General features: G+C 31.1%; 40 protein-coding genes, 1 tRNA gene, 2 pseudogenes, 1 riboswitch and 1 other annotated feature. Of the genes and pseudogenes, 14 read left to right on the top strand and 29 right to left on the bottom strand.

Annotated elements, in window-relative coordinates:
- Positions 1-219: 219 nt before the first annotated feature.
- On the bottom strand, positions 220-1764 hold the full coding sequence (gene ppx, locus DER71_RS08005; protein WP_114458273.1) for an exopolyphosphatase: 1545 nt from the start codon (positions 1762-1764) through the stop codon (positions 220-222).
- Positions 1765-1916: 152 nt separating this feature from the next.
- On the opposite strand from ppx, the gene DER71_RS08000 reads away from it, so the two are divergent.
- Together DER71_RS08000 and ppk1 are read left to right on the top strand one after the other, a co-directional pair.
- Entirely contained in the window at positions 1917-2177 is a 261-nt protein-coding gene (locus DER71_RS08000) for a hypothetical protein (protein WP_114458274.1), read from the top strand.
- 6 nt (positions 2178-2183) lie between these two features.
- A complete protein-coding gene (gene ppk1 / locus DER71_RS07995) occupies positions 2184-4301 on the top strand; it encodes a polyphosphate kinase 1 (RefSeq protein WP_114458275.1) in 2118 nt (705 codons plus the stop codon).
- Positions 4302-4504: 203 nt separating this feature from the next.
- Here the strand turns inward: ppk1 and DER71_RS07990 are convergent, their stop codons facing one another.
- The 9 genes from DER71_RS07990 to DER71_RS07950 all read right to left on the bottom strand — a co-directional run bounded on the left by DER71_RS07990 (position 4505) and on the right by DER71_RS07950 (position 16439).
- Positions 4505-5320, bottom strand: a complete 816-nt coding sequence (locus tag DER71_RS07990; protein WP_114458276.1) for a formate/nitrite transporter family protein — start codon at positions 5318-5320, stop codon at positions 4505-4507.
- Between the two features lie 266 nt (positions 5321-5586).
- Entirely contained in the window at positions 5587-5769 is a 183-nt protein-coding gene (locus DER71_RS07985; RefSeq protein ID WP_114474520.1) for a hypothetical protein, read from the bottom strand.
- A complete protein-coding gene (locus DER71_RS07980; protein ID WP_114474519.1) occupies positions 5766-6851 on the bottom strand; it encodes an HD domain-containing phosphohydrolase in 1086 nt (361 codons plus the stop codon). Before DER71_RS07980 ends, DER71_RS07985 begins: the two co-directional genes overlap by 4 nt.
- A 32-nt stretch (positions 6852-6883) precedes the next feature.
- Entirely contained in the window at positions 6884-9316 is a 2433-nt protein-coding gene (locus DER71_RS07975) for a PAS domain S-box protein (RefSeq protein WP_114474518.1), read from the bottom strand.
- Between the two features lie 41 nt (positions 9317-9357).
- Positions 9358-12207 carry a PAS domain S-box protein gene (locus tag DER71_RS07970; protein ID WP_114474517.1) on the bottom strand — a complete coding sequence of 950 codons (2850 nt, stop codon included), beginning with the start codon at positions 12205-12207 and terminating at the stop codon, positions 9358-9360.
- A 226-nt stretch (positions 12208-12433) separates the two neighbouring features.
- Positions 12434-13486: an ABC transporter ATP-binding protein gene (locus tag DER71_RS07965; RefSeq protein WP_114474516.1), complete on the bottom strand. Its 1053-nt coding sequence runs from the start codon at positions 13484-13486 to the stop codon at positions 12434-12436.
- Between the two features lies 1 nt (position 13487).
- Complete coding sequence (locus DER71_RS07960; protein ID WP_114474515.1) at positions 13488-14288, bottom strand: ABC transporter permease; 801 nt, start codon at positions 14286-14288, stop codon at positions 13488-13490.
- A gap of 2 nt (positions 14289-14290) precedes the next feature.
- Positions 14291-15253 carry a tungstate ABC transporter substrate-binding protein WtpA gene (gene wtpA / locus DER71_RS07955; RefSeq protein WP_114458282.1) on the bottom strand — a complete coding sequence of 321 codons (963 nt, stop codon included), beginning with the start codon at positions 15251-15253 and terminating at the stop codon, positions 14291-14293.
- 87 nt (positions 15254-15340) lie between these two features.
- A riboswitch (molybdenum cofactor riboswitch) is annotated at positions 15341-15458 on the bottom strand.
- A gap of 198 nt (positions 15459-15656) precedes the next feature.
- On the bottom strand, positions 15657-16439 hold the full coding sequence (locus DER71_RS07950) for a fumarylacetoacetate hydrolase family protein (protein ID WP_114474514.1): 783 nt from the start codon (positions 16437-16439) through the stop codon (positions 15657-15659).
- Positions 16440-16747: 308 nt separating this feature from the next.
- Between DER71_RS07950 and DER71_RS07945 the strand changes: the two genes are divergently transcribed.
- Positions 16748-17074 carry a hypothetical protein gene (locus tag DER71_RS07945; RefSeq protein ID WP_114474513.1) on the top strand — a complete coding sequence of 109 codons (327 nt, stop codon included), beginning with the start codon at positions 16748-16750 and terminating at the stop codon, positions 17072-17074.
- Between the two features lie 297 nt (positions 17075-17371).
- Here the strand turns inward: DER71_RS07945 and DER71_RS07940 are convergent, their stop codons facing one another.
- The 4 genes from DER71_RS07940 to DER71_RS11965 form a co-directional block, all read right to left on the bottom strand.
- Complete coding sequence (locus DER71_RS07940; RefSeq protein WP_114458285.1) at positions 17372-17938, bottom strand: DUF3841 domain-containing protein; 567 nt, start codon at positions 17936-17938, stop codon at positions 17372-17374.
- Positions 17922-18512, bottom strand: a complete 591-nt coding sequence (locus tag DER71_RS07935; protein ID WP_114474512.1) for a DUF3841 domain-containing protein — start codon at positions 18510-18512, stop codon at positions 17922-17924. Before DER71_RS07935 ends, DER71_RS07940 begins: the two co-directional genes overlap by 17 nt.
- 112 nt (positions 18513-18624) lie before the next feature.
- Positions 18625-19446, bottom strand: coding sequence for a nitroreductase family protein (locus tag DER71_RS07930; RefSeq protein ID WP_114474511.1), 822 nt, complete (start codon positions 19444-19446; stop codon positions 18625-18627).
- 196 nt (positions 19447-19642) lie between these two features.
- The gene (locus tag DER71_RS11965; protein ID WP_233487389.1) at positions 19643-19780 is read right to left on the bottom strand and encodes a hypothetical protein; all 138 of its coding nucleotides are present in this window, start codon (positions 19778-19780) and stop codon (positions 19643-19645) included.
- A 215-nt stretch (positions 19781-19995) separates the two neighbouring features.
- Between DER71_RS11965 and DER71_RS07925 the strand changes: the two genes are divergently transcribed.
- Both DER71_RS07925 and DER71_RS07920 read left to right on the top strand, forming a co-directional pair.
- Positions 19996-20541 (top strand): site-specific integrase, encoded by a 546-nt coding sequence (locus tag DER71_RS07925; protein WP_114474510.1) that lies wholly within the window; start codon positions 19996-19998, stop codon positions 20539-20541.
- A 278-nt stretch (positions 20542-20819) separates the two neighbouring features.
- A complete protein-coding gene (locus tag DER71_RS07920) occupies positions 20820-22856 on the top strand; it encodes a diguanylate cyclase domain-containing protein (RefSeq protein WP_114474509.1) in 2037 nt (678 codons plus the stop codon).
- Between the two features lie 61 nt (positions 22857-22917).
- On the opposite strand, the pseudogene DER71_RS07915 reads toward DER71_RS07920, so the two are convergent.
- From DER71_RS07915 to tdh, 5 genes and pseudogenes are all read right to left on the bottom strand, one after another.
- Positions 22918-23130, bottom strand: a pseudogene (locus tag DER71_RS07915) (ATP-binding protein); the annotation flags it as partial.
- A gap of 12 nt (positions 23131-23142) precedes the next feature.
- Complete coding sequence (locus DER71_RS07910; RefSeq protein WP_114474508.1) at positions 23143-23430, bottom strand: tyrosine-type recombinase/integrase; 288 nt, start codon at positions 23428-23430, stop codon at positions 23143-23145.
- 20 nt (positions 23431-23450) lie between these two features.
- Complete coding sequence (locus DER71_RS07905) at positions 23451-24767, bottom strand: amidohydrolase (protein WP_114474507.1); 1317 nt, start codon at positions 24765-24767, stop codon at positions 23451-23453.
- Positions 24768-24840: 73 nt separating this feature from the next.
- Positions 24841-26019 carry a glycine C-acetyltransferase gene (locus tag DER71_RS07900; RefSeq protein WP_114474506.1) on the bottom strand — a complete coding sequence of 393 codons (1179 nt, stop codon included), beginning with the start codon at positions 26017-26019 and terminating at the stop codon, positions 24841-24843.
- Positions 26020-26033: 14 nt separating this feature from the next.
- Positions 26034-27074, bottom strand: a complete 1041-nt coding sequence (gene tdh / locus DER71_RS07895) for an L-threonine 3-dehydrogenase (protein ID WP_114474505.1) — start codon at positions 27072-27074, stop codon at positions 26034-26036.
- Positions 27075-27463: 389 nt separating this feature from the next.
- Here tdh and DER71_RS12520 point away from each other — a divergent pair.
- From DER71_RS12520 to DER71_RS11960, 7 genes and pseudogenes are all read left to right on the top strand, one after another.
- Positions 27464-27811 (top strand): annotated as a pseudogene (locus DER71_RS12520) (transposase); the annotation flags it as partial.
- 9 nt (positions 27812-27820) lie between these two features.
- Positions 27821-28126: a transposase gene (locus tag DER71_RS12060; RefSeq protein ID WP_199505648.1), complete on the top strand. Its 306-nt coding sequence runs from the start codon at positions 27821-27823 to the stop codon at positions 28124-28126.
- Positions 28110-28976: a transposase gene (locus DER71_RS07885; RefSeq protein ID WP_114474503.1), complete on the top strand. Its 867-nt coding sequence runs from the start codon at positions 28110-28112 to the stop codon at positions 28974-28976. Before DER71_RS12060 ends, DER71_RS07885 begins: the two co-directional genes overlap by 17 nt.
- A 381-nt stretch (positions 28977-29357) precedes the next feature.
- Positions 29358-29546, top strand: a complete 189-nt coding sequence (locus DER71_RS07880) for a hypothetical protein (RefSeq protein WP_114474502.1) — start codon at positions 29358-29360, stop codon at positions 29544-29546.
- Positions 29539-30012 carry a hypothetical protein gene (locus DER71_RS07875; protein WP_114474501.1) on the top strand — a complete coding sequence of 158 codons (474 nt, stop codon included), beginning with the start codon at positions 29539-29541 and terminating at the stop codon, positions 30010-30012. The genes DER71_RS07880 and DER71_RS07875 overlap by 8 nt, the downstream gene beginning before the upstream one ends.
- A 12-nt stretch (positions 30013-30024) precedes the next feature.
- Positions 30025-30849, top strand: coding sequence for a DUF2971 domain-containing protein (locus DER71_RS07870; RefSeq protein WP_114474500.1), 825 nt, complete (start codon positions 30025-30027; stop codon positions 30847-30849).
- Positions 30850-30930: 81 nt separating this feature from the next.
- Positions 30931-31980 (top strand): tyrosine-type recombinase/integrase, encoded by a 1050-nt coding sequence (locus DER71_RS11960; RefSeq protein WP_158531802.1) that lies wholly within the window; start codon positions 30931-30933, stop codon positions 31978-31980.
- A 175-nt stretch (positions 31981-32155) separates the two neighbouring features.
- Here DER71_RS11960 and DER71_RS07855 read toward each other — a convergent pair.
- Both DER71_RS07855 and DER71_RS07845 read right to left on the bottom strand, forming a co-directional pair.
- A tRNA-Ser gene (locus DER71_RS07855) sits at positions 32156-32243 on the bottom strand.
- A gap of 258 nt (positions 32244-32501) precedes the next feature.
- Positions 32502-33467 carry a D-glycerate dehydrogenase gene (locus tag DER71_RS07845; RefSeq protein ID WP_114458288.1) on the bottom strand — a complete coding sequence of 322 codons (966 nt, stop codon included), beginning with the start codon at positions 33465-33467 and terminating at the stop codon, positions 32502-32504.
- 270 nt (positions 33468-33737) lie between these two features.
- On the opposite strand from DER71_RS07845, the gene DER71_RS07840 reads away from it, so the two are divergent.
- Positions 33738-34292 carry a BMC domain-containing protein gene (locus tag DER71_RS07840; RefSeq protein ID WP_114458289.1) on the top strand — a complete coding sequence of 185 codons (555 nt, stop codon included), beginning with the start codon at positions 33738-33740 and terminating at the stop codon, positions 34290-34292.
- 208 nt (positions 34293-34500) lie between these two features.
- On the opposite strand, the gene DER71_RS07835 is transcribed toward DER71_RS07840, so the two are convergent.
- The 5 genes from DER71_RS07835 to DER71_RS07815 form a co-directional block, all read right to left on the bottom strand.
- Entirely contained in the window at positions 34501-35025 is a 525-nt protein-coding gene (locus DER71_RS07835) for a C-GCAxxG-C-C family protein (RefSeq protein WP_114458290.1), read from the bottom strand.
- A 210-nt stretch (positions 35026-35235) separates the two neighbouring features.
- Positions 35236-35964 carry a radical SAM protein gene (locus DER71_RS07830; RefSeq protein ID WP_114458291.1) on the bottom strand — a complete coding sequence of 243 codons (729 nt, stop codon included), beginning with the start codon at positions 35962-35964 and terminating at the stop codon, positions 35236-35238.
- Positions 35965-36087: 123 nt separating this feature from the next.
- Positions 36088-37218, bottom strand: coding sequence for a glycerate kinase (locus DER71_RS07825; protein ID WP_114458292.1), 1131 nt, complete (start codon positions 37216-37218; stop codon positions 36088-36090).
- 54 nt (positions 37219-37272) lie between these two features.
- Positions 37273-38136, bottom strand: coding sequence for a DUF4438 domain-containing protein (locus tag DER71_RS07820; RefSeq protein WP_114458293.1), 864 nt, complete (start codon positions 38134-38136; stop codon positions 37273-37275).
- A gap of 270 nt (positions 38137-38406) precedes the next feature.
- Positions 38407-39576, bottom strand: coding sequence for an MFS transporter (locus tag DER71_RS07815; RefSeq protein WP_114458294.1), 1170 nt, complete (start codon positions 39574-39576; stop codon positions 38407-38409).
- Between the two features lie 222 nt (positions 39577-39798).
- On the opposite strand from DER71_RS07815, the gene DER71_RS07810 reads away from it, so the two are divergent.
- The gene (locus DER71_RS07810; RefSeq protein WP_114458295.1) at positions 39799-40524 is read left to right on the top strand and encodes an SIMPL domain-containing protein; all 726 of its coding nucleotides are present in this window, start codon (positions 39799-39801) and stop codon (positions 40522-40524) included.
- A 91-nt stretch (positions 40525-40615) separates the two neighbouring features.
- Here the strand turns inward: DER71_RS07810 and serS are convergent, their stop codons facing one another.
- From serS to DER71_RS07795, 3 genes are all read right to left on the bottom strand, one after another.
- Complete coding sequence (gene serS, locus DER71_RS07805; protein ID WP_114458296.1) at positions 40616-41884, bottom strand: serine--tRNA ligase; 1269 nt, start codon at positions 41882-41884, stop codon at positions 40616-40618.
- Between the two features lie 62 nt (positions 41885-41946).
- Positions 41947-42165 (bottom strand) — a binding site (T-box leader).
- 163 nt (positions 42166-42328) lie between these two features.
- Complete coding sequence (gene ald / locus DER71_RS07800; RefSeq protein WP_114458297.1) at positions 42329-43456, bottom strand: alanine dehydrogenase; 1128 nt, start codon at positions 43454-43456, stop codon at positions 42329-42331.
- A gap of 375 nt (positions 43457-43831) precedes the next feature.
- Positions 43832-44863 carry an S-methyl-5-thioribose-1-phosphate isomerase gene (locus DER71_RS07795; protein WP_114474499.1) on the bottom strand — a complete coding sequence of 344 codons (1032 nt, stop codon included), beginning with the start codon at positions 44861-44863 and terminating at the stop codon, positions 43832-43834.
- Positions 44864-45062 lie beyond the last annotated feature (199 nt).

The following is a 45062-nucleotide window of genomic DNA, read 5'->3' as shown; positions in this document are numbered from 1 at the left end:
TTATTAGCTAAACATAATAATTGAAATTCAAAACCGTCTGCTATTTTCTCGGGGCAAGCCCACGAGGTTTGCTAGCAGACTATAACTTCTATCACTCTGAACAGAAAAAAGAAAAACCCACCCTAATGTAGGCCTTTCTATAATTTGTTTAAAAAGCAAATAACAATTTCAAATCCTGCAGTAAATTATTTTCTAATTTAGATTCAATATTTTAAAAATTTAAGAATCAAGTAATTTAAATTCAATCATTTTACTAAATAATGTTTCAAACCCACCAGCAGCTTCAAATGCATCTTCAATCTCTAGCTGTAGATCATATTCAGAAAATACATTGAATATGATTGAATCTTCGTTAATATTAATTTCTACTTTCTCTACAAGTCCCTTTCTATTCAGATCAAGGCTTTCAGCAATTTCTAAAATAATGCCCGCTTTCCTTATCAGTTCCTTATCCTCACCTTTAAGATTTATAATATCCTTAAAATTTTTGCGGTTCAAGTTATATTTATGCAGGCTGTATTTATTGTGCCTGTGAGAAGCAGAGATATATGCTGCTAAAAGATGTTCCCTATGATTTAAACCATATAAATCAGCATTTAAAATAACATAAAATGAATGTTCATGATGATCATAATAATTAATATTTGTTCCAACATCATGCAGCAGTGAGGCAGTTTTTAAAATTCTATCTATTCTTCCTGAAAATTCATCTGTTTTAAAAGAGAAACTTGTCTTTAATTGATCAAAAATACTTTTACTTAATTTATAAATCTTAGCTGCATGAGCTTCATTCATATCAAAATTATGCAGCAAATTTCTTATAGAGTAATCAAGTACATCCTCTATAATACCTTCACCTTCAATTAAATAGTCATATACCAGTCCTTCTCTAATTCCTTTTCCACTAATTATCAAATCTTCAATACCTGTATAACTCATCAAATAATTTACAAGGGCACTTGCACCTATAAAAATATCTGCTCTTTTTTTGGATAAACCATCTATATTTTTTCTTTCTTCAATATTTTTACTTGATACTTTCTCATAAACTGAAGTTACATTTTCTTTCTCCATACTGTAATAATGGAGCAGATCAAGTGGATAGTTAGTTTCTCGCTGCCATATTTTAGCTATATTTCTTATAGTGCCGCCCACTCCAATTAAAGGTATAGAATTAATTTCCTGAAGCCAATCTAATTTAGAAAATTGCTCATAAAGATATTTTTCTATTTCTTTATCATACTTATTTTCTTCATATAAGGCAAATTTTTCTGTAATAGTCAATGCACCAAAAGAAAGGCTAATACTTTCCTTTATTTTCCTTTCTTCCATCAGGATAAGCTCTACACTACCACCACCAACATCCATAATCAACGCTGAATTTTGGTCAAAACTATTAGATACCCCCATATAATCATAATACGCTTCTTCTTTACCAGAAAGAACTCTTACTTCAAGACCAGTTTGTTTGTAAACCCGATCAAGAAATTTCTTCCGATTTACAGCTGCCCTTACTGCAGCTGTAGCCACTGTAATAATTTTATCAACCTCTACAGCATCACATAGATTCTTAAATAAAGTAAGAGTCTGTAAAGCTTTATTTATTCTATCTTCTTTTAAATAGTTATTTTTATACATTCCTTCTCCCAATCTCACAGTTTCTTTTAATTCATCTATAATTCTAAAAGAATTATCCTCCCTATAGTCAACTAAAATCATCTTTATTGAATTGGAACCTATATCAACAATTGCTAATTTATTCATTGTCAACTCTCCTTTTGATAAATAAACTTTATGTAAATTTTACATTAATTTTTGATCACAACACTATTATTCTTCATAATCATATGTTAAAATTAAGCCACAGTAAAGCTGTTTTGAAAAATTTAACATAAATTTAAAGTAGGATGATTAAAATGATAAAAAGAGCAGCGATAATTTATATCGATTCTAATGATGTAATTATGAAAATTTCCGATTCTTTAGATAAAAGTCATGAAGAACCTTTTTCTAAAATTGAAATTTCTTTAAATAATAATAAACTAGAATTAACAGTTAATACAGAAAAAGATATTCTGTTAGAGAAATGGACATTTGACAATAAATCCAAATTATTTAAAGAAGTGTTTGAATTTGATGCTATTTTAAATAAAAAATACAAATATATAAAGAGGTAGTTTTAAATGAATCTTGACAATTCAAATTTTTATTTAAATAAATTGATAAGCTGGTTAAAGTTTAATATTAGAGTTCTAGAAGAAGCAAATGTTCCAGAAACACCACTTCTGGAAAAACTTAAATTTCTAGCAATAACTTCAACAAATCTCGATGAATTTTTTATGGTCAGAGTTGCAAGACTAAAATATGACATTGAATCCGGTTATAATGAGATGGATAAATCCGGCTATTTACCAAGAGAACTATTTAATAAAATAGCAGACATTGTGCATGATCTTTATAATAATAAATACAATTATTTACAAAAAACACTCAAAGAACTTGAGTCTGAAAAAATATATTTTAAAAAGTACAAAAATTTAAATAAAAAACAAAAAGCTCACCTGGATAAATATTTTGATGAAATTATTTTTCCCGTTTTAACACCTGTAGCAATAGATACCAGCCACCCATTCCCATTAATCTCAAATAAAAGCTTAAATCTTGGGGTTATGATTGAAAAGGACAAAGAAAAAAGTGCTTTTTCCCATATTGAAGATCAAAAAATCTTTTCAGTGGTAGAAGTTCCAGCAAATTTAAAGAGGTTTTTTAAATTAACTACCCCAGAAAATGATATTATTTTTGTTCTTCTGGAAGATATAATAAAAAATAATATTAAAAAAATTTTTAGCGGCAATAAAATTATTGAAGTCTGTACATTCCGTATAACAAGAAATGCTGAAGTGTTATTAGATGAAGAAAGCGAAAATTTACTCAATGAAATGGAAAGATATATTAAAAGAAGGCGCTGGGGATTTGCTGTCCGTCTTGAAATAAATTCAAAATGTAATGATTATATGCTTAACTTCCTAAAAGATAAGCTGAATTTAGATGATAAAGATATTTATAATGTACCAGAACCAGTTAACATCGGTTCTTTTATGAATTTTTCTGATTTATTAAAAAACCATGAACATTTAAAGTTTAAAAAATTAATACCACAGCCACATCCGATTTTATATAATTCAAAAGATTTATTTAAAACTCTCAAAGAAGAAGATATAATACTCCACCATCCTTTTGAACAATTTGATTATGTAATTGATCTAGTTAAAAATGCTTCTAGAGATCCAGGAGTTTTAGCTATAAAACAAACATTATACAGAATTAGCGGTAATTCTCCACTTATTGAGCATTTAATCAAAGCTGCAGAAAATGGCAAACAGGTCACTGTGCTGGTAGAATTAAAAGCTAGATTTGATGAAGAAAAAAATATTGAGTGGGCCAAAAAATTAGAGGAAGCAGGCTGTCACGTCATATATGGAATAAAGGGACTAAAAGTCCATGTTAAAGCTTTATTAATAGTAAGATTGGAAAATGAAGGTATCAAGCGTTATGTCCACTTAAGTACTGGAAATTATAATGACAAAACTGCTAAATTATATACTGATATAGGTTTTATGACTTCCAAAGAATCCTTTGCAAGTGATGTTTCTGCTCTTTTTAATTTGCTGACAGGTTATTCTAAACCTCCCCACTGGAAACTTATTTCTGTTGCACCTCTTGATTTAAGAGAAAACTTACTAAAATTAATTGATAATGAAATTAAAAACGCAAAAAACAATTTATCTTCCAGAATAATAGCAAAAATGAATGCACTTATAGATACTGAAATAATTAAAAAATTATATCAGGCTTCACAGGCTGGAGTAAAAATAGATTTAATTGTTAGAGGTATCTGCTGCTTGAGACCAGGGGTGAAAGGATTAAGTGATAATATAAGAGTTATTAGTATTATTGGAAAATTATTAGAACATAGTAGAATTTTTTACTTCAGCAATAATAATGATCCATATGTATTTTTATCTAGTGCAGACTGGAGACCTAGAAACTTCGACCGTAGAGTTGAAATTGCTTTTCCAGTGGAAAAAAAAGAAAAGAAAAATAAAATAATCAATATTTTATGTACAATTTTAAAAGATAACAAAAAAGCATATCTGCTCAAAGAAAATGGTAAATATATAAAAATAAAAAGCGAAAATCCTTTTGACTCACAGTTAGAACTCTATAAACTATCTAAAAATATTTTTCAAACTGAATTTTTGAACAATAATTTTAAATTACCTCAAGATTATATAATGTAGTATATATTTGCTGTCTAATTTTAATGTTAAAAACTCTTATAATCTAAGCTAATTTTTTTATTTTTACTTTTATTTTATAAAAGCTTTCCCCATTTCTCAAAATTATTTTCAGTCAACTTGATTTATTAGTAAATAGCTCTTTATTTTCACTTTTTTCTGAAGATTGACGCTCCACGGGGCAAGCGCGTCAGGTTTTCTAGTGCCTAACTTCTATAACCTCTAAAAATTTTCCAGTAAGCAAGGCTGATTAGAATTCCTCCACCAATTATATTCCCCAGTGTAGCAGGCAGCAGATTATAAAATAAACCTCTCAAATTTAAATTAGCAAGTTGTGAGACAGAAATAGCTGTATTTTGAGCAAATTCTGCTTTGGCAAGAATTCCGGCTGGAATATAATACATATTGGCAATACTATGTTCAAATCCACTGGCTACAAAAGCCATAATTGGAAACCAGCAGGCAGCAACCTTGCCCATCATATCCTGTGCCCCCACACTCATCCATACGGCAAGACAGACGAGAAAATTTGCCAAAATAGCTCTAATAAAAATCTGCATAAAATTTAAATTTACTTTTGAAGCTGCAATTTTGACATGTAATGCACCAAGTTCACCTGCCGAAGTATTGAATAAACCTGAATAATAAATTAAGTAAACAAAGATTATTGAACCAATAAAATTACCAATATATATTAAAACCCAGTTATTTAATAATTCTTTAATTGTGACTTTTTTATCAAGAACAGCTAAAAATATGAGTGTATTACCTGTAAATAAGTCAGCCCCTGCTACAAGTACTAGAATTAAACCAACAGGGAAAACCGCCCCCTGAATAAACTTAAACAACCCATAATTATCAATATTATGACTAACTACATTGGCTGTAAAAGCCCCTACTGCAATAAATGCACCAGCAAGTATTCCCAGTATTAACATTTGCACATTATTTCTGCTGACTTTTTTCTTTCCGACTTCAATCATCGATTTAGTAATTTCTTTAGGTCCTAGTAAAACTTTCATTTTTTTCCTCCCTATTGTGTTATCGTTACGTCAAATCTAATAGTTTTAATTTATCTGTTTAACGACTCATATAATATAATAATACTAGAAGTTTCCCCAAAATTTATTTTCAAGCTGCAAAAAGGGGGCTTTAGTCATCAACGAAATTTTCCTGCATCTCCCCTTTTTGCAGCAGTATATAAAAAATGGGGAAAGTCCAGTAATAATACTTATTGACTAAAAAAACAAGGATAGAACATGACGGCAAGACGGCAAAGCCGATAAAATTATATTTGAAAGAAAGAAGAAACATCAGACTGATTTTTATTAATTTTTTCTCTAAAATCTTGATAATAACCACTGGCACTCTTTTGTCTTTCTATTCTTAATTGATTAATCTCATTATAATTTTCTAAAAGAGTTTGCACGATATCTTTATCAATTTTATTGCTGACACTCATTTCTATCAAAATCTTTTCAACTTGATTTTTTTCATACCCTTTCTGTAAGGTCTATCTTCAGTTATTGCTGTAAAAATATCTGCCACCGCCATAATTCTTTCACTTAAGCTGAGTTTTTTCTCATCAATTTGAAAAGGATATCCAGTACCATCCAACTTTTCGTGGTGATAAGCTGCTATATTTCTAATTTTATTTAGTTTAGGACTGGTAGATAGTGCCTGATACGTATAATATGTATGGCTCTTTAAAATATTCCATTCTTCCTTTGTTGGTTTTCCTTTTTTATTCAAGATTTCAGTTGGTACTATTAATTTTCCAATATCATGCAGGTAAGCTGCAGCCTTAATTTCTTTACATTCGCTTCTGCTGTAATTATACTTTTCTGCTAATACAGGAGCTACTGCAGCAATCCCCTGAGAATGTGCAGCAGTAAAAGGACTGCGAAAGTCTGTAATATGACTGATTAATTTAGATACATTGATTAATTCATCCAGATCTATCTCCCAGTCAATATCTTCAAAAAAATTATCCAGCGTTTTGCTTATCACTTCCTCAGAAACTATATCAAGGCAAAATGCTTCATTTTCTATTAGTTCTGAAAATATTTTAAAACACTCAGGACAAAATCTTTCTTTATTATTCTCAATAACTTTTTTTATATGGTCAACCTGATTTAAAATTGATTTATCATCTAAAATTAAAACAACCATTCGATCCGCAAAATGGATAATACTGCTCAATTGATTCGGATTATTAGGATAACCATGGTGATGATATTTAATAATATCAGCAAATTCGGGGTCAAAAGAGTTTTGCTCAAGCAGTTTATATCCTACTTCAGCATGATAATTGCTTTCGTTATCAAATTTTAAATCCTGGTATTGCTGATCTAAATAAAATATACCTAGATCATGAATTAAAGAAGCTGTAATTAATTTTTTCATTTCTTTTGTGTCTAAACCTAACTTTAAACCAAATCTATAGCTTACATAAGCTGTTCTTTTATGATGACCAACTAAAGTTTTACTGACTAAATCCATGGCATAGCTTAATGATTTTATAATGTTGTAAAAATTATAATTCTCCTTCATACTACTCGCACCTTTCCTGATTTATCATAAATTCAATAACTCGTTTTATTATATTTTCTTCCTTTATTTACATACATCTTCTGGTCAGCTTTATTAAAAACCTTATCTAAATTCTGATTTTTATCATTCAATACTTCAAAACCTAATGATATAGATAATTTTTTTGCTGTTTTCTGCTTTTCATTAAATTCAGTAATATTTTTTTGTATTCGCTGACAGAATTTTCCTGCTTCATTATGATTAGTATTTGGTAAAATTACAGCGAATTCATCTCCTCCTATGCGAGCAATTACATCTTCAGCTCTAGCTGTCGATTTCAAAATATCTGCAGCATTAATTATATACTCATCACCCTTTTTATGACCATAAGTATCATTAATAAATTTTAGCCCATCAAGATCACCGATCACAATTGTTATTGGATATTTTCTTGAAGATTCCAGGCGTTTTAACTCATTTTCAAAATATCTTCTGTTATAAAGACCTGTCATTTCATCATGAAAAGAAAGATATTCTATCTTTTTTTGCCTTTCTTTACTTTCCGTTATATCCTTATATAAGGCATAAATACCTACCTGACCATTTGCTAATCTAATTGGAAAGCCCTGCAGAAAAACATGGATTTTATCTCCATTTTTTGTTTTTCTAATACTTTCAGCTTCAACTTTTTCGCCCTGTTTAACTTTTTTAGTATATCCGACCCCGGTTTCAAATAGCTTATCAGGTAAAATAAAATTATCAAGATTTTTATTTATAATTTCTGACTCTTTGAATCCAAATAAAGATTCGAATTTTTTATTTATTTTTATTACTCTATGTTTGTTATCCAGAAGAACTATTGCCTCAGTAGAATTATTAAAAAGCTGTTCAAAATATACTTTTTGATTTTTTAATTCTTCCTCCTGCTTTTTCCTTTCAGTAATATCGATTCCTGTTGCTACGATATATTTTATTTGACCCTGCTCATCTAAAATAACATTATTAGACCAGGAAATCAATCTTTCTTCTCCTTTTTTAGTCAGCAAGTAATTTTCATATTCATTTGGGTAGTCTCTATTTTTTAACTGATTAAAAACTTTTTTAACTTCTTTTTTTTTATCATTTTTTATAAATAGATCCCAGATCGTTTTTCCTTTTACTTCTTTTTCTGCATAACCGGTTAGTTTTTCACAGGCATTGTTGAAACGAACAATTTTCCCCTGACAATCAAGCAGTAAAACCAGTCCACTCTGAACTTCTAAAATAGTTGACAGAAATTTTTTCTGTTCTTTTATTTCTTGCTGAGCATATACCCTATCCAGAACAGCTGTAACATGTGAGGTTAAAATTTCTGCCAGTTCTAAATCATTTTCATTAAAAGCATTTTTTTCTGGTGCAGTAACCTGGAAAACACCGTAATTATCTATGGGAATACTTATTGCTGATTTATAAATGTTTTTAATTTTAACAGCCTCAGGATTATTTTGAAGGTCATCAATAATGAAACTTTTAGTTAGATTATAGGTTTTAGCGGCTATGCTTTTTTGGGAAATTGAAATTCTTTCCTGTTCAAAATCACTTGATGAAGCTAAAGTTACAAATTTATCCTCTTTAACTATAAGAATATTGCAGAGATTAAAATCCAGGAGATTTTCTGCTGCTTCAACAGCAGCCTGACATATTTCTTTTTCCGTTTCTAATTTTGTGAAGTTAACAGCTATTTTATGGAGATCTTTAATTATTTTTTCAGTTTTTTTATCTTTTGTAATATCCCTAGCTGAACAGACTACATATTCTACTTCCCCTTTTTTATTTAATTTTGGATTTTTAGTTACTGCAAGTAATCTTTTTTCCCCCTCTGCATTTTTCAGCCATTTTTCAGTTTGTATTTTCTTTTTTTCTTTAAATACCTTTTGGTTTCCCAGTTTATAAGCTTCAACTTCATCTGGGTCAAAAAATTTCTTTATGTTTTTATTCTCTATCTCAGATTTATCCAGACCTATAAAATCAGCGTGAGCCTTATTAACCCTACCATAAGTTACTGAATCTTTTAGATACCAGATTTGAGTATCGACTGTATCAAGTATCATTTCCTTTTCTTCATTACTCTTAAGCATTTTCTGATAAATATCGTGCTTATAGAGGGCAAGTTCTATATTGTTTTTTAGCTCTTCATTATTAAATGGTTTATTTAAATAGACTGAAGCTTTAAAATCTTTAATTTCAGCTGATCTGCCAGACAGAAATATAAAGGGGATATTACCTTCGGAACTGATTTTTTCAGCCACTTGATAGCCGTTCATCTTCCCTTCTAATATAATATCAATAATTATTAGGTCAGGTCTATTATTTTCTTTTAAAATATAATCAACTGCTTTTTCGCCACAACTAAAAATAGCAGCAACTTTATATCCAAGTTCTAAAACTACATCTTTTATTTTTTGCTGATGTAATCTAGTGTCTTCGATAATAACTATTTCTTTCAAATTTTATCACCCCTATTTTATCACCAATCCTCCAATATTTTTTATTTTTTTTCATGTATAATAGAATACAAATATTCTTTCTCCTCAAAAGGTATTGGCTGACTATAGACCTCTACATCCTTAGCTTCTTCATTAACTGTTCGATGCTTAAAATTAAAATAGTTTTTGTTTTTATTCCTTGCCTCTTCCATTTCTTTTTTTACCTCTTCTTTATTTAAGACATTTATATCTGATATTTTCATTGAAGTGAGTTTATCCTTACTCCAGCCATAAAAATTTACAGCTGCAGGATTAGCATCAACTATCTCACCATTATCAGGATCAATAATCAACATAATTGTGTTATCATTTTCAAAGAGTGCTTTATATCTACCTTTTATATTCTCATATTTCCTTTTGGTTTCTTTAAGTTCATTAATATCTCGGTAGATAATATAATATCCCATATTACTACCATTTAAATTAATCGGAAAAGCCTGGATTGAAACATTAATCAGTTCGCCATTTTCTTTTTTTCTGACAGTTTCTGAGTTAATATCTTCACCCTGAATTAATCTGTGGATATAATTATCAGTTTCTTTAGTTTTATCTTCAGGAACAATCTTTTTGATATTTTCTCCTATTATTTTTTTCCGATCATAGCCAAACATGTCAAGAAAATAATTGTTAGCTTTGATAATAGAAAAACTATGATCAACAATTACGATCCCTTCTTCAGATTTTTCAAATAATTTTTCATATTCTTCTTTTCTTGTTAAAATATAATTTCTGTTTTTAGAATTGTTAATCTCATTATTTAAAACTTTCACTTCAAGCTGGTTAATTTCATCATCTTCGATAATCCTGATAAAGGTATCTGCCACCTGAGGTGAAAACTGGCTGCCTCTATTTCTTTTTATCTCCATCAGTGCTTTTTCAAAGCTTAAAGAATTTCGGTATGCTCTTTTAGATAACATTGCATCCCAGGCATCTGCTACTCCTAAAATTTGAGAAATCAAAGGAATCTCATTTTCCTTTAACCCTTCAGGATAGCCCCTACCATCCCATCTTTCATGATGGTGCAGCAGATATTTGGCAATCGGTTTTAATATTTCAGAACTGCTCAATGCTTTACTTCCCCAAACAGGATGTTTTTTGATCAATTCATATTCCTGGTCAGTTAATTTTTCTGTTTTATTTATAATATCGAGTGGTATAAGTAATTTTCCTATATCATGAACTAATCCTGCCCAGTAGGTGTTTCTAATTGTTTGTTTGGAAAGATTCATCTCCTTAGCTATAGCGGCTGCTATTTTTGCTACATTTTCAGAATGCCCCTTAGTATAGAGGTCATACATTTCCATAATTTTAATAATTGAAGTTATAAGTTCTTTTGTAAAATTAGTCTGTAAATTATCAAATCTCTTAAAGGCAAAAAAGGAAGAAGCCAGACTTGAAAAAGATTTTAATACTTTTTTACTAGTCTCACTAAAGTTTCTACTGCTTTCTTTTTTAATATCAAGCCCTATCCGACCAACTATCTGACCTTCTATTACAATATTTATATAGAGAGAATCTTTAATTGGTTTTAATGCTTTCAATAAGCTTTCTTTTTTATCTAATTCCATCCTATCTATATCAAAAAAATAATTTTTAGTATTATTTACAGATTTATTTCCCTCATCAATTAACAGTTCATGGTCAAAAGTTATTTTTTCTAAAATTTTAATATCATGGCCAACTGCATCTACAAATTTACATTTGTCCTGCCTGTTTATTATACAGATTTTCCCATAGTCAGCTTCTGGAATTATCTCTACTGCACTTTTTAATAAATCAGCAAAAAATTCTTTTTCACTGAGTAGGGTTTTGTCTTCCATATTAGATACAAGCTCAATCATATTAACAAATCTCTGGTTGAGTAAATTTATTTCTTCAAAAGACTGTTCTAATTCCTCGTTCATAGCTATAACTTCTTCATTATAGGCAGTTAACTGTTCAAAAGCAGCAGAAAGTTCTTCTTTTTGTTCTCTAATTTGTTCTTCTCTTTTCTTTCTTTCAGTAACATCAAAAGCAAAGCCTTCAATTACGTAAGTACCATCTTCTTTTATTCTGCTTTTTCGAGCATTCATACTAATCCATTTATGAATTTCATTTTTTCCTATCGCTTGATATTCAAAATTTTTAACTTCACCATTTTTATTTAATATTTTTATAAATTCTTCTCTTCGCTTTTGATTTAAATAAAGGTCTTTTTTTAAGTCATTATAATGTTTTAGAGTATCATCTATACTGGAAAATCCAATAATTTCTGCCATGGTTTTATTAATAGAAATCACTTTACCGTTAGAAGTGGTTTCAAAAATGCCTATTGGTGCTTTATTAACTGTATCATCATATTTATCATTTTTCTTTTTTATTATTTCATTAGCTCTTTTTATTTCAATATTTTTATCAATTATTTCAAGGTGAGATTCTATTAATTCTTTAAACTGCAGCATAATTTCCTGTGTGTTTTCAGAAAAATGATGTGTTTTTTTGTCATAAATACACAGTGTACCAAAAATTTTACCATCAGCCCATTTTAAAGGATAGCCTAAATATGCATTTATTCCAGCCTGAGCATCAATTGAATCTTTCCACTTGCTGTTTTCTAAAGCATTGACAATCATTACTTTCTTCTCATTTTTAATAACTGCCTCACAATAATGACCTGATAGTTTAGTTCTCATGCCCTCTTTGAAGATATTCTCAATATTATCACCTGCTTTAAAAACATCAAGAAAAGGAGGTTCAAACCTTGTTATCAAAGCATCTGTACTGCCTGCTGTTCTAACTAATATATTTACAATGTTCTGCCATTTATCCTGAATTTTTACTGGGATTTTTTTGTTATAATCTTTTTTAATCATTTAAAATCCTCCTTCTATGATTCAATCCTGATCTGTTAATTTAGACATTAAATAATTTTCCCGTATTGATTACTATTACTAATTTCTCGTTAAGTGTTAAAATCCCTTCTATTTAATTCAATTACATATTTCCCTGACCTAAAAAATGAAACTCCACCTAAATCCTTTTTTGCTTTAGGTGGAGAGGTTCACATAAAAAGCAAAACTGGAAATCACAGATTTTAATTTAATAAACATGGACAGCCGATGCTTTAAATGTTAAATAAACTTCTTTTTCTTTTTTTAAATCAAATTCTTTAAGTGACTGTCTGGTAATATGAACAGCAACATCTACCCCTATATCTACTATTACCTCCAGATAATTAAGCCTATCTTTTATCATTTTAATTTTTCCTTTAAATGAATTGCAGGCTGATGAGGAAAAAGTTCCAGTAGAAATTATTATGTCTTCAGGTCTAATTGTCAAATTTGTTTTATCATTAATATTATCAATTATTGTTATTTTAATATCTTCACTCTTTCCCTTAATTAATACTTCATTCTCTGCATCAGTAGCTTTTGCCTCATAAATATTTTTAGTTCCAACAAATTCTGCAACAAATTTTGAGGCAGGTTTCTGAAAAATTTCTTCAGCTTCACCTTTTTGTTCAATTTTACCATTATTCATAACTGCTATTCTGTCTGCCAAAGCAAGAGCTTCAACAAAATCATGAGTTACATGAATGGTAGTTGTCCCCAGTTTATTATGAATTTTTTTCAATTCATTTATTAATTTTTCTCCAGTAACGGGGTCAACTGCACTTAAAGGTTCATCTAATAGTAATACATCAGGGGAGGTTATTAACGCTCTGGCCAGGGCTACCCTCTGTTTTTCTCCTCCACTTAGAGTATTTACATCCCTATATAAAAGATTTTCTATATCGAAGAGATCCAGCATCTCCTGCAATTTATTCTCTATTTCATTTTTACTATATTTATTAGAAATTTTTAACCCAAAAATTATATTGTTTTTAACATTAAGATGGGGAAAAAGCATATAATCCTGATATACCATTCCTATTTTTCTTTCTTCTGGTGAATAATTTGTTATATTTTCATCTTTAAAAAATATGGACCCTTTATCTTCTTTTATCAAACCTGCTATTATTTCCAGAATAATAGTTTTACCTGTCCCGGTAGGTCCCAAAATAACAAAATATTCTCCACTCTCAATCTCTAAATTAATATTTTCCATCTTAAAATCATCATATTCTTTTTTTATATTTTCTAATTTCAGCATTTTATCCCTCAGTCCTATCTTCAATAGAACTCATTTTGGTATTAACAAGTCGAAGAACAACAAAAATTATTAAACTTGCTAAAACCATTATAGCAGAAATTGGCTGCGAATATTTTAAACCAAATGAGGTGAATCTTTCATAAATCAACACTGAAGCACTCATTGGATGATAGGCTAAAATAACTACTGCTCCAAATTCAGATAATCCTCTGGCCCACATCATAAGAGAACCAGAAATAATATGACTTAAATTAAGTGGTAGGGCAATTTTAAAAAAAGTCTGAGCAGGTGAAGCGCCAAGACTTCTGGCAGCTCTTTCAAGTCGGGGATCTATAGCTCTAAAACCCTCGACTGCATCATTTAAAAGAAAAGGCATACTAACAAACATCATAGCAATAACAATACCTGCAAATTCGCCAACAAAGCTCAATCCAAAATTACTAAAAAACTTCCCAAGAAAAAATCTATTACCAAATACAGTAAGTAAAGCTATACCAGCAGCAGGATGAGGAATGATAACTGGAAGGTTCATTATTCCCTCAATAAAAACCTTCCCTGGAAAATTAATCCTGGCTAAAAAATAAGCCAGGGGTACTGCTAAAAAAATTGAAACTACAGTAGCAAATAGGGATGCTTTAAAAGTTCTCAAAATTGTACTATATACTTCCCTTTCTTTTACAGTATCTAAAAGCATATTTACACTACTTCCAGCAATTAATTTAAAAATGGGCGCAATCACAAAAAATATTAATATTAAAGATAATATTGTAATTACAAAATTAAAAAGGGATTTCTTAATCATATTTATTCTTCCTCAACAAGCGGTTTTAAATTCTCTGGAATTGCTTTCATATCATTTACTACAGGTGGATTGATAGCTGGCTGACCATTTTTCTCCATTATTTTTTGACCTTCTGGACCGGCCAAAAATTTAATAAAGGCAACTGCACCTTCTCTATTAGGGGGATTGTGCGGAATGGTCAGCCCATAAACCATTGGTTTACCGGTTTTAGTTATTGTTTCTCCAGGTTCCTTACCGGAAACTTCAAAACTGGCTTTTGCATAAAAATCAGCATATTTATTTGTTCTGAGATTTATTTTATCTGAAAGAATTACAAAAGGAGCTTCATGCTGTTTCGCAACTGAACGATAAATAAATATATAGTCCAGCTCTCCTGTTTCCAATAAAGCAAGTAAATCAGCTGATTTAGGTCTTGTATTTTTAGGTGGGCAGTTTTTTCTCAACTTATTATAAAGATTTTCTTCACCGTAATGTAATTCAGCAAGTTTCCAGACCAGCTGACTTCTATAACCAGCAGGATCTGCATCTGGATCAGAATGACCATATTCTACATCATCTCGGAGTAAAATTTTATACCAATTTTCACTATTAATTTCATCCTTATACTTAGAAAGCTCATTATACATAATAACCAGCTCATTTGTAGCAAAATTTAGATACCAATCAGCATAATCAGGCATCATTAAACTTTCAATAACTGTATAATCAGCTGAGGCAACAATATCAGCCTGTCTGCCTAAATCAGTTACTTTTCTGGCTGTTGTTCTGCTCCCAGCTGATTCTCTTACAATATTTGCTGCAGGATATTTATCTTCAAAAGCTTTTTCCATGTCAAGAAAAGGAATACTCAATGATCCGGCATGAAAAATAATTATTTCACCAGAAACTTCCTCAGCCATAACATTATTACCTGCAAAAACAAGACTAAAAGACAAAACCAATAAAACCGCTAATACCTTCTTCATTTTATTAAAAGCCCCTTTTGAGTTTTTTGAATCTTAAAGAAAAGAAGATTAAAAAAAATAAAAATCCGATGTTAAATAAAAATAAAGAGATAGGATTAAATGTCTTCTTTCCCAGCCAGGAAGTAAATTAGTTTCCCAACAGACCTATTGATCTTATAATCATAATTTATACCTTAGTTTTTAAGAATTGAAGACTCATATTTTGCTTTTTTAATTATATCCTATTTTTATGTCTAATTCAAACCGTGCATTTAATTATGCAATCAGTCAGGAATTAAATTTTCTGCATAAATAATTGGATTTTAATGTGATTCTGTATTTTGCAAATCATATTAAAGTTTAACCAAAAGAAGACAGGCTAGATCAGTTTCTTTCACTTTTTAAAAATCTAATTTCACTATTGTTACTTCACTATATTTGTTATTCTTCCTATATTTTCTATCTCTACTTCTATTTTATCTCCAGATTTTAGAAATATTGGAGGTTTCTTATTATATCCTACCCCTTTTGGAGTGCCTGTTAAAATTACAGTTCCTGGATTTAGGGTAAAGTTTTTCGAACAATAACTAACTAATTCTTGAATATTAAATATCATGTTAGATGTATTAGAATCTTGCACAATTTGGTTATTTAATATAGTTTTTATTTCACAATTATTAGGATCAGTCAACTCAGTTTCTATCCAGGGACCAAGCGGACCAAATGTATCAAAAGATTTACTGCGAGCCCACTGTGAATCAATTTCAAACTGACAATCTCTTGCAGTTATATCATTGGCACAAGCATAACCAAATATATATTCATTAACTTCATTAACAGAAATATCTTTAGCCTCTTTCCCAATAACTACCGCTAATTCACCTTCATAATCTGTTTTATTTGGAGCTATACTGGGAAGAACTATCTTCTCTCCATCCCCTATAATACTTGTAGTAGCCTTTAAAAAAATTAGAGGCTTTTCTGGGAGTTTTTCATTTAGTTCTTTTGCATGTTTTTTATAATTTAAACCAATACCAATAATATTAGGCGGATTTATTGGAGCTAAAAATTCAACTTCTTCTTTGCTAAATTTATCATTAATACTATAATCGTCATCAAAAATGTTCCCTTCAATTTTATAAACATAATCATCTACTAATTTGCCGTAAAATTTTTTGTTGTTATTTTGAAATCTTACAATTTTCATTATATTACCCCTCTTTTTATAATATTTTTTCGCCTTTAAGAACTCGAAGACCAATTTCCATTTCCTCATCAGCATCATAAGTTTTAGGCATTTGCTTTTTACCCCCCTATAATTATTATCAAAAGAAAAGCTACTAGAAAAATATATACTAATGACGTGAAAAAAACTGCTAATATAATGCTCGACAGCGTGGAATCGCTTCTTTTTGTGATGAATGGCAAGGAATATTTAAGATAATATATTGAATTGTTACATCTGCTCCATTATATACTTAAGGACAAAAGTTTAAAAGAGAGGAATAAAAAAACATGAATGACAATTCAGTTTTAAATATGACGATATATGAGCTGGAACAGTGGATTATTGCAAATAATATTGCTGATAAAGAAATATATTTAATTACAGCATTTTTATTTTTCGCATTTTTGACAGTATTACTTTCAAAAAAATACCATATACATGAGGTTGTAGGCTATGTATTTCTTGGTATTTTATTGAGTCCGGATATAGTAAAACTTTTTCCTTATGTAGGCGTAGATTTGAGAAATCTTTATACCTTTATTCTAGCAAATATGAGTTATATAACCCAAATGGCTCTAGCATTTATAGCTTTTACAATCGGTAGTAAGTTATGAGCTTCCCCCATTAAATTAGACACTTATTTTAGATATTTAGATAGTTTTACTTATTTTGTGATCTTTTTGATAAATTAATTCTGTTTTATAGTGAAAAAGCTTTATGCTCCTGCATTGTCCAAGCAGTCTCCTTGGCAGCTCGTTGAAGAACTTATTCCTTTTTTCATCAGTATCATAAGTGGTAAATTAAACCTTTAATCAGCACACTCTCTGTTTCCATATTAAACAGCTATTACTTTAAAGTTGGGCTACCACTATTAATAACAAGTAATTTCATTTTTCCCCAATAAATTTTATTTAATTTTTTATAACTTTTTCAACCCATTCTGAACACAGAACCCAGACAGCCGCTCCCCTTTTTGCAGAGTTAAACCCATCATTTTCAGACTCAAAGAGCTTCTGCCAGCTCTGTCTAATCTTATTTTTCAAAACTGGATAGTATGGAGAAAGCATAACTTCTGAATCATCAGTTATTCCCCACTTTTTTAAAGCTTTCTGATGCTCTTCTAAATCTTTTTGATCATCTGCAATATAACTGAGATTTAAAATTTTATTCCATTTTTTTTTATCAAAAAATATTATTTTTTCTTTAGGCACCTGCAGTTTAATTAAAAAACCTCCCCCACCATTCAGTACAGACTTTGGGTCAGCTGCAGCCCAAAATGGATATTCAGCATCTTCAGGTTTTTGAACTATCTTTTTAGCTTCACTAACAAAAAAGTCATATGCTTTCAAAAATATTTCAGCCTCTGAACCATACTTCCGCTTAATATATCTTTTCTTAACCGTCAGCCTTTTCTCTTTAAATAATAAATCTTTGACTTTTTTGCTCTGCTGAGTCCAAAGTTTAACTTTTGTACTCATAATCAACCACCCATTCCTCTTTTAGCTCCCAACTTATTGCAACTTTTTGATCTGAAAGCTCTATATTTGGGTCAAATAGTCTTTTCCAACTTGAAGTCATTTCTTTTTTTAATCTTGGATAAAAATTCTGTAAATAAATATCTGATTCAACATTAATATTGTACTTTTTAAGTTTTTCCTTAAATCTTCTTCTATCATCCCTATCTTTTGGTAAATATAGATAATTAACAATATAATCCCATTTCAACATATCAAAGATCATTATTTGATCTTTGGGTATTTCAAGCTCAAAAAAAACCATACCCTCAGCTGCAGGAAGTTTAAGTTCCTCCTCGACACTTAGCCAGATAGGATATTTAACTTCTGCTGGAATTTTCATTCTTTTAGAAGCCTCATGACGCAGCCATTTATATACATTAAGATAAATATCAGCACAGTCATCTAGCTTTTTTCTTATATATCTTTCTTTTACTCTATAAACTCCTTTTTCTTTAATTATTTTAAGCACATTTTTATGCTGCCTGCTCCAGACTCTAGCCTTAAGCTCTCCGTTTTCGCTCATTATTTTTTCCACAGTTATCACCCAGCCTTATTCTTGAAAAGTTTAATCAGTTTAAAAAATCTTAATTAAAAAGCACTCTGGATCTTTTATTATTTATTGTTCCAATAATTTTATAAATCTAAAATTATTTCCAGCTAATATCAGCTTGTTCACGGGGAACCGTTCTAAAGTATTTTACATCCGGATAACCAATAACCAAGGCTGTTACTATTTCTTTATTATTTTTAATTCTGAGAAATTTTCTGACTTCTTCTTTATTTTTAGCTCCTCTTAAAGTAAAACCACTAAATAAAACACCTAAATCTAAAGCATTAGCCATTAATTCCATATTAGAAGCAGCCAAAGAACCATTAATATTAGAGCTAGCTGAAATAACAATTACGATTGGAGCGTTAAAAAATAAACGGTCATTATGTACAGATTCGTTTTGATAATTTTGATACATCTGTATCCACATTTCAGCATATTTTTTAAATTTCATCGTCTCTGGGTTCAGGTTATTAAGTATTGATCTGCCTTTTTCATTTAAATTTTTCAATATTAGTTCTCTAAATTCATCTATTTTATCCTTCACTACGGTAAAAGAGACATCCTGCTGATTGCTGCCAGTTGGTGTATAACGTCCTGCTTCTATAATTTTCATTATTTTCTTTTCCTCTACATCTATTTCTTTAAATTGTCTAATAGACCTCCTAAATTTTATAAAATTGAGTAGATTATCTGCAGGTATTGAAAATTCTTCTTCATTATATTCTTTTACTTCGCTCATATTATATTCAGAAGTTGAAACTGCATTTGCGGGACAGATGGCAATACAGTGTCCACACTTAAAGCAGTTTTCGTTTTTCATTTGGGCCCTTTCTTCAACCATTATGATATCATTTGCTAAACAGTCATCAATACATTTAGTACAGCCAATACATTTTTCTGAATCAACTTTTATCATTTAGAAACCACTCCTAGTATTTTAATAATTTTAATTTAATTTACCCCTTTGTGTAATTGTACATTTTTTAGAAAATTTAGCAGTACAGACTTCTTTTTCTTGAGGTGAGCGCTTAGTATTTTTACTAATAATTATCTTCCTTTCTAGTTATTATTTTGAAGGAAGAAAGCAAACATGTCAAGTTAGTTGACACAATTTAAATTACTACAAAAAAACTTTTGGAAATCTGTTCAACGAGCTTAAAAACATTATATGTATGATCAGGCTTATCCGAATACCTTTTAAACATTTCTTTAATATCATTATTACTAAATCTTTCTAATCTATTTTCCACATCTCTTCCAGTTAACATAAAAGATTGAAAGATTTTTAATTCTTCATAATCTAATTAAGGTGTATTGCCAGTAAGTACTGCTATCCTTTATCTGAAGCCTATTTCAGCACTTTTTTATTTTTTTATCACCTGATAATACAACTTATTGTATTTACTTTTTATGCTTAATAGGCTATAATGTATCTAATAAGCAAAATTTTAAGGAGGCAAAAAAAGTGAATAAAGTTGAACCAATTCGAGTTAAATCTAAAATAGAAGAAGTTAAAAATGAACTACTGAAGGATAATTACAGAAATTATCTGCTTTTTGTTTTGGGCATCAATACTGGACTAAGAATTGGGGATATGCTAAAGTTGAAAGTTGAAGATGTGAGAAATAAGACTCACATAATCTTGAAGGAACAGAAAACGGGGAAATCAAAAAAATTTTTTATTAATTCTGTTTTGAGAAATGCACTGGATAAATATATTGCAAATATGGCCGACCACGAATATTTATTCCAGAGCAGGAACGGGACAAATCAGCACCTCTCCAGAAGCCAGGCTTATCGGATATTAAATAGAGCTGGAAAAAAAGTTGGCCTGGATTCAATTGGCTGTCATTCTACACGAAAAACTTTTGGCTACCACCACTACAAGCAGCATAAGGATGTAGCTTTGCTGCAGCAGCTTTTCAACCACTCTGCTCCCAGTGTAACTTTAGATTATATTGGAGTTAACCAGGATGTAATGGATAATTCAATGAAGAATTTCTCATTATAAGATATTTAAATACAATATTGAAAAAGATTATTATGAAATAATTTGTCGAAAAATGTTTTTTTATGTATTAAATAAATACTAAGTCAATATGGCGGAGTATTTGATTATGTCAAGCAGCTTTTGGAAATAAATTAAGCATGTTGAGTTGTCAAAAGAGCTTAACATTTCTTTTAGGATGGGCAACCAGCTAAAAATAATAAAATAAATAGAATTTAAGGTGTCCTTCTAATATTTTGTAAATAACTTTATTACTGATAAAAAAATGGAGTGTTTTATAATTGAATTTAAAAAATAAAGATATTGTATTTATAATTTTAATAGCGATTTTTTTAATTAACTTTAGAGCTGGAGCCCAAGATATTATTATTAACGAAATAATGTCATCAAACCAGGAGACTATTCAAGATGAAGATTCAGATTTTAATGATTGGCTGGAACTAAAAAATATTGGGGAAGAAGAGATTAATTTATCAGGATACTATCTTACCGATAAGAAAGACGAGTTAACTCGCTGGCAGTTTGATCCAAACAAAGATTACATAATTCATCCGGGAGGATATTTATTAATTTGGGCAGATGAAGAACCTAATGAAGGGAAACTGCATACTAATTTCAAATTAAGCAGCAGTGGTGAAAAAATTATTTTAACAGAGCCTGATGGAGTTAGTATTGCAAATCAAGTTAAATTTCCGCAAATAATGACAGATGTTTCATTTGGAAGAAAATCAACTAACCCCTCAAAATGGGTATATTTTATTTCCCCGACCCCAGAAAGAAAAAACAATCTGGGAATTTCAAGTTATTACTGGACAGAAAAAATAAAATTTTTAGCAGATAATAAAATTATTGTCTCTTTATTTTTAATATCTTTTCTTATTATTTTAATACTTTTGTTTAGTTATTACAAAACTAATAAAAAACTGGAAATTAGTAAAATAAAATATAAAAATTTATTTGAAGAATGTCCAATTGGACTAATAAGATGTGATATAAAAGGAAATATACTAGATGCAAACAAGGAAATGGTAAAGTTATTCGGGGCTGCAGATAAAGAAAAGATAAAAGAAATAAACTTAAATAATATTGAAAAATTCAAAGATATTTGGAATAATAAGTTTTTATCATCCAAAAATGAAGATATAATTGAGGGTGATCTTGAATACACTACTAATTGGGGCAAAAAAGTTTTTTTTAAATATAAAATTGCAATTATTTTATCTAAAAAAAAGGGATCAGAAATTATTATAGCTGTTAATGATATCAGTAGAGAAAAAGAAATTGAAAAAGATTTAAAATATTTTTCTTTTCATGACGAGTTAACAGATTTGTATAATCGTAGATATTTTGAAAATGAAATAAAGAGATTGGATGCTAAACGACAACTACCAATAAGTATTATTATTGCAGATTTTAATGGCCTTAAAATAATTAATGATAGTTATGGTCATAAAAAAGGAGATGAGATATTAATTCAAGCAGCCCAAATATTAAATGAATCTTTTCGTGAAGAAGATATATTAGCTAGATATGGTGGAGATGAGTTTGCAGTTCTGCTTCCAAACACCACAAAAGAAGCTGTAGAGAGAATTATTAAAAGAATAAAAGAAAAATGTAAAAACACAAATAATGACCTGATTTCTATTTCTCTGGGTAGTGCAACAAAAGAAAAACCAGAACAGGATATAAACGAAATATTAAAAAAGGCAGATGATAATATGTATAAGAACAAATTATCCGAAAGCCGCAGCAGTAAAAGTAATATTGTTCAGGGGATAATTAAAATTCTAAATGAAAAAAGTAATGAAACAAAAGAGCACTCGCTTAGAATGACAAAAATGGCTTTTGAATTGAGCAAAAAATTGAATTTATCAAATACAGAACAAAAAAGGCTTTCTATTTTAGCAGCTCTGCATGATATTGGTAAGATCAATATTGATGAAAATATTTTAAAGAAGAAAGGCAGCTTAAATGATAATGAATGGGAAGCTATCAAAAAGCATTCTGAATATGGTTATAAAATTGCTAAATCATCAGAAGTGTTTGCTGAAGTAGCCGATGATATATTAGCTCATCATGAATACTGGAATGGTGAAGGCTATCCAAATGGGTTAGAAAAAGAAGAAATACCATATCTGGCAAGGATAATTACTATAATTGATGCCTATGATGTAATGACTCATGATAGTTCTTACAGCAAAGCTGTTTCTAAAGAAGAAGCTTTAAAAGAGATAGAAAATTGTGCTGGAAGTCAGTTTGACCCATATTTATCTGAAGTTTTTATTAAAATGGTGAGAAATCAGGAAAGGTGCGAATAATATGAAGGAGAATTATAATTTTACGACATTATAAAGTCATTAAGTTATGCCATGGATTTAGTCAGTAAAACTTTAGTTGCTCATCATAAAAAATATTAGCCCACTTACTAAATTCAAGATTAGTAGTGATTATCAGGCTCTTTTTCTCATAACAGTCTGAGATTATCTGGAACAGGAGCTGGGATCCCTCTCTATCGAGAGGAATATAGCCCCATTCATCACAAATTATTAGGTCTGCTTTTGATATCTTTTTAAATAATTTATCCAGTTTTCCTTCCATAATTAATTACTTACAGAAGTTATGCAACCAGCTCAATAATTCCTGATCTTCAATCCAGTTAGGAATATCGTCAGGGACAACTTCTATATATGCAGCTTCTAAAACTTTTCTCTTTAGTTGAGAATTAACTTTTGCATAATGTTCGGTAGTCGTTACGCTTGTATGTCCTAAAAAATCACGGATATAGATTAGATTTACTCCTGCTTCCAGCAGATAAATTGCTTTAGTGTGCCTCATCATATGAGGCTTTAAATTATCTGGAAATATAATTTCAGTCTTTTTTTTCTTTTGCACTTTTTAAAGTACTTAAATATTTAATCTTTATTAATTATTTCATTCCATTCTTTTATATATTCTTCTTTATTTTTATATACTGGTGTATATTCTTTTTTTATTTTTTTAGCTTCAGCAGCATTATCCCACAACAAATCAACTATCATCATAGCCATTACTTTTCCCGGAAGAACATATGCCATCTCTTCATCGACTACTTTAAAATTTCGAGAATGAGCTTTACCTTCTACTCCACCTATAAAAGGATGTATAGCAGGAATTAATTGACTAATGTCTCCCATATCTGATGAAGCCGATGAAAAACTCTCCCATTCAACCTTATTATCTCCTACTAAATTTTTAGCATTAGTACTATACAAATCATTAAGTTTTTTATTAGATTTTAATGGTAAATATCCTGGAATTTCATTGATTTTTACTTCTGCTCCAACAGAATGCGCACCTCCTTCTAAAGCCATATTTACTTTTTTATTAGCTTCTTTAATAGCTTTAACTGTTCTCCCTCTTACATAACTTTCAATTGTTACTTCAGAAGGAACATTATTTACCATATCACCTCCTTTAGTAATAATTGGATGAACTCTAATATAATCCTCATCTTTAAATGTTTCTCGTTGAGCATTGATTCCCATAAGACCAAGCATAGCAGCATTTAAAGCGTTTATACCTTGATGTGGGGCTGCCCCAGCATGTGCTTCTTTCCCTTTATAACATACTGTTTTACCTAAAAAACCATTGGTTCCTGGAGCAAGTTTAATTACTCGTTCAGGTGTTTCTGCATTTAAATGAATCATTGCAGCCATATCTATATCATCAAAAACACCTAAACGAATCAATTCTTGCTTTCCTCCAAAAAATTCAATCTCTCCTTCATCTTTTAAATGCTGTCTATATTCCAATTCTATGTATTCTTCAGCAGGTACTCCTATAAAGGATACATCACCATAAAGTTCATTCATCATTCCAGATTCAATTAACCCAATTGCTGTAGCTAACATTACTGCTTGTTGAGCGTGATGTCCACAGGCATGTACTGCCCCTGTTTCAACATCAGAATCAGGATGATCCCTACATATCACTGCATCTAATTCTCCTAATATTCCAATTTTAATATTACTTTCTTTACCTTTAAGATTTGCTTTAACTCCTGTTTTAGCTAAATTTTTTTCATATGTCAAGCCTAAATCATCAAAAAACTCTTGAAGTTTTTTTGAAGTTCTTTCTTCTTTAAATCCTAATTCAGGATTCTCCCAAATATCTTTAGCATAGTTTATTATTTTGTCATAATTATCATCTATAGTTTCACAAATCTTTTTCTTGGCTTCCTTCTTATCCAATTGAATCTACCTCCTTAAATATTAACTCCATTCTAAAAAATGTATTTTCCAAATTTTAATTTATCTACATATCTCATATTAAACCCATTTCTTTTCCAACTTTTTCAAATTTAGAAAGAGCAAATTTTAAATCATCTTCACTATGAGTAGCAGAAATCATTACCCTTATTCTGGCTTTTCCTTTAGGTACAGTAGGATAACCAATAGATTGAGCAAAAACTCTTTCAGAAAATAATTTGGAACTCATTTCTGATGCATCTTTTGCATCACCAATCATTACTGGTGTAATAGGAGTCTCACTATGTCCTACATCAAAACCAGCTTCTTTCATTTTTTCTTTAAAAATATCACCATTATTCCAAAGCTTACTGACAAGGGTATCATCTTTTTCTAAAATTTCTATAGATTTAATAGTTGCTGCTACATCTGGAGGAGTTACAGCAGAACTAAATAGGAAAGGTCTTCCCTGTTGTTTTAAATATTCAATTAATGTCGCACTACCAGCCGCACAACCTCCTACTGTTCCTATTGCTTTTGAAAAAGTACCTATTTCTACATCTACTTCACCATGTAGATCAAAATGATCTACTATACCACGTCCATGAGTACCTAATACACCTTCCCCATGGGCATCATCAACCATAACCAAAGCATTATATTTTTTAGCCAATTCTACAATTTCAGGTAAAGGAGCTATATCTCCATCCATACTAAATACTCCATCTGTTACAATTAGTTTTCTTCCCTGTAGGTCAGATTGAAGTACACTTTTAAGTGATTCCATATCACAATGATCATAAACTTTTACATCTGCTCCAGTAAGTCTAATCCCATCAATTATACTTGCATGGTTTAATTTATCACTAATAACAGTATCTCCTTTTCCCACAAGAGCTGGGATAACTGCTAAGTTAGCAGTAAATCCAGATTGAAAGGTAATTGCAGCTTCAACTTTTTTAAAATCAGCTAATTTTTCTTCAAGCTCATTATGCAGAGTCATTGTCCCGGCAATACTTCTAACTGCACCAGGACCAATACCATATTTATCAAGTGCTTTTTTTGCAGCTTCTACAGTCTCCTTATGGTTTGCCAGACCTAAGTAATTATTTGAACTGAAATTTAATACTTCTTTTCCATTAATTTCAACCCAGGCTCCCTGAGGACTTTCTAAAGTTCTTATATTATTATATAGTCCCTCATCTTTTAAATTTTTCAATTCTTTCTTCAAATCTTTTTCAAATTCTTCATTCATTATTAAAACCTCCCTTAAGGTTTCAAAATAATTTTGCCGCAATTACCACTTTCCATAAGCTCCATTCCCTTTTTAAATTCTTCTAAAGGAAATATGTGAGTTATTAATGGATCAAGATCAATTCTTTCTTCTTTTAAAAGGCGACTGGCAGTATACCAGGTATTAAACATTTTTCTACCTGTTACTCCAACCAGAGTAATACCTTTAAAAATTACACCATTAGTAAGGTCAAGACTCACATTATCATCAGGTAATCCCAATAATCCCATTTCCCCACCAGCAGTAATTAATTTAAGTGCTTCATTTAAAGCATGTTCATTACCAGACATTTCTGCCACAAAATCTACACCAATACCATCTGTTCTTTCATATATTATATCTGTTAAATCCTCTTCTAAAGGATTTACTACTTTATCTGCGCCCATTTCTAAAGCTATTTTTCTTCGATAATCATTAGGTTCACTTACTATTACTTGAGTTGCCCCAAAAGCTCTTGCTACAGAAACAGAAATTAAACCAGCAGGCCCTGCTCCTGTAATTAAAACATTTTTTCCTGCTACATCACCTGCTAAAATAGTATCTATAGCATTACCCATTGGCTCCTGCAGAGAAGCATATTCAGCTGGAATAGTAGGGTCATTTTTCCAAACATCAACCTTGTCAATAACTGCATATTCTGCAAATACCCCATCTTTATGAACCCCTAAGATTCTCATATTATTACAAATATGTTGTTTCCCCGTTTTACATTGATAACAGTATCCACAGGGTATATGAGTTTCAGCAGAAATAAAATCACCTTCTTCAATATTCTCAACTCTATCCCCAACTTCCAAAACTTTTCCTGCAACTTCATGCCCCATTATTTGTGGAACAGAAATATTTTTTTGAGCCCACTTGTTCCATTCATAAATGTGCAAATCAGTTCCACAAATTGAAGTGCTTTCTACTTTAATCAATACCTGTTCAGAGCCATAATCCGGTATGGAAACCTCCTTAAATTTTGCCCCCTTAGCTTCTTTTGTTTTTACAATAGCTTTCATTTTACCATTCACAATTATTACCTCCAATTTATTTTTTATTATTCACATTATCCCCTATTTTGTTTTTTTAATTTTAAAAAGTAATAAATTTACCTTACACTCAATTTGATATCATTACTTTATTATATTTTAAACATTCAAGATAATATATTTTTTCCCTGCAATAAATTTTTAATTTTAGGAAAATTATAATATTTCAGTAAAATTTAATCCCATAATTGGGTCCCAACAGCCACCAGCAGTTAAGTCTTTACGATTCATTTAAAGATTTACCTAATTAAGTGAATTTCATAAAAATAAGCCTTGATATAACAAAGATTTTAATGATATAAAAAGGGCTTCACCCCATTCTTGTCGAATTTAATAGTAACACCTAAAAAACCGAAAGAAGGTGAAGCCTTATTAATAATGTTCGACAAGAGTGTCTTTTTTCCTTTGAAGAATTACTAAATTTATCGGAAACAGACAAATTAATTTGTATTTTAGATCCTATTGAACTTAAACCTGTTGTTGAAAAGATAAAACCTAAGTCTAATAGAGGTCCTACTGGATATAATCCTGAAGCAATTTTAAGAGCTTTTCTGGTCCAACAGATCGAAAAGATTCCCACCAGAGCAGACTTAATAAGTAAAATTGATAGAAGTCCATATCTCAGATATGTCTGCGGTTTTTCTACCACTGGTAAGGTGGTGCCCAGTGAGTCAACTTTTAGTCGTTATTACAGCAAATTATCCGAGACTGATGGAGCTGAAATTTTAATGAATAATCTTTTAGATCAAAGTATAGAACTTGATTTATTGGATACTGAAATAATGGCTATTGATGCTTCAAAACTTGAAGCATATGAACGAGCTAAGCCAAGGTCAAAGATAGATAAGGAAAATTCTTTTACCCCTGATTGGGGTACTAAATTCGACTCTCATAAAAATCAGATAACCTGGTTTGGCTGGAAGATACATGCTGCAGTTGAAACTAAATCAGAATTACCAATTGCTTTAACTTTGACTCCAGCCAATCATGCAGATAAAACTCAGGCAATACCTTTAGTTGAAAAGGTTAATTGACTTTTTAGCTGAAAGAGATTTAACTAAACCTAAATACTGGACTATGGATTCAGGTTATGACTATACTGATATCTATGAGCATATTCTCTTTGAGCAGGAATCTCAGGCCATTATCCCAATTAACAAGCGTAATGCTAAACAGCCACCAGCTGGTTTCTATGATTTTAAAGGAACACCAGTCTGTAGTGGTGGACACAAAATGTATTACTGGGGTCATTACAAAGGGGTCAATAAATTTAGATGCCCACATGTATGTGGTAAAGTTGATTGTATTCATGGAACTAAGTGGTGTTCTAACAGCAACTATGGTCGAGTAACTAAAACCAGACCAAAAGAGAACCCCAGATATATTTCAACTCCACATAGGGATTCTAGAACCTGGAGAAAGATCTACAACGAAAGAACCAGTATGGAAGAAGCTAAGTATATGGAATCAGTAATGGGTGTAGGCTTAATTACAGTAGCAGGATTCATTGCAGAAATTGGAGACATAAATAATTATGTTCATCCAAAACAGATACAGAAACTTGCAGATTTAAACTTAAAAGAACACAGCTCAGGTAAACATCTAGGTCAAACCAGAATAACAAAAAGAGGAAGACCCAAATTAAGAGGATTGCTGTACAGAGTAATGCTGCCTATACTGGCCAATAATCAGGAGTTTAAACAGCTGCATGAATACTATACTACTCGAAGGGATAACCCTTTAAAGCCTAAACAGTCAATGATAGCTTTAGCCTGCAAACTGATTAGAATATTTTTTGCACTTTGTCAAAAACATGTTATGTATGATGGTGAAAAGCTGATGAACGATATTGAGAGAAATTTAGATTTACAGGAAGCAGCTTAAGTATTAATTGTATTGTTGTTAATGGATTAGTTGATTTTAAAAAGCTTGTTTAAAGTTTAGTAGTAGAACTTTGAAAGAGGAAGACTGGATTAGCCGGAATATATTTTTTCATTAGGGCTTGATTTAAGTTAAGACCCGGTATAGGAGCAAAACCGGCCTCCACCCATGGAAAAGTAGAACGAAGGAATGTTGGGACATAGATCCTGGGAGATATGGGAGGTAAGACCACCATGGTCATGTGGAGATCCAAAGCGACCATAGAGGAATTTTTTAGAAAAAAGCTAGATTTTTTAATAAGGTCGTCTCTATATTTCCAGAAATTAATATTTTTAAAAAAACTATTAGATTTGACGTAACGTAATTTATAGAGGGAGTGATATTATGAAAATAATTGGTATTATTTTAATATTAATTGGAATTGCAGGAATTTTTGTGGGGTCACTAATGTTTGGTGATATTGGTGTTGCAGCAATGATAGGTTCATTAGCTGCATTGTTTTCCGGAATTGGATTTTTTAGATTTGAAAAGAAGGTGAAACAATATGCGAAAGAAGTTGATGCAAATGACTAAAAAAATTATTTTTCTAACTTTAATCTTATCTCTCTTTTTCTCTTCTGCAATTATAGCAAAAGAAATGACTAAGGAAAATATTCTGCAGAAACTTGATGAAATATCTGCTATTGAAAATGATATAGCTCGACTGGAGGCTTATGATCAGTTTGTGAGTAGTTTAAATATTGAACCTGATCAAAACAAAAAATCTAACTCATCTAATAATATTATTGCTCAATATAGTGGAACTGGAATGAAAAACACCAGACCATTTGAAATTAATAACCCATGGGAAATTCAGTGGAATGCCACAGGTGAGATATTTCAAATTTATTTATATGATGAGCACGGTAATTTAGTAGATATTGCAGCTAACCAAATGGGGGCAGGTAAAGGCTCATATTACAGTCCTAAGACTGGTACTTTTTATTTAGAAGTTAATGCAATGGGCGATTGGGAAGTCAAAGTTGTAAATGTAAAATAAAGGAGGAACTAGATGCTAATTGAAACAGATAATTATCCTAAAGTTCTCTACAAATATAAAAGCTTTGATAAAAACAATTACACTTATGACATGTTGGAAAACGGTAATTTATATTTTGCTTCTGCTAAATCATTTAATGATCCTTTCGATTCAGCCTTGCCCTATAATTTTGAAGGTATAAATAGCAAAAAAGGTGAAATATGGGTAAAAAAATTAATAAATAAAGAATTTTCTAATTTAGGAGAAGATAAAAGAATTAAAATTTCTGAAGGTACTCAAAAAAGAATAGGAACTCCTGAACATATAAAAAAAATGAAAAAAGATATCATAGAAAAGCAATATGATAAATTTGGAATACATTCCTTATCAGCAAACAATAAAAACATCTTGATGTGGAGCCACTACACTAATAATCATAAAGGGTTGTGTATAGGTATAAATACTAATAAATTAATTGATAAATTTCTTGAAAAAGCCAATAAAGGTATTTTGCTAGACTTATTAAAAGTTGAATATAAAAATAAAATGCCTGATATTAATTTTTTTGATTCAATGTTAGATAAAAAATCTGAAACTAAAGATTTATATGATTTAATAAGTATTAAATCTAAGGATTGGAGTTACGAAAATGAATATAGACTTGTTTTATGGGATAAAGTTAACTTTAAAATGAATTTTGGAACAGAAATTATATCTGAAATTGTACTAGGATGTAAAGCAGATAAATCAGATGTAAATAAAACAAAAAATATCTGTGATAATTATAATCATGAAGTTAAACTTTATAAAGCAATAAAAAGCAATAAAAATTTTGAAATTGTTCTAGAAGAAATATAATTATTAGCCCTTCGGGGTTCCTCTTTTTGCATATTAAGCGAACATATGTACTAAAAATAGCACAAAGAAAGGAGATTTGTGATGGCAAGTTATAGAAAAGTCCCTTCAGGCAAATGGGAAGTAACTGTCGAAATAGGTACTCATAATAGGAAAAGAAAGTCGAAAAGATTTAAAACTAAAAAAGAAGCTCAACAATGGTCTGCTTCTATGGAATTAAAAAAGCGTGATGGTTTAATTATAGCTGCAAAAAATTATACTCTTAAAGATTTACTTGCAGAATGGTTAAAAGAATATGTAAGTGACAAAAGCCCTACTACTTATGATGGTTATAAAATGATAGCTAAAACTCACATATTACCTGTTCTTGGCAAAGTCAAATTAAAAGATCTTCACTCCAGGCATTTAAAAAATTATACAAATGAAAAAAGTGAAGATGGTAAAATAAATGGTGCTGGAGGCCTATCAGGCACAACTTTACTATATCATTATTATGTATTCTCCAGTGCTTTTAAATATGCCAGAAAGTGGGGTATCATGAATCATAATCCGCTTGATAAAATTGATCCGCCTAAAAAGAATGATTATAAAGCAGAATATTTATCAAAAGAACAAATGGAGCACTTGCTTAAAACTGCAGAAAAAGTTAATGAATGGACATATAATTTTATTTATATAGCATTCAAAACAGGAATGCGTAGAGGTGAAATTCTTGGACTTAAATGGCCAGATATTGAATTCAACAGAAAGAAAATATCAGTTGTAAATAATATTGTGAAAACTAATGCTGATACTGCACTTGAAAAATCTCCTAAAAGCGAAGATGGAATTAGACCAATAATTGTATCAGATGATGTAATAAATTTATTAAAAAATATTAGAAATAAACAATTGGAAAGAAAAAAGATTTCAGGATTTGAAGATAATAATTATGTCTTTTGTATGGATGATGGTTCAAAAGTTATTCCTCGAACCGCTTACAATAGATATACTAAAGTTTTCAAAGCTGCAGAATTAACAAATTTTAATTTCAAATCATTAAGACATACTCATGCAACATATATGCTGCAAGCAGGGCAGGGGTGCATCCCAAAATTGTTCAAGAAAGACTGGGGCATTCATCAATTGAAGTAACCTTAAATATATATTCTCATGTGATACCAAGTTTACAAAAAACAGCAGTAACCGAATTCGAAAATTACCTCTCAAAAAGTGATTTTAAAATTAATGGCGGGGAAATGACGGGGAAATAGAAAAAACCCGCCTCTCGGCAGGTTTCTTAAAATGGGCATCAGCCCTTAATATTCAATGGCGGAGGGACAGGGACTCGAACCCTGACACCTTTCGGCTTCACCGGATTTCAAGTCCGGCTCCTTAGCCAATTCGGACATCCCTCCACTTTTGTCACAAATTATATTCTACTATATTAATTCAATACTGTCAAGAGTTAAACCATTTTTTTCTGCACGTATAAATTGCAAGTTGCAGTGCACGGTTTTATTATTTTTTAACTCTTAACTTTATAACCAATTTTAAATAAATATATTACACTCCAACCAGAATCCCTCTTACCATACCTCCAATCATAAATCCAAGACTGAGTTCAATATAAGAAAAAGGGGCCAGCAAAAAATCCATAATTATACCATCTCACTTTATAGATTAACTTGATGTTCCACTTTATTCCCTGCAAAAAAATCGATCAAATTTTGTGCTGCAATCTCAGCCATTTTATTTCTTGTCTCAGTAGTAGCACTTGCTGTGTGAGGTGTCAAAACAACATTATTCATCTTCAGCAGTTCAGGATGTACTGCAGGTTCATCTTCAAATACATCTAAAGCTGCTCCAGCAATTTCTCCTTTTTTAAGTGCTTTTACCAGTTCACTTTCATTAATAATTGGTCCTCTTGCTGTATTAATTATAACAGCCGTATTTTTCATCAATTTAAATTCATTTTTCCCTATTAAATGATGAGTTTCATCATTCAATAAGGCATTAATAGTTATAAAATCTGACCTTTCGAGAAGTTCATCCAGTTTATAGTATGTTACATTAAGTTCTTTTTCCTCTTTATCTGAAAGTGGACTGCGTTTATTATAATAAACTTCCATACCAAATCCTTCTGCACGTCTGGCAACTGCTCTACCTATTCTTCCCAGACCAATTATACCCAGCTTTTTTCCATAAATATCTTTACCCAGCAGCAGTTTCGGCGCCCAGCCTTTATATTTTTTATCTCTTACAAATTTATCAGATTCTACAATACGCCTGGATACTGCCATCAGAAGTGCCCAGGTCATGTCAGCAGTTGTTTCTGTAAGAACACCAGGTGTATTTGTAACAACAATATCATTTTTGCTGGCATAATCAATATCTATATTGTTATATCCAACTGCATAATTGGAAATTATTTTTAAATTAGGATTGCTGGCTATAATTTCTTTATCTATTGTATCGGTTAACAGAGATAAAAGTCCGTCACATCTGTCCATATTTTCTATAATTTCTTTTTTGGTCAGTACTCGGTCTTCCTCATTAACTTTAATATCAAATTTTTCTTTCAGCATATTGAGACCTATGTCAGGTATTTTTCTTGTAATATAAATTTTTTTCTTCAGCATAAAATTTCCTCCCTAATCAGTATATATTCAATAAAACAGATAGTTTCTTTATTCATTATATCAAAGGTAGTACAATAATTCTTCCTTTTTAAATAATTTTTAAATATTCCTGCAAAATAAAGGATTTTTCAAAAAAATCTTTAAATATATTACTGTAGAAAGTAAATAAGATTAGTTAACAACAAATTATTTTCTTTATTTACTCAGACTGGAAAATTTAATTATTTTTAGAATATAGCTGTATTTATATACAAAAGAGGAGGAAGAAAAATGGTTGACACTATAGGTCTGCTGGAATTTAAAAGAATTGCCTCAGGTATTGAAGCCTGTAATCAAATGATTAAAGCTGCAGATATCGAACTCCTTAATGCCAGATACATCTGTCCTGGAAAATATATTGTTTTAATTGCTGGTGATGTAAGTGCTGTTAAATCATCTATTAATGCCGGTCTTAATATAGGGAAGAACGATGTAATAAAAGAACTAACCATTCCTAAAGTAAGCAAACAGCTAATTGATTTAATCCAGCATAAAAAGAGTAAACCAGAAAATTTTATAGCTCTCGGAGTTTTAGAATATTCAAGTATTGCTGCAGGTATAATTGCTGCTGATGCTGCAGTAAAAGCAGCAGAAGTAGAGCTGGTAAAAGTAGTACTGGGTATGGCAACCGGAGGTAAGTCTTTAATCATATTTACAGGCAGTATTGAAGCCTGTAAACAGGGATTAAATACAGCTGAATCAGCTAATAAAGATAATCAAAAATATTTATTGGGTAAAAAATTGATCTCTTCACCAGAAAAACCTCTAATTGATTCTCTCGTATAATTTGACTTATAATCTGATTATATAATAATCAGTTGAAAATCATTTTTGAAACAGAAAGACCACAGTTAGGTTTAAAAGCTTAACTGTGGTCTTCTTTAATTATTTTATTATTATCTTATTTTTTAAACTTTTATCGACTTATTTGAATCAAAATTTATCTAACCCATCTAAAAAAATTTTTCTAAATCTGCGATTTATTGAAAAAGCATTACTTCTTAATTTCAATACCTCTATCTAAAAGTATTTCTGCTGTCCACATTGCTGATTTACCGGTTACATCCGGACACTGATCTTCATGTGCTCCTGCTTCTTCAAATTTTCTGAAATCATCCTGATCCCAGAGATCAAAACTTCTTCCCATCTTTTTCGACTGAACATCATTACAAATTACACTTCCAAATTCATCAATAAATTTTTCCCTCAATTTTTTTGCAATTTTAGAAGAACCGGTCCACCCATCTGCACTACTTTTTCCAAACTCTTCTCTGCTGCGGCCAAAAAAACATCCTAATGCTGCCATACCGCCAACAAGTCCACCACATGTTCCATCACCACATAGTGCTCCTCCGCCAGCAAGTGTGTGATTGGCTTTAATCACCTCATCATCAATTCCATCAAAATAATCCTGCAGTGCAGCTAAAACTGCCTGGGGACAAAAACCATAATCTGCTTCATATTCATAAGCTCTTTTATAAATACTGTCCAGCAATTCTTTACGTTCTGAATTTTCCATAGCTATCCCCTCCAAGTGATTTTATTCACTTTTATTATATTACATTATTGAACATATGTCAATAAACATTTAATCTAATATTATATCTGTTTCTAAACAAAAAAAGAGATTCCTCTTTATGAGAAATCTCTAATACAACATTAATTATACAACCAAAATTCAATTCTATTGATGAATATGTTATACCTATGACTACAGAAAATGGCGTTGTTAATATATTTCAATTTCTATATCTTTAATATCTTTTTTAAAAAATGCCGCAATTTCTTCAATTCTTTTCCTGGAAATCTTTTTAATATCTGAGATTGCACCAGGTCTATCAAGAGTATTTAATTGAACTTTTTCTGGATTAATCCTTTTGACAGCTTTTTTAAATAGCTGAAATTCTACTTCATTATCATTAATTCCAGGCACAAGAAAGATTTCCAGCCATATTTTACCATTCTGCTCTCTTCGCAGGGAAATAATATTTTCAATGACTTCTTTAATATCAATATCCAGGTGTGGTCTATCAATTTTAGCAAAGGCTTCAACAGAAATCCCATCAAGAGAAGGAACAATTAAATCAAAATCTTTTATTTCTTCTCGAACCTCTCTATTTAAAAGGGTACTGTTTGTCAGCAGTGCTGTATTATACTGAGAGAAATTATTTTTAATAAACTTTAATATTTTCCCTAGACCACTGTGTAAAGTTGGCTCCCCAGAGCCAGAAAATGTTATATAATCTAATTCTGGATTTTCTTTTAAATAGCTTGATAATTCTTTTAAAACTTCCCCTGTATCTACATATTCTTTTCTTTCTAAAGTCAGCTCCTTTGTTGGGCCACATTCACAGTAAATACAGTCTAAACTGCATATATTATAGGGAAATAAATCCACTCCAAGTGAGCGCCCCAATCTGCGCGAATTAACTGGACCATATATGTATTTATAACTCATTTCTGCCTGTCTCCTTTTTTATGGTTGATTAAGAACCAGCAACAAATTTACAGAATGATATTACTGCCAAATCAACAGCATTAATTTCTCGCTCCTGCATTGTTATATGAACACTAAATTATGTTATTTTCCCAGGAGATAGAGCCTAATTATCTGTTCTGTCAGCTCTTCTAACAAAATATCACCTGATTGCATTGCTTCTTCTAAAGTAATTGGACTTTTTAAAATACTAAAAACTGCATCAATTCCAGATTTATTAACTTTTTTATAACCTTCTGCTAAAGAACCAGCCACAGCAATTACATCGATATTATGTTTTTTTGCTCTAGAAGCTGCACCAGCAGCAGCTTTGCCTGATACAGTCTGGCTATCTATCATTCCTTCTCCAGTAATTAATAAATCAACATTTTTAAGGTAATTATCAAATCCAACTTTATCTAATACAATTTCTATACCTGATTTAAGTTCAGAATTCAAAAATGTAATTAAACCTCCACCAAGGCCACCCGCAGCACCAGTACCAGGAATTTTTTGAAGATCAATATTAAATTCTCTTTTAATGAGCCCGGCAAAATGTTTTAGATTTTTATCAAGTATTTTAACCATTTCTGCGTCTGCACCTTTTTGAGGTGCATAAACATATGCAGCACCATTTTCCCCATAAAAAGGATTATCAACATCACATGCAGTTATTACTTCTACTCCTTTTAAAGTTTCTTTTAATTTGCTGAGATCGATTTCTTTAATTTTGCTGAGGTTTTCACCACCGAAAGATATCTCTTCTGCATTTTTATCAAAAAAATGAGCCCCTAAAGCCTGGGCCAGCCCCACTCCAGCATCATTGGTTGCACTACCTCCAATAGCAATAATCAACTTTTTCGCTCCCTCATTAAGAGCATCTGCTATTAGCTCTCCAGTACCATAAGTTGTAGTAACAAGAGGATTTCTCTCTTCTGGAGAAAGCAGAGTGAGCCCAGAAGCTTCAGCCATTTCAATTACAGCAGTCCCATCATCAAGTAGAGCATATTCTGCTTCTATAATCCTTCCCAGAGGGTCATGCACCTTTTTAGAAATTTTTCTACCACCAGTAAAATCAATCAAAGCCTGGATGGTGCCTTCACCACCATCTGCCAGCGGTATTTTTTGGGTCTCAATATTCATATCAAAATTCTTTATTCCTTTTTCAACTGCACTGGCAGCTTCCAGAGCAGTTAAAGATCCTTTAAAAGAATCAGGAGCTATTAAGATTTTCAAAATAATACGCCACCCTTCTCCGGTTTTAAAATTAAATTTTATAAGTTGATCTAATTAATCAAAATAATTAATGAGATTTGCTTCTTTATCAATAAAAGTCTCAATTAAATTATTTTTAGCAGTAAAAAGAGTAGTCACACCTGGTCCATGTCCCATCTTTATACAATCACTGTGAATTACAACACCAATACTCCCCGCACCACGCTTAAATTCTCTACCATAAGTATTATCACAATCTTTTAAATACACAATATCGCCCAGGCGAAGTTTATCAATCTCCAGTTCTCTGATAAGTTCAGTATCACCTGTTGTAATATCATAATCACCTCTGCCGACAGAAGAAGATCCTATACCAGATCCCATTATTTCTCCAGGTATTTCTGCAGCAACACCTATTTTTAATTTGCCGTCCTCTTCTTTAATATTCAGCTTTTTTAATAATGTCGGATCAATATTAAAGACTTTAATCTCTGGATAATCTCTAATCTTTATCCCCTGTCCATATGCCTTAATGAGGATCTCATCACCAATTTTCATTTTTTCCAGTTCTTCAGCTTCAAAATATATTAGAACATGGTCAATACCACCATGTGTACCGGTAACAAATCCTTCAGCTCCTTCTGCCTTTCCACTTACCACCTTTGCCCTATTTCCTATACATGCAAGTGTAGCCAAACCCATATTTTCTGCTCCCTGATTATTATCAACTATCTTCATACTTACACCAGGTTCAATATGATCTCCAGCCCAGCCAAAAGCTGGATCTCCAATACTTACATTGTAAGTTATACCACCAGTCGCAGGCAGAATATTCCCCATACCCTCTCTATCAACTCTGTAAGGAGATGCTCCTGCTTTTGGATGAGCAATCACTCCCTGTACAGACTGCATAACAAGATTCTTTTCATTAAATTTCATCTTTTATTCCCTCCTGTAAAATATTTTTTTGACAGCAGTATTTATCATTCTTTAAAACGATTTTACTTATTTTTTGCTGTTCAAAACAATTCAAAAAAATGAAAGCATAAATATTGCTGCTTATCTGCAAAAATACAATATAAGTTATCAATTATATTGTATCACAAATACTTAATTCTTTATAATTAAACAAATTTCCTTCCTAAAATAAATTTAACTTATTTTTAACTATTTGTAAGTTTTTCCTCTTACTTATTAAAATTACTTCTTTTAATTATTTAAAATTTTATCTCTGTTTAAATTCAACAAAACAAGTAAAACAAGTGCGGCTACAGGCAGCATTAATATTACTCTTATAGAATAAATAATGCTAAAACTATCTGCTATATATCCCAGTCCAGTGGCCCCCAGTGCCCCTAAACCTGATCCAAAACCAGTCATCAGTCCGGCAGCAAGGCCTGCATTACCGGGCATAACTCGCTGGCCCAGTATTACTGTTATACCAAAAGTGCTCATTAAGACAAAACCTGTCAAAACTGCAGCAATATTTGTAATAAAACTGCTTGTATTAAAAATCAAATATGTAAAAGGTATAGTTAAGGTAATAAAACCAGTTAAAATTTTAAGCATCCCTATTTTATCCCCAAGCCGACCTGCTATTACAGTACCTACAGCCCCTGCAGTTAAAAATAAAGTTAATAATCTACTGCCAAAAAACCCTGCTTTTCCCAGATAATCAATAAAATAAAGTGGTATAAAATTCAAAATACCTGCACTTAACCACGATCTAACAATAACAAATAGGAGAAGAATAATGATAGAATTTACTCTTTTCTTTTCATCTTCAGGATTTCCCTTTTTAGCACTTTTTTTAAAAGGATCCTCAAGTACATATTTACCATCTATTTTAAAGAGATAATATCCGGCAGCTGGAATAACTAAAATAGCCGGTATTAGAAAATAGATTGTTCCTTTAAGACCAGAAAGACCAATAAAAAATGACATCAGCACCGGTGCAAAAGCAACTCCCAGGGTTCCACCAAGTGAAAAAATAGACATTGCCTGTGCCTGATTACCACCTCTGCTGAGCTGAAAAACCAGTCTGGAAGCATAAGGATGAAATGCAGCTACTCCAATTCCAGAAAGAAATACTACAAAAAGCAGCAGTTTATAATTATCGATAAATCCAAGTGAACTTAAAGCAGTGATAGAAAGAACTGTAGAAGCAGGTATAATCCATACTTTATAACCTTTATCTGAAATATAACCTAATATTGGCTGCAGAAAAGAAGATGTAACTTCAATCATTAAATAAATTAATGTTGTCTGAAAATAACTTAAATTTAAGAGTGTTTTCATGTGTGTCATTATTATTAATATGGATCCTGGCGCAAAATCAGTTACTAGATGAACAGAACTTAAAATATAATATTTTAGCATTTTAATCCCATCACTCCCAGATATTTTATATAAAACAGCATATCTTGGAATCAAAGATAAAGCAAGTATTTTTTATTTTTTCTTTACCAAAATATTCTTATCAATAATAATTCTCCATAAAATATCTCAGGATACCACTGTTTTTTTACAATAAATGAAAAAACTATTATTCTGTGGTATAATAAATGTAATCATATAAAATATTAAAAAAGAAGGGATCAAATGAAAAATAATACATATATTATCTTATCAATTTCAATTATAATTGCTGCTTTAATACTGGGAGGATTTTTCTACCAGGCAGTTAATAAAGAAAATACAATTAAAGTAGTAGGAATTGCAAAAAGACCATTTGAAGCTGATACTTTAAAGTGGTCTGTCAATCTGGAAACAGAAGTAAATCCAGAAGAACTGCAGCAGGGCTATTTAATAATGAAAGATCGGCTGTTAAATTTTAAAGAAGAAATCAGCAAAATAGGCATAGAAACTGAACAATTTAATATCCAGCCAATACAGGTAACAAAAGAATTTAATTATATTTATAAAGATGGAAATAGTGAAAGGGTTTTTAGAGGTTACAGATTGAATCAATATATTTTCTTAATAACAAAAAATATCGATCAGGTAGAAAACCTTGTTCTCAATCCATTAGAACTTTATAACAAAAATATCTTTATAGAAAATTCCAACCTCCAGTATTATTTTTCGGAAATAGATAATCTCAAAAAAGAAATTATTGCTGAAGCCACAGTAAATGCACGTGAAAGAGCAGAAAGAATGTTAGAGGAAACTGATCTTAAACCAGATAAGGTTCTTTCTATGAACTCAGGTATTTTTCAAATTACAGAACCTTATTCAACCAATACCTCAAGTATGGGAATCTACAATACAAGCAGTAGAAACAAAGAAATCAGTGTAACAGCACATGCTGCTTTTTCTTTAAAATAAATTCTTTATGCTTATAAAAATAAGCTCATAAATTAAAACCCTGCCGTGACATTATATATCTACAGCAGGGATTTTTTTAATTATTTAAAAATTACTTTATAATATCTGTTCCCATATATGGCCGCAGAACTTCTGGCACAGTTACAGTTCCATCTTCATTTTGATAATTTTCCAGAATGGCAGCAACAGTTCTTCCAATTGCCAGACCTGAACCATTTAATGTATGCACAAATTCTGCCCCTGCATCCTTTTTGGGGCGATATCTAATCCCGGCCCTTCTGGCCTGAAAATCTTCAAAATTACTGCAGGAAGAGATCTCACGATAAGTATCATATGCAGGCAGCCAAACTTCGAGATCATAAGTCTTTGCAGAAGAAAATGTTAAATCTCCGGTACATAAAGTAACTATTCTATATGGCAGTTCTAATTTTTGTAAGATATCTTCTGCATCAGCCGTTATTTTTTCTAGTTCATTATAAGAATCTTCTGGTTTAACAAACTTAACCATCTCTACCTTATTAAACTGATGCTGTCTAATTATACCTCTGCTGTCCCTTCCATGAGCACCGGCCTCTGCTCTAAAGCAGGCACTGTAAGCACATAAATACTGAGGTAAATCTTCTGCACTCAATATTTCGTCACGGTAGAGATTTGTCACAGGAACTTCGGCAGTTGGAATTAAATAATAATCCAGCCCTTCTAATTTAAACATATCTTGTTTAAATTTAGGCAGCTGACCTGTCCCGGTCATACTATCAGCATTAGCTACAAAAGGAGGAAATACTTCTTTATAGCCGTGTTCCTCTGTGTGGAGATCAAGCATAAAATTAACCAAACTGCGCTCTAACTTTGCCCCAGCACCTTTAAGAAAAGTAAATCTCGCTCCAGTCACCTTTCCACCACGTTCAAAGTCTAAAATATCCAGCTCTTCTCCAATATCCCAGTGAGCTTTAAATTCAAAATCAAATTCTCTAGGTTTACCCCATCTTTTAACTTCTTTATTATCTTTTTCATCTAATCCAACTGGAACAGACTCATGTGGTATATTGGGAATAGTAAGCAGAATATCATTTAATTTTTCTTCGATTTCTTTAACTTCCTGGTCATATTTCTTAATTTGTGCAGAAACTTCCTGCATTTCAGAAATTAATTCAGAAGCATCTTTCCCATTTCTCTTAAGTTCACCTATTTTTTCAGAATTAATATTGCGCTTATGTTTAAGCTGCTCTGCCTCATAGAGCAAATCTCTTCTTCTGTCATCCAGCTTCTTAAATTCAGGCACTGGTGAATCCATATCTCTCTTTTCAAGTGCCTTCTCAATAATTTCTGGATTTTCCCTGATAAATTTCATATCTAACATTTTTTATTCCTCCTTCTTTAAGTTAAGTTTATTATAATTAAATTAAAAAACTCCCATCCCTAAAAAGGGACGAGAGTTATATTCCCGTGGTGCCACCCTACTGGCAGATTATTATTATCTGCCTCTTTGAAAAAATAACGGATTTTTCCCGGAAAAGACTACTTGATTTCATCTTTTCAGCTCCCAGGTGGATTCTACTAACAATCTGGCTGATTTTGCAGCATCCATCAGCTCTCTAAAACAGATTGACTTAGTTTACTATTCCTGTTCAAAGCATTTATTATCTGGCTATTAATTTGAATTTTATTATAATACAGATGCAAAAAAATTGCAAGGCTTTAAAGAAAAAAGAGTTCCCGCATTTTTAGTATTAAGATGCAAAAAAGCAGGCAGCTTAAATGCCACCTGCTTTAATAATATCATTTTTCAGATTTATGATTCAATTTATGCTTCAAAATCAGCTATAAGATCAGAAAGTGGTGTATAATCCATATCAAATGCATCTGCAACTGCTTTATATGTCAGTTCACCTTCATGAGTATTTAATCCCTTTGCAAGTGCTGGATCATCTACCATTGCTTTTTTGTAACCTTTATTGGCAAGTTTAAGTGCATAAGGCAGTGTTGCATTTGTAAGTGCATATGTAGATGTTCTGGCAACCGCGCCTGGCATATTTGCAACTGAATAGTGAACTACTCCATGACGTACAAACACAGGATCATCGTGAGTGGTAGGATAAGTTCCTTCAACACATCCACCCTGGTCAATTGCTACATCAACAATTACTGCCCCCTCTTTCATTTCCTTTATCATTTCTTCTGTGACAAGACTTGGAGCTTTAGCACCAGGGATTAAAACTGCTCCAATAACTAGATCAGCTTTTTTTACCTCTTCCATTACATGATATGTATTTGACATTACTGTCTTTACTCTACCATTGAAAATGTCATCTATATAACGCATTTTTTCCTGATCAATATCCATAATAGTTACATCTGCTCCCAGACCAACAGCCATTTTTGCTGCATTTACTCCAACAATTCCCCCTCCAACAATTACTACTTTAGCAGGTTCTACACTAGGCACTCCTCCCAGCAGAACACCTCTACCACCATTAGGCTTTTCTAAAAATTTAGCACCTTCCTGTGCTGCAAGCCTGCCTGCAACTTCGCTCATCGGTGTCAAAAGCGGTAAAGAACCATCTTCTGTCTGAATTGTTTCATATGCTACACCTACAACTTTTTTGTCCAGCAGAGCTTTGGTTAATTTCTCTTCAGCTGCCAGATGTAGATAGGTAAATAGAAGTTGGTCTTCGTGGAAGTAATCATATTCTTCAGGTAGCGGTTCTTTTACCTTCATAATCATTTCTGCTCTTTCAAATAATTCTTTTTTATCACTAAGAATTGTTGCCCCTGCAGAAATATATTCTTTATCATCGATTCCACTGCCTTTACCGGCATATTTTTCTATTAATACTTCATGCCCGGCTTTAGTCAAAGCTTCAACACCTGCAGCTGTAATAGCAACTCTGTTTTCATTGTTTTTAATTTCCTTTGGTACTCCTACTATCATCAAAATCATCCCCTTTAATTTTTTTACAGTTTAAACACTGTATTTTTAATATAATAAAAGTGTTCTAAAAATTTACATTTTAACTTTTGATATAAAAATTAAAATGATATTTCCCACTTTTATTTATACTCATTAAATCATTTAATTTCTGCTTTAAACAAAAAATTAATCTCTATTAATTTGTAAAATTTCATCAAAATCTCAACTTAACAATTAACAACAAATTTTTTTAAAGTCTATCTCCTTTTATACCGGCCATTTTTTGTTTTTAAATTTTCTGCAAGTCTAATAAGACAATTTATTTCTTATTTACTGTGACCACTCTACGACATAAGTCCATAATCTATAATCTTTATCAGCAAACTGAAACTTCTATCACTTATAATATTTTTTTAAATCATAGGGGGAATATATGCCTTTTCCGGTCACTACTCCACTTACAAATTTGGGTGGTGTTATATCAAAGGCCGGATAATATCCTTTAACACCTTCCACTGCAGTTCTTTCTCCCATTGCCTGGAGTACAAAGTCCCCATCTCTTTCTTCAATCTCAATACTATCAATATCAGGATGATCTCTATCTGGAGCTCCTGTTACAAAATAAGGTATATCATTATAATGAGCAGCCATTGCTATTTGAAAGGTTCCTATTTTATTAACTACATGACCGTCCATAGTTATTACATCTGCTGCTGATGTAAATAGATCAACATTTTCTTTTTCCATTACATATGCAGGCATATTATCTGTTATAACCCTTACATCAAATCCCTGCTCACAGGCTACACTTGCTGTCAGACGAGCCCCCTGAAAATATGGTCTTGTTTCGGGACAGATTACTTTAATATCTTTGCCCCTATTTTTTGCTTCTCTAAGCATAAGTCCAACTATTGATTCTGCAAAACACTGTGTAATTATTGTTCCTTTATCAGGAAAAAAATCAACTAAATTACCGGCAATTCTATCTATTTTTTTATATTTATTATTAATTTCTTCTAATGCATGTTCAAATATTGCCTTATCTGCTTTTTGACCAGCTTTAATAGCTTTTTTTGCCGCATTAAGAGCTTTATTTACCACTATTTCCATTCTTTTAACAGTAGTTGGTCTAGCATGAGAAAGTTTATAAGCTGCTTTTTTCAAATAATCAATCTGTTCTTCTTCTTTTTTATCTCTAACTTCATATGCAGCAAGAGCCATCCCCATTGGAGCAGCAAGATAGGGGCCACCACTCTGAGTCACCATATCAGCAATTGCCTGAGCCACCTCTCTATGATTTTCACAGCAAACATATTCTACTTTTTGGGGATATATCCGTCTATCTAAAATTTTAACTTTCCCATCTTCATACCAGGCCACATTTTCATATTTAAGTATAAAAGCAAGTCCTTTATCTGCCCTCTCCATTTTTCCCTCCTACTAATATAATCGTGAAGTGAATTTTACTTCCTTTTTAAAATTATTAAAGGTTTCAATGCTAAAAGTATTAAATAAGAATTTTTGCCGTATATAATTCCTAGTCCATGTTCTCAAAGTTTATTCAAATATAATTCAACTTGTGAAAATAGTTTCATTTTTTAGTATAATTAATTTAAAAATTAATTTT

Origin of the sequence: Halanaerobium sp. DL-01, from assembly GCF_003338615.1 — a bacterium.
Lineage (GTDB): Bacteria > Bacillota > Halanaerobiia > Halanaerobiales > Halanaerobiaceae > QPJE01.
Note: the sequence above shows the minus strand (reverse complement) of the source record. Positions and strands in the feature narration are given on the sequence as shown.

Coding starts and splice junctions, on each gene's coding strand:
- DER71_RS07810 (WP_114458295.1), top strand. CDS start 39,799: ATGAAAAATAATACATATATTATCTTATCAATTTCAATTATAATTGCT.
- DER71_RS07820 (WP_114458293.1), bottom strand. CDS start 38,136: ATGAAATTTAATGAAAAGAATCTTGTTATGCAGTCTGTACAGGGAGTG.
- DER71_RS07960 (WP_114474515.1), bottom strand. CDS start 14,288: ATGATTAAGAAATCCCTTTTTAATTTTGTAATTACAATATTATCTTTA.
- serS (WP_114458296.1), bottom strand. CDS start 41,884: ATGTTAGATATGAAATTTATCAGGGAAAATCCAGAAATTATTGAGAAG.
- DER71_RS12060 (WP_199505648.1), top strand. CDS start 27,821: ATGAATAATCTTTTAGATCAAAGTATAGAACTTGATTTATTGGATACT.
- DER71_RS07900 (WP_114474506.1), bottom strand. CDS start 26,019: ATGAATGAAGAATTTGAAAAAGATTTGAAGAAAGAATTGAAAAATTTA.
- DER71_RS07840 (WP_114458289.1), top strand. CDS start 33,738: ATGGTTGACACTATAGGTCTGCTGGAATTTAAAAGAATTGCCTCAGGT.
- DER71_RS07845 (WP_114458288.1), bottom strand. CDS start 33,467: ATGCTGAAGAAAAAAATTTATATTACAAGAAAAATACCTGACATAGGT.
- DER71_RS07930 (WP_114474511.1), bottom strand. CDS start 19,446: ATGATAAAAGTTGATTCAGAAAAATGTATTGGCTGTACTAAATGTATT.
- DER71_RS07875 (WP_114474501.1), top strand. CDS start 29,539: ATGACTAAAAAAATTATTTTTCTAACTTTAATCTTATCTCTCTTTTTC.
- wtpA (WP_114458282.1), bottom strand. CDS start 15,253: ATGAAGAAGGTATTAGCGGTTTTATTGGTTTTGTCTTTTAGTCTTGTT.
- DER71_RS07870 (WP_114474500.1), top strand. CDS start 30,025: ATGCTAATTGAAACAGATAATTATCCTAAAGTTCTCTACAAATATAAA.
- DER71_RS07965 (WP_114474516.1), bottom strand. CDS start 13,486: ATGCTGAAATTAGAAAATATAAAAAAAGAATATGATGATTTTAAGATG.
- ppk1 (WP_114458275.1), top strand. CDS start 2,184: ATGAATCTTGACAATTCAAATTTTTATTTAAATAAATTGATAAGCTGG.
- DER71_RS07830 (WP_114458291.1), bottom strand. CDS start 35,964: ATGAGTTATAAATACATATATGGTCCAGTTAATTCGCGCAGATTGGGG.
- ppx (WP_114458273.1), bottom strand. CDS start 1,764: ATGAATAAATTAGCAATTGTTGATATAGGTTCCAATTCAATAAAGATG.
- DER71_RS11960 (WP_158531802.1), top strand. CDS start 30,931: ATGGCAAGTTATAGAAAAGTCCCTTCAGGCAAATGGGAAGTAACTGTC.
- DER71_RS07990 (WP_114458276.1), bottom strand. CDS start 5,320: ATGAAAGTTTTACTAGGACCTAAAGAAATTACTAAATCGATGATTGAA.
- DER71_RS07880 (WP_114474502.1), top strand. CDS start 29,358: ATGAAAATAATTGGTATTATTTTAATATTAATTGGAATTGCAGGAATT.
- DER71_RS07835 (WP_114458290.1), bottom strand. CDS start 35,025: ATGGAAAATTCAGAACGTAAAGAATTGCTGGACAGTATTTATAAAAGA.
- DER71_RS07945 (WP_114474513.1), top strand. CDS start 16,748: ATGAATGACAATTCAGTTTTAAATATGACGATATATGAGCTGGAACAG.
- DER71_RS07950 (WP_114474514.1), bottom strand. CDS start 16,439: ATGAAAATTGTAAGATTTCAAAATAACAACAAAAAATTTTACGGCAAA.
- DER71_RS07970 (WP_114474517.1), bottom strand. CDS start 12,207: ATGATTAAAAAAGATTATAACAAAAAAATCCCAGTAAAAATTCAGGAT.
- DER71_RS07940 (WP_114458285.1), bottom strand. CDS start 17,938: ATGAGTACAAAAGTTAAACTTTGGACTCAGCAGAGCAAAAAAGTCAAA.
- DER71_RS07795 (WP_114474499.1), bottom strand. CDS start 44,863: ATGGAGAGGGCAGATAAAGGACTTGCTTTTATACTTAAATATGAAAAT.
- DER71_RS07980 (WP_114474519.1), bottom strand. CDS start 6,851: ATGAAGGAGAATTATAATTTTTACAACATTATAAAATCATTAAGCTAT.
- ald (WP_114458297.1), bottom strand. CDS start 43,456: ATGATAGTAGGAGTACCAAAGGAAATTAAAAACAATGAAAACAGAGTT.
- DER71_RS08000 (WP_114458274.1), top strand. CDS start 1,917: ATGATAAAAAGAGCAGCGATAATTTATATCGATTCTAATGATGTAATT.
- DER71_RS07815 (WP_114458294.1), bottom strand. CDS start 39,576: ATGCTAAAATATTATATTTTAAGTTCTGTTCATCTAGTAACTGATTTT.